Below are 55771 nucleotides of genomic sequence, written 5' to 3' on the forward strand. Positions count from 1 at the left end.
AAGGACGAGCGCGCCTCCCGCGTCCTCGAGGCCGCCAAGCTGCTCGACCTGGAGCCCTACCTCGGCCGCAAGCCGAAGGCGCTCTCCGGTGGTCAGCGTCAGCGCGTCGCCATGGGCCGCGCGATCGTCCGCTCCCCCCAGGTGTTCCTCATGGACGAGCCGCTGTCGAACCTCGACGCCAAGCTCCGCGTGCAGACCCGCACCCAGATCGCGTCCCTGACCCGCCGCCTCGGCGTCACCACGGTCTACGTCACCCACGACCAGACCGAGGCGCTCACCATGGGCGACCGCATCGCGGTCCTCAAGGACGGCGTGCTCCAGCAGGTCGGTACCCCGCGCGACCTGTACGCGCAGCCGAGGAACGTCTTCGTCGCCGGCTTCATCGGCTCCCCCGCCATGAACCTGTTCACCGCGGACGTCACCGACGGCGGCGTCAAGTTCGGCACGACGGTCGTCCCGATCGAGCGCGAGATCCTCGCGAACGCCGGCAACTCCGTGACCATCGGTGTCCGCCCGGAGGACGTCGTCGTCTCCACCGCCGAGAGCGGCGGCCTGAAGGTCGCTGTCGACCTCGTCGAGGAGCTCGGCGCCGACGGCTACCTCTACGGCCACTCGGAGGTCGACGGCAAGCGCACCGACATCGTCGGCCGCGTCGACGGCCGCGTTCACCCGAACGCGGGCGACACCGTCTACATCACCCCGAAGCCGGGCCACGTCCACCTCTTCCACGCGGAGTCGGGCGAGCGTCTCGGCGGCGCCGTCGTCGACTGAGGTCGTCGCAGCTGATCCTCACTCTGCCGCAGTCCGGTCCCGGGCTGCGGCAGAGTGCTTTCCGCCCTCACCCGCTCCTGGAAGGCGCCTCATGGCCGGCTCTGTCAACATCACCGCGGCGACCGTCGATCCCAATCTGCTCGATCTGCCCTGGAACCTGCCGCTGGACCAGTGGTCGAACGACCACATCGCGCTGCTGCCGAAGGGCATCAGCCGGCACCTCGTCCGGTTCGCGAACCTGTCCGGGTACGTCATCGCCATCAAGGAGACGACCGCGGAGATGGCGCAGCGCGAGTACGAGATGCTGCGCACCCTCCAGCGCCTGGATGTGCCGTGCGTCGACCCGGTCGCCGTCATCAAGAACCGGACGGACGACGACGGCGACGCGCTGAACGCCGCGCTCGTCACCCGGCACCTGAAGTTCTCGCTCCCCTACCGCGCGCTGTTCTCGCAGACCCTGCGGCCCGACACGGCGACCCGACTGGTCGACGCCCTGGCCGTGCTGCTGGTGCGGCTGCACATCGTCGGCTTCTTCTGGGGCGACGTCTCGCTCTCCAACACGCTGTTCCGTCGTGACGCGGGCGCGTTCGCGGCCTACCTGGTGGACGCCGAGACCGGCCAGCTCTACGACGGCGGCCTCTCGAACGGGCAGCGCGAGAACGACCTGGAGATCGCCCGCGTGAACATCGCCGGCGAGCTGATGGACCTGGAGGCCGGCGGCCGTGTCGACGAGGAGCTCGACCCGATCAAGGTGTCGAACGGCATCGTCGCGGCCTACCGTTCGCTCTGGAAGGAGCTGACCGGCAGCGAGTCGTTCTCCTCGTCCGAGCGCTGGCGGATCAGCCAGCGCGTGGAGCGCCTCAACGAGCTCGGCTTCGACATCGAGGAGCTGGCGATCAAGACCTCCGACGAGGGCACGACCGTCCGCATCCAGCCGAAGGTCGTCGACGCCGGCCACCACTCGCGCCGTCTGTTGCGCCTGACCGGCCTGGACACCGGCGAGAACCAGGCCCGCCGCCTCCTCAACGACCTGGACTCGTACTCGGCCACCCTCGGCAAGCGCGGCCTGGATGAGGAGGCGATGGCCCACGAGTGGCTGATGCGCGTCTTCGAGCCCGTCATCCGCGCCATCCCCACCGACCTGAAGGGCAAGCTGGAGCCCGCGGAGGTCTTCCACCAGCTCCTCGAGCACCGCTGGTTCATGTCGCAGGCCGAGGGCCGCGACGTCCCCCTCGCGGAGGCGCTGACCTCCTACATCAACGACATCCTCCGCCACCGTCGCGACGAGGCCACCGTCGTCGCGCCGATCACCGAGACGCTCAGCATCCCGGTGATCGGCGGCCCCACCGCCTCGGACACGGACGACGACGAGGACGACTGGCGCTCCAAAGTCTGACCCCCAACGCCGAGGGGCACGTTGTTGTCGCTTTCCGGGCTCGGAAGCGACAACAACGTGCCCCTCGATCGTTACTTCTTGGCTTCCGCGCGAAGCTTCGCGATCTCGTAGAGGGTGACGCTCGCCGCGATGCCCGCGTTGAGCGACTCCGTGGACGCCGAGATCGGGATCGACACGACGGCATCGCAGGTCTCGGTCACCAGTCGGGACAGGCCCTTGCCCTCGCTTCCGACGACGATCACGACCGGGCGGTCGGCGAAGGACAGGCCGGGGAGGCTGGTGTCGCCGTCGCCGTCGAGGCCGAGGACGAAGACGCCCGCCTTCTTGAACTCTTTGAGCGTCTGCGTCAGGTTGGGGGCCATCGCCACGGGCGTGCGCGCAGCGGCGCCGGCGGAGGTCTTCCAGGCGGCCGCGGTCATGCCGACCGAGCGGCGCTGCGGGATGATGACGCCCTGACCACCGAAGGCGGCCGTCGAGCGGATGATCGCACCCAGGTTGCGCGGGTCGGTGATCCCGTCGAGCGCCAGGAACAGCGGCGTCTGGCCCTTGCGCAGCGTGTAGTCGAGCAGCTCGCCCGGGTGGGCGTACTCGTACGGCGGCACCTTGAGCGCGACGCCCTGGTGCACGGCGTCGCGGCCGGCCAGCCGGTCGAGCTCCGGACGCATGATCTCCAGCACCGGGATTGAGCGGCCGGTGGCGATCGAGAGGATCTCCTTCATCCGGTCGTCCATCTCGATCCGCGACGCGATGTAAAGAGTGGAGGCCGGGATCGCCGCGCGCAGCGCCTCCAGCACGGAGTTGCGGCCGGTGACGATCTCGCTCTCGTCGCCGCTCTTCGCGCGGCGGGCGGCGCCGGACGCGCCGCGGGGGGCGCCGTCGCGGCCGCCGCGCAGCTCGGCCTTGGCCGCCGCGCGCTCGCGGAGCTGCTTGTTCTTGTAGGCGACGTGGTATTCACGCTCCTCGGCCTTCGGGGTCGGGCCGCGGCCTTCGAGGGCCTTGCGGCCGTGGCCGCCGGTGCCGACCTGGGCGCCCTTCTTGCTCTTGCGCACGGCCCCCGCGCGGGGCTTGCCACCTGAGTTCTTCATGCTTCGATACTCCAATGCGACCCCGACGGGGTGTCTTCGATACTGATTCCCGCGGCGGTCAATTCGTCGCGGATGCGGTCTGCTGCCGCGAAGTCGCGCGACTGGCGCGCCTCCTGGCGGTCGTCGAGCAGGCGCCCGATCAAGGTTGAGAGGGCGTGCTCGGCCGTGCTCGAACCGGCGGAGCGCCAGTGCGGCGAGAGCGGGTTGATGCCGAGCACCTCGGTCATCGCGAGAACGTGGCCGCGCGCGGCCGCGGCCGCCTCCAAGTCTTCCGCATCCAGCGCCGCGTTTCCTGAACGAACGGTGTCATGCAGTACGGCGAGCGCCTGCGGCACGGCGAGGTCGTCGTCCATCGCCTCCGCGAACGCGCCGGGAACGACCTCCACGCCGCTGCCCGCGAACCGCGTGCCGGCGAGTCGCCGGTCGACGCGCTCGAAGAATCCGGCGATGCGGTCGAGTGCTGCCTCCGCCTCGCTGAGCGAGCCGTCATGGAAGTCGATCGTGGACCGGTAGTGCGCCGATCCGAGGTAGTAGCGCACCACCAGCGGGCGGGCGGCGCCGAGCAGGTCGGCCGCGTAGACCGAGTTGCCGAGCGACTTGCTCATCTTCTGCCCGTTGACGTGCACGAGGCCGTTGTGCACCCAGTAGGAGGCGAACGCGTCCCCCGCGGCCGTCGACTGGGCGAGCTCGTTCTCGTGGTGCGGGAAGCGCAGGTCGAGGCCGCCGCCGTGGATGTCGAACTGCGGCCCGAGGTAGCGGCGCGACATCGCGGAGCACTCGATGTGCCAGCCGGGACGCCCGTCTCCCCACGGCGACGGGAAGGCCGCCGAGTCGGGCTCGTCGCTCTTGCGGCCCTTCCACAGGGCGAAGTCGCGCGCGTCGCGCTTGGCGCGCGGGTCGGCGTCGGCCGCGGCCTCCATGTTGTCGATGCTCTGCCGGGTCAGCTCGCCGTAGGCCGGCCAGCTCTTCACGTCGAAGTAGACGTCGCCCGAGCCGTCCTCGGCGACGTAGGCGTGCCCGCGCTCGATGAGCCGGGCGATCAGCTCCTGCATCTGCGGGATGCTCGCGGTCGCGCGCGGCTCGTAGGTGGGCGGCTGGACGCCGAGCGCCGTGTAGCCGGCCGTGAACTCCAGCTCGAACCGGTAGGCGAGCGCCCACCACTCCTCCGAGCCGCCCTGCGACTGCGCCGCAAGCGCGTTGACGAGGATCTTGTCGTCGATGTCGGTGACGTTGCGCACGAGCGTCACGTCCAGCCCGCGATACGCGAGCCAGCGGCGCAACTGGTCGTAGACCAGCGCCGACCGGAGGTGCCCGATGTGCGGCGACGACTGCACCGTCGGCCCGCACACGTACATGCCCACCGCGCCGGGGCGCAGGGGGACGAAGTCGCGCAGGGCGCCGGCCTTCGTGTCGAAGAGTCGCAGAGTCACGGCACAAGCCTACGGGTCGGGGAGAACGACCGCTTCGCGCGCGGCGAAGATGTGGACGACCGTGTCCGAGCGCCTACCTGTGGAGGAGGTCAGCGCGCCGCCAGGGCCTCGTTGACCGGCGCGAACGCGACCCGGTCGAAGATCAGCTCGATGTCGGTGATCCGCCCGTCGCGCACCGTGACGACTTCCACGCACGGCACGGCGCCGGCCGGGGTGTCCGTCACGAAGTCGTAGACGACGCAGGCGCGGTCGCCGTCGCCGAAGACCTCGCGCACCTCGTTGCGCACCAGCGCAGGCAGCAACCGGTCGAGCGCGGCGATCCACTCCTGCTTTCCGATCGTCCCGCCCGCGAAGACCGCCGCGAGCTCATCGGAGAGGAGCCCGCCGACCGTCGCCAGGTCGTGCGCGCCCACCGCCTCGATGTACGTCCGCGCGATGGCCGCGCTCTCTGCCTGCGTCATGTCGTCCCGTCCCCTGCGCGCTGCGGTCGCGCCCGCTGCCCGATCCGTCAGGCACAGAGTAGGCGCCCCCACCGACATGCGCGCGGGGAGACGACGGGTCAGCGCGGGAACAGCAGAGCGGTCGCGAAGACGGCGATCCCCTCACCGCGGCCGGTGAAGCCGAGCCCGTCCGTGGTCGTCGCGCTGAGCGACACCGGGGCGCCGAGGATGCCGGACAGGAGCTGTTCGGCCTCCACCCGCCGCGGCGCGAACTTCGGCCGCTGCCCGATGACCTGCACCGACACGTTCCCGATCCGGAAGCCGGCCTCCTCCACGAGGCGGCGCGTCTCCGCGAGGAACACCTCCCCGTGCGCTCCCGCGAACCGCGGGTCGCCCGTTCCGAAAACCCCGCCGATGTCGCCGAGGCCGGCCGCCCCGAGCAGGGCGTCGACGATCGCGTGGCTCGCCGCGTCCCCGTCGCTGTGGCCGGACAGCCCCGCCTCGTCGGGCCAGTGCAGGCCGGCGAGCCACAACTCGGCCGCCGGATCGAACGCGTGCGTGTCGGTGCCGAGCCCGATGCGTGGCGTTCCGGAGGGCGCGAGGAGGTCGTGCGCGCGCTGCAGGTCCCACGGCGTGGTGATCTTGAACGCCTCCGTCGCGCCGGGCACCACCGTCACGGGATGTCCGGCCGCGGCGACGAGTCCCGCATCGTCGGTCTCGTCGGTCGTCGCAGCGGCGTACGCGGCGAGGAGCTGCTCCCGCGGGAAGCCCTGCGGGGTCTGCACGGCCGCGAGCGTGGAGCGGTCCACGGTCTCGTGAACGGAGCCGTCGCCCGCGACCCGCTTGATGGTGTCGCTGACCGCGAGCCCCGGGATCACGCCGTGGCCCGTCTCGACGACCGCGTCGACCACGGCGTCGAAGAGTGCGGAGGGAGTGAGCGCACGGGCCGCGTCGTGGACCAGCACCACGTCCACATCGTCGCCGATCGCGGCGAGCCCGGCAGCGACCGACTGCTGGCGGGTGGCACCTCCCGCCACGACCGCGGCGGGATGCCCGAACACGCGGAGTGCGAGCGCCGCGGCCTCGTCCACGCGATCGGCCGGCACGACGAGCACGGGCTCGGCCGCCGCGCGCATGCCGCGCACGGCATGCAGCGAACGCTCCAGCAGGGTGCGGCCGTCGAGCTCCACGAACGCCTTCGGCACCTCGGCGCCCAGGCGCGTGCCCGAGCCCGCTGCGACGACGACGACCGCGACGCGCGGTCCAGGATGGCTGCTCACCCTCCCGAGACTACCCGCCTGCGGCGAGCGGCCCGCGGACGCCGAAGGGCCCGCGACACCATGTCGCGGGCCCTTCGAAGACGGGTGAATCGCAGGCTAGGAGGCGAGCACCTCGTCGAGGAGGCTGGAGGCCTTCTCGTCGTCGGTCTTCTCCGCCAGGGCGAGCTCCGAGATGAGAATCTGCCGGGCCTTGGCCAGCATGCGCTTCTCACCGGCGGACAGGCCGCGGTCCTGGTCGCGGCGCCACAGGTCGCGGACGACCTCGGAGACCTTGATGACGTCGCCCGACGCCAGCTTCTCCAGGTTGGCCTTGTACCGACGGGACCAGTTGGTGGGCTCCTCGGTGAACGGGGCGCGCAGCACCTCGAACACGCGGTCGAGGCCCTCCTTGCCGATGACATCGCGCACGCCCACGAGATCCACGTTCTCGGCGGGGACCTCGATGGTCAGGTCGCCCTGAGTCACGTTGAGCTTGAGGTACAGCTTCTCTTCACCCTTGATGATTCTTTTCTTGACTTCGGTGATCGTTGCAGCACCGTGATGGGGGTAAACGACGGTTTCGCCAACCTCGAAAAGCATAGATATGTTGTCCCTTCAGCAACGAATAGGATACCACACGAGGCACATGCTAAGGTTCGCCCCCGCAGCTCCCGGAGGGCCGGGGCGCCCTGTCGGCATGCGGTAAACTCGGCACAAAACCGCTTCGTGACAAGGCATCAGCGCGCCGTCGAGCGGAACGATACGGAGGATCATCCAGTGAAAGCTCGCGTCGCGGCGTCCATCGTCCTCGCCCTGGCGGTCGCAGTCGGCACAGCCGGATGCGGTTTCGTCGCACCGCAGGCCACCACGAAGCACTACGACGCCAGCGACGGCGTGAGCGGAAACGTCGGCCAGATCGACGTGCGCAACGCCTTCATCGTCACCGACGGCGTCGACGGCAAGGTCGGCAACCTCGTGGTCAGCCTGGTCAACACCGACAGCAAGAGCCACCGCGTGGCCATCACCTCCGGCTCCTCCGGCAGCGCGGCCTACGTCACGGTCCAGCCCGGCCAGGTCAAGAAGATCGGCGCGACGCCCGGCAAGGCGTCCTCCAGCAACGTCTTCCTCACCCCGTTCGACGCGCTGCCCGGCAGCAACTACGACGTGTACTTCCAGTACGCCGACGAGACCGGTGTGAAGCTTCAGGTCCCCGTCCTCGACGGCGGCCTCCCGGACTACAAGAGCCTCGTGCCGCCGGCCATCCTGCCCGCGCAGAACTGAGCCCGGCGACCCCGGACCGACGAAAGCCGCCCTCGCGAGAAGCGAGGGCGGCTTCGTCGTTGGCGCCGTCAGGCGTTGAAGCGGTACCCGAGCCCGCGCACCGTGACCAGCATCTGCGGCTCGGACGGGCTCTCCTCGATGCGTGAGCGGATGCGCTTGATGTGCACGTCCAGCGTCTTGGTGTCGCCGAAGTAGTCGCTCCCCCACACCCGGTCGATGAGCTGACCGCGGGTGAGCACGCGTCCGGCGTTGCGGAGCAGCAGCTCCAGCAGCTCGAATTCCTTCAGCGGCATGGAGATCTCGTCGCCCTTGACCGCGACCGTGTGCCGGTCGACGTCCATGCGAACCGATCCGGCCTCCAGGATGCCGTCGTCCTCCAGCTCCGCCTCGTCCACCCGCCGGCGGAGCACCGCGCGGATGCGGGCCAGCAGCTCGCGGGAGGAGTACGGCTTGGTGACGTAGTCGTCCGCGCCGAGCTCGAGGCCGACCACGATGTCCACCTCGGAGTCCTTGGCGGTCAGCATGATGATCGGGACGTTGGAGCGCGTCCGGATCTCACGGCATACCTCGGTGCCGGGGATGCCGGGGAGCATGAGGTCGAGCAGCACCAGGTCGGCGCTGCCGCGGTCGAACTCCGCGAGGGCCGTCGGGCCGTCTTCGGCGACGGTCACCTCGTAGCCCTCACGCTTGAGCAGGTACGCGAGCGGCTCGCTGAGCGCGGCCTCATCCTCGACGAGCAGGATGGCTGTCACAGGTTCTCTCCAATCGGGGGACGGACGGCGGCGGCCTCTGGCAGCCGGATGGTGAAGGTGGAGCCGCGCCCGGGCTGCGACCAGACCCGGACCTCGCCGCCGTGGTTCTGCACGGCGTGCTTGACGATCGAGAGCCCGAGCCCGGTGCCCCCGGTGTTGCGGGAGCGGGCCTGGTCCACCCGGAAGAAGCGCTCGAACACGCGGTCGAGGTCCTCCTCCGGGATGCCCTCGCCCTGGTCGGTGACGGCGATCTCGACGACGCCGTCGACCGTGCGCACGCCGATCCCGATCCGGGAGTCCTCCGGCGAGTACTGGATCGCGTTCGAGATGAGGTTGTGGACGGCGGTGACCAGCAGCGCCTCGTTGCCGAGCACGGTCGCGTCCTTCTCGCCGCGCATCGCGATCTCGATCTGACGGGACTCGGCCGCGACCTTGTTCTGGTCGATCGCGGCTCGGACGACCTTCTTGGCCGAGAGCTGCTCGGCGTCGCCGAGAGCGTCTGCAGCTTGGAGGCGGCTCAGCTCGATGATGTCCTGGGTAATCCTGGCGAGCCGGGAGGCCTCCTCGCTCAGCCGCAGCGCGAACCGGCGAACCTGGTCCGGGTCGTCCGAGGCGTCGTCCAGGGCCTCGGCCAGGAGACCGACGGCGCCGATCGGGGTCTTCAGCTCGTGGCTGATGTTGGCCACGAAGTCGCGTCGCACGGAATCCAGCCGGAACGATTCGGTCCGGTCCTCCGCCAGCAGCAGGATGTACCGGGAGCCCAGCCGGGCCACGCGCACGCTCAGGTGGATGTTGGCGTCGCCGAACGGTCCGCGCGCGAGCTCGCACTCCTCCGTGATCGGCTCGCCGGTGCGGCGCACCCGGTCGACCAGTGCCACGAGGTGCGGGTGGACGAGCGCGCCGTTCCAGACCAGGCCGATCGCATGCGCGCCGGGGGATGCTTTGATGACGTTGTTCGACGGGTCGATGACGACGCCGGCGGACTCCATCGCGTCGAGCACCTGGTCGACGCCGTCCGGCACCGCCGGGTTGGACACCGCGGCCGCGTGGTCCCCGCGGCGGGCTGCGATGTGGAGGATCCAGACGAACCCCGCGCCGACAGCCAGCCCCAGCCCCAGCGAGAGCAGCACCAACCAGGCGGAGTCCATACTCGAATCGTAGGTGATGCGCGAGGACGCGCCGCGACCGATGAGGCTCTGCGCCGCGTGTTTTCGCGGGTACGTTAGACAGTGTTCAGCCCTACGGCACCGTCCGTTAACCTCCCGAAGCGACCATGCTGAACGGGGTCAGTCGACCCCTGTATCCCGCGTGCGCGCGCACGCCCAGGAAGGACCTCATCCCATGCGCGAAGTTTTCCAGCAGGAGCTGGCCGACGTCCAAGACCGGTTGGTCGAGATCGCCGAGCTTGTCGTCCGCTCGATCCGCAGCGCCACGGAGGCGTTCAACGAGTCGGACGTGTCACTCGCCGAAGAGGTGATCGCCAACGACCACCGCATCGACGAGCTGACGGTGCTGCTCGACGAGCTCTCGATCCAGATCCTCGCCCGCCAGCAGCCGGTCGCCCGCGACCTCCGCATCGTCGTGAGCGCGCTGCGCATCAGCGCCTCCCTCGAGCGGATGGGCGACATGGCCGAGCACATCGCCCAGCTCGCCCGCTACCGCTTCCCGGACAAGGTGGTGCCGAAGAGCCTTCGCGGGACGTTCTCCGAGATGGGCCGGCTCGACGTGCAGATCGCCGAGAAGCTCGCCGAGCTGCTGCGCACCCAGGACATGCGGATCGCGGACGAGATCCGCAACGACGACGACGACATCGACGAGCTGCACGCCAGCGTGTTCGACAAGGTGCTCGGCGAGACCTGGAAGGGCCAGGCCGTCGACACCGTCGACGCCACGCTCGCGAGTCGCTACCACGAGCGCTTCGCCGACCACGCGGTCTCCATCGCCAAGAAGGTCCAGTACCTCGCCACCGGCGACTGGGCTCCCGAACTCGCGGGCTGACCCCCTCTCGACACACACCGCCGGGTACGCGAATCGTCGCGTACCCGGCGGTTTTGTTTGCCCTCCGAAACGCTTGGATATCTGGGCTCAGATTTCAGACGCATTATGATGGGACCAGCAAACAGCGATCTCGTGGGGAGAGGTGCACATGGCGGGCGGGTCGACGGGCAAGCGCGGATCGAAGCTGGCACGGATCCTGTCCGTGCCCCTGTTGCTGGCAGCGCTCGTCGCCGGCTTCCTGGTACTGAACGACGACGCCGCTCATCGCGTCGGCGACTTCCGGCCGACCGTGGGGCTGGTGAACGAGGACCTCGCCGCCGAGTTCAACCACGAGGAATACGCGTTCGGCACCTCCTTCCTGGACCGGATCTCCAAAGACTCCGAATACAACTGGACCGTGGTCTCCCGGCCCGTGGCGGAGAAGGCGTACAAGGACGGCTCCGTCGACGCCGTCCTGTTCATCCCGCGGTCGTTCACGCACGACATCCTGACGCTCCAGGAGACCAGCCCGACGAAGGCGACCGTCGAGTTCCGGCTGCGGCACCAGCCGGACGACAGCGCGGACCGCCTCCTGGAGAGCAGGATCCGCGGCATCGTGCACGACTTCAACCGGAGCGTGGTCACCATGTATTACGCCTCGCTCGCCGACAACATCGCCGAGGCGGACGGGCACATGAGCGCCGCGCTCGGCATCCAGAAGGCCCTCATCGCGACGCTCGCCTCGGATGTGCACGAGCCGTTCGCGACGACGATGCCGAATTTCCAGAGCCTCATCTCGACCGCCACCGGCCTGAAGGACGTCAACGCGTCCGCCCTCCAAGCCCAGAGCTCCTTCACGAAGTCGGTCGCGGACCTGCTCACCAGCAGCAGCGATGCGCTTTCCGGCCAGCTGCCCGGGATCGACGAGTATGCGGAGCGGCAACGCGAGATCGCACAGCTCAACGCCGACAACAGCAACCGGGGCATCGCCGATCAAGCCGAGTCCGACCGCGATTTCTACACCGCTCAGTTCGAGTGGTTCAGAACCGGCACGCTGTGCACGCTGAGTGGGCTGGACGCCTCCGACGCGCCTGCGCCGTGCGCTGACCCGGAGGGCGTCGTTCCGCCGCATCTGCAGAGCAGGGTCGCCGAGCTCCGGCAGGCGATCACGCAGCACTCCGCGGACCACGCTCTCGCTATGAAAACGGTGTTCGACGACCTCGACCAGAGAATCGGCAATCTGCGAGCCATCGAACTGCTGCTGAGCCCTCCAACGGAGCCGACCGTTCCCGGTGAGCCGCCGCTGCCGGCGCCGCCCGCTCCCCCGGCTCCCCCGGCCGCGCCGGTCGCCCCCGAGATCCTCCAGTCCCTGCACGACGAGATCCAGGCGCTCGAGGCGACCAGGGACTCCCTCGACCACAGCGGCGTGCCTTCGCCGCTGTTCGAGCCGGAGCTGACGAACCTGGACGCCTGGTACGCCGCCGCACTCGACTTCGTGAAAGGCGCCGCGCTGACTCCGGGCACGGTCAACAGCCTCGAGGTCCACGACTGGAAGGCGTACACCCCGGACAGCACCGGGGTCTATATCGACACCAGTGATGACCTCCACAACAACATCACCGCGTTCATCACTCAGTCGGCGGAGACCAGCAACCGGCTCGCCACCAGCTCCACGACGGTGCCCGACAACTCCAGCCTGTTCGACGCGCTCCTGCAGAACTCGACCACCACGTCGACCGGCGCCGAGAAGGTGCGCAACGGAGTCGACAGGCTGCTGTCCACCGGGAACACCGGGCTCGCAGAGAACCAGGCGTACTACGCCAACTTCGCGACCGTCCTCGCAAACACGAGAACACCGGGCGTCGACACCGGCAACATCTACTCCTTCTTCTCGGCCCCGATCGACGCCAAGAACGTGACACCCGAACTCCCGTCCGTCGCCTCGGTGGCCGCCGACGCGACGAGCGCGCTCGACCCGAAATGGCTGATCGTATTCGCCGGCGGATTGCTCGTGGGAGGGTCCCTGATGGCGGTCGGCGGCGCGATCCGCAGGGGGAAGAAGGCGTGATTCCGGCCTACCGTGAACTCCGTACGCGCCGGCTCATCGAGTCAGGCGCTGCCACAGGCCCCGCCCGGTGCGAACGAACAGCACCGCAGCGAGGGCCCACCACAACGGGGCGGCGATCCAGAGCGGCAGCCGGGCAACCCCGTACTTTGCCCCAGGGAACGGGACTTCGGTGGTGAAGTCGTATCCGTCGACCAGCGGGAGGATCGGGGCCACGGTGACGAGTAGCCCGCAGAGCGTCATCATCGTCACGAGGTACCAGAACAACGCGGCCGTGTTCTGTTCGTGAGTGAAAGCGGGCAAGTATCCGTCGTCGATCACGAGAAATGCGGAATCCAACTGACGAGAATCCCCGCCGCGGCGAGAAAGAGAACCGCTAGATACGCTTGCTTTCCGTTGTAAGGCTCTCCGTTGGCAAGCACGAAGATCGTCAACGAACATAACGGATAAGCGCCGACGAGGGCGACGCCGCTGAACCACCGGACGGCTTGCCAGTTCTTTCGGCGAGGAATGGGCCTCCGCCTCCCTCGACGCCCCATGTTTTCCCCGAATCACTGCCTCGACGCGGTTAGTGGGTGCCCGTCCGACCGACCTGGCCGATCAGCGGCGTGAGGATGCCTCCACCATGAAATGCGGCTTGCCCTCCGGGTCCAACGCCGATTCACGAATCTCATCCGGACTCAACACGACATAGTGCGAAAACTCGATGAGTTCTACGTAGTCCCCGGCTCGAACGACGCTCTCACCGCGGTGGTGAAGCTCGTCCCGCGCTCCGGCGTCTGTGATCTTGAACCCCGGCGCCACCTTATCTTTGGTGACGGGTATCGACACCACCAGCAGCATCGGAAGTCGCCTCTTCTCACGCAAGCTGCCGGAGAAGTAGTACGTGAGGAACTTCTCCATGTCCGTCAACTGCGGAGTAGAGAACACCAGGTCCTCGTCGGTATTGGACCGCTGCGCCTGCGTCAGCACAAGCTGATCGTCGACAACCCGGAGAAAATTCCGAATCTCGCCACCACTACTGGCGAACACTAAGCAATCAAAGTCCGGCCAGAAGCTACCGCCATAACCAGCCGGTATCGCAACCTCGTTGACACGATCGACCATCGCTTGAACATCAGCATCGACGGTGCCCGCTCGGCTCCCCTCAACGGGCCAGGACTGCTTCCCCAAAGCCCTTTTCGCGCGCGATCTCACCCGCCTGATCTCACGCAGCCAACCCCCGATCACCCGCGAGAGCCCGACTCCACCATGAAATGCGGCTTGCCCTCCGGGTCCAACGCCGACTCACGAATCTCATCCGGACTCAACGCGACATAGTGCGAAAACTCGATAAGTTCCCACTTGTTACCGCGTCGAACGATGTCGTCGCCACGGTGATGCAACTCATACCCAGGTCCCCCTGGATCTGTGATCCTGTACCCCGGCGCCACCTTATCGACCGTGACCGGGATCGACACCACCAGCAGCATCGGAAGGCGCTTACGACCACGGAGCCTGCGGCAGAAGTAATACGTGAGGAACTTCTCCATGTCCGTCAGCGAAGGAGAAGAGAACTCAACGCTCTCGTCGGTATTGGACCGCTGTGCCTGGGACAGCACTAGCTGATCGTCGACAACGCGGAGAAAGTTCCGAATCTCGCCACCACTACTGGCGAACACCCAAGCATTGAATTTCTCCCGGAAACTACCCGCGTAAACCGCGGGTATCGCAATCACGTTGACCCGATCCACCATCGCTTGAATATCGGCATCCGCAATACTCATCCGGTCGCACCTCCATGAACTAGCACTCCTTCTCTCAGAAGCTCTTCTACCTTCACAGTCTTGCCTTGCTCGTCTCGAACGAGTATCTGGTATCCGCCGCCGGGCCTGCCAAAGCCTTCAGCAATTTCCGAGTGCTCGATGGTCCAGCCCTTTGTGCCCGGCGGCCAATCGTCGGCCAAATGATAGGAGCTGTAGGGCAATTCCAGCGAGTTTACCGGGAGGCTTCGTTGCTCAAACGAGTCCGGCTTCCTGCCCCTCATCACGCCAAGATATTCCCCGGTGTCCTCCCCGATGCGGTCTACAGCGTTGCCGTGATGGCGGACGTAGGCAGCGAGATCGTGATAGTCGCGCCTGGTGCCGCTCACCGCGCCATCGTTCGGCGGATACCTGTCCCAGTGGTGGCCCGTGACCGCATCTGTTTCAGCCTCGGTAAACCGCACGTCGTATTCCTGCTTGCTGTACGGAATCCCCTCCGGGCTGCGCCCCCACGGAGCGCCGGGATCGGCGACCAAGTCGAACGTGGCCCGGTTGACATCCGTGACCGGCGGGTAAGCGCGATGAGAACCGTGGTCAGCAACCGGATGCCCGTAGAGCGCGTCGCTGGGCGTGAGCGGTCTGTCCGGGTGCGGTGTCCAACCTGGCGTGAACTGCCGCTTGACGACCGTCACGCCCGCCCCGATCCGGTCTCTCGCCCAGTCGAGTGCGCTGGTCGCCGCGCCCGGGGTGGAGAGTTTCACCGCTGGCGGGACCAGCCCGTCAGCTTTCCCCGCCCCGCGGATCAAGCCGCCCGCTCTGCTGGCCTTCACCGCCGCCACACCGGGGATCAGGACGCTGGCCACCGTCGCCGTCGCATACCCCGCCACATACACATCCCCCGACACGATCTGGTCCCAGGTGTGTCCCAACTGGTCAACCATGCGCGCCCGGGCGTCGGCGTCGAAGACCAACGCAGACACGCCCCCACCGATCTCTTTCACGTTCACCTGCAGGCCGCCGGAAACCATGTCCCCCACCGCAGCACCGGCACCGACCAGGAACTGCAACCCAACGCTGCCCTTCACCAGCGCCGACTGGGCGATGTTCACGTCATACCAGTGCCCGACCGCCTCACTGGCCATCCCGACCAGGTTGAACTCCGAACCCGTGGTCGCGATCGAGGCATGGTTGATCATGTTGTTGACCCCGCCGACCAGCAGCGACCCGCCCAGCACCGTCAACCCCAACGAGAACCCACCCGTGAACGGGGTCAACCCCAACCCGACGACCGTGATCAACGCACCAGCGACGATCTGTAACCCGTCCCACAACAGATCCCAGCCGGCCTTCTCCCGCCGCTCCCCTTCCGCCCGCGCCGCCACATCCGCCGCGTACCCGGAGAACATGGCCTCCCACCCATCGGAGGCAGCCCGCTGATTCGCTTGGCAGTACTCCAGCATCCCCGCAGTCAGCTCGCCCAAACGCTCCAGCGTGAGATCGAAACTACCCGCCGTGTAGGAACGCCCCCGCCCCACCGTCAAGGACCCCAGGTTCTTCAGAACACTCTTCAGCTCGCCGATCAGTTCCTTGACCTGGTTGAAACCGGCATCCGAGGCCTCGTACGCCTCCCACGTCTCGCGCTGGGACCCGGCGATCGCACGCATCCCCTCGAACTCCGCCACCGTCGCACCGACCGCGCCCGAACCAGCACCACCCAACGCCACCAGATGCGACGCATCCGCAGAAATCCTCGCCAACTCCTCCTGGAACCCACGCAATCGCCCCAGACCCGCATCAACCTGCAACACATGCGCGTCGAACTCATCCCGAACCAGCCGGAAATTCCCATCCGTATCAACCTGCGCATAACCTTCCCAATACACACCGATCGCGGTCTGGAACGTCGAGACCCCCACCAACAACGACTGCACAACCGGGAGCTGGACCTCGCGGATATACGCACGCATCGCATCCGCACCAACACCGCCAATACGGTTCGACGCAGCCAGAGCCTCCAACCCCAGCGCCAGCTCGCTCAACACCTCAACCCGACGAGAAAGCCCCTTCCCCAACCCCGGAGACGACGCCTGCCACGAATCCGCGGAAAACTCCACAACCCCCACTACCGCGCATCCTCACGATCCTGCACCTCGATATTCACGCCGAACCGGGCGAACTCACCGGCGTCCTTGTGCGCCACGGCCCCGAACCCCGCGATCAGCGTGGACAGCTCCGCGTAGATCTCCGAGACGGCCTTCGCGCCGGGGACATCGAGGTTGTCCCCACGATGCCAACCGTCTTTCGTCTCCGCCACACGAGAGGTGAGTGTCGAGACCTTCCGAGTCTCCTCATGGAAGCCCTCCCGAATACTTCTTGTCGCCATGACCTACCGCCTCAACAATCTGTTCAGTTCAGGGCTATCGCGACAGCCTGCGCCGAAAGAATCGGGTGCTCTATCGGGTTGATGGAAAACGCAAGACTTCGCTGCTTGCTCTTGCACTCGCCGATCGCCTGCCCGATCTGCTCACTGATCCGATCGAAGTTCGACTTCGCCGTGTCAAAACGCTTCACGAAACCGTTCCGCTTCTGACCAGCCCACAACGCGCTGCCGGCGTCCTCATAGGTACTGATGCTGAAGGTGTGCACGTTGCTTCGCGCTTTCTTGAGGCGGTCGATGACCTCTTCCAACTCCCGCACCCGCGCCAGCGCCTGCTCATCACTCATCGCCATCCCCCAGATCACGAACACTCGCGAACGGGTCGTCGACGTTGATGACCGCGGCAGCCGGTTCGGCTGCCGACTGCGCGCCGGCCTCGTCCTGAAGGTAGTCGGCGTGGGCGTCGTTCAGGATCTCGATCACGAGTTCGTCGTCGGCATCCGCGTACCCCTCGAACACGACCTTCAGAATGTCGTCACGGTTGAAATACGCGATGTTCGTGTCGATCAGGCCTTCCGGGTACAGGAAGGCGCCGTAGTCGAAGAACTCGCCCTCGACGATCGAGCCACGGCTGACAATCAGGAGCTTCTTCACCGACCCCTTCAGAATCACGACGCTTCCCAGCGGGAGAAACGATCGAGTCTCGGTCTGGTCCTGGGTCATGTGCGTCTTCCTTTACTTCGTAACTCGCTGAACGGGTCTTTGGTGTTCGCCACCGGCCCCGTCGACGCCGGGCCCTCAGTACCGGCAGGCAGCGGCGCGGGTGTGGTGACTGCGGCAGGCTTGCTGAGGTCCACTCTCAAATCCGGCTCGACATCGGGAGGCGACTGCTTGGCGGGCGGTGTTTTCGCGTTCGCGAGTTGCCCTTCCGTGAACACTGCATCCTTCGCGTCCTCATGCCCGCGGTGTACGACGTCGGTGATCTGCGTGTGCGTGATCACGATCTCGCGCACCCCGGCGGCTGCCCCTTGCGGATGTGGAACTCCCTTGTAGCCGGCGAGGAACCCGCCGTCGCCGTGTTTTTGGAAGCCTCGTGCGACGATGACGTAGATGCCGTCGTCGTCTTCGATCGTTACGGCGGTCCCCAACGGAAGCAGCTCGGGGGTGTCCGTCATGCCCCGGCCCCTCTCGCCTGCGGCAGCTTGATCGTCTCGAAAGTGCTGCCGCCGCGCAGCACGAAGAAGGGCTCGTCGATACCCGGCTCGGGCTCGTTCGAACTCCCCATGCTCTTCACAAGCGCGCTGTCGTACGCTCTCGCTCCCACCAGCCCAGAGAACTTCAGTTCCCGGATGAGTTTCGGCACCGGATCGAACGACTTGGCGATGTAGTCGTGCCTGCTGAAGATCACGAAATCGAGGCCTGCTTTAGAGGTGTTCTTCACTGCGAGCGCGAAGTCTTCTGGCTTCACCCCGGTCTTGGCGATGAAGTCCGCGAGGTTCGCCACCACCAGCACCGTGTGGGCGCCCTGTTCCTTCTGCTTGTTGAGATTCAGATACGCGACGATGCCCGCGACGACCTGGTTCGCGTCATTCTTGCTGCCGATGTAGCTGAAGTTCGCGGGCAGCGGGGCCGCCTCCAGGGCCTCCTCGAAGCTCTCATCGAAATCAACGATCATGAACTCCGTCTTCACCCGCGCGCCCTGAGCGAGCAAGACCTCCTGGAAGAGGATTTCCTGTTCATCGTCCCGTGCGGCGAACAGGAAATACGGCTGCGAACGCGGGAGGAACCCGAGCGCATTCGTCGTTGCCTTCGACAATCCCAACGGAACGCCACCGACAGCTACGAGGTCTCGCGCCGACGCGAACTCGCCGAGCTGTTCCGGCGCGAGCTGCCGCGGCACCATCGGAATCCTCGCCGGCCGCTCACCCGACCACTCGGCGTCCAGCGCCCTCACCCGCGCTTCGAGCGCCGCGAGGGTCTCGGAGCTGTTCGCGCCTTCGGCTGGCAGGTAGAACTGGATCGCGGTCGGCGCGTCAACAAGCGCCTGGCCTCTTCCGGGGGCGTCCACCTGCAACAGCCGCTCTCGACCCATGAGCTGGGCGAGCTCGCTCTCGTCGTTCAGGTAGAGGCACAGTTTCGTCGAGATGTTGCTCAGCATGTTCACGCGCACGCCGCCCACCCGGCTCGCGCTCATCACCACGTACACACCGAGCGCTGCACCCTCGCGCAGCACCTGCAGAAGCAGGTTGTCGATTCCGTCCTTTCTCGCGTCGGTGCCCGTGAGGTTGTCGTACCCGTCGAGCACATTGACCACAAGCGGAAGGCGCTGCTTCGTCTTCGCCGTGTACTGCTCGAGGTTCGCGACCCCGGCCTCCTTGAACCGCTGCTTGCGAGTCACTAGCCCGCTCGCAATCGCATCGAGCATCTTGCCGAGCTTCTCGACCTCTTCGAGGGTGACGATATCGGCGACGTTCGGGAGGTCTTTGAGGGGCAGAAGCCCGTTGTTCCCGAAGTCGATGAGGTTCACCTGGACCCGTTCTGGCGTATTCGATTTCGCGAGATTGACGACGAGCGTCTGCAACGCCGTCGACTTGCCGTAGCCGGGGCTGCCGAACAACACGGTGTGCCCGGCCTTCAGCAGATCGAAGTCGTAGCTCTCCTGCGCCTGTCGGCTGGGGATGTCGAGCATGCCCAGCGGAACTCTCGCCCCGGCACCTGCCCCCGGCTCCGGAGAGGCGATGCGCTCGGGCAGGCTCGGCAGCCACGGCTTGTCCGGCTGCGCGAGTGCCCCATCGCCGTCGAAGGTGCTCGCGATCGTGTCGATGACCGCTTCGAGCTGTGACGGCAGGTCGCTCGTGTCTTTGCCCTGTTCGACCTCCTCGTCGGGGTCGTAGAAGAGTTCGTACTGGCCGATGTCGTTGATCTTGTAGATGCGCTCGTCCACCTTCTCGGTGACCTGCGCGTCAGGGTCGTAGGGCACACCGGCGTAGCCGCTCTGGAAGAGCTCGTAGACCTCGTTCTGCCCGACCTTCAGGTAGCCGCGGCCGGGGTTGGTGATGTGCGCGGCATCCGTGGTCTTCAGCAGCTCGTTCGAGTCCTGCTCGCCTGCCATCTTCAGCGCGATCTTCGACGTCGAGTTCGCCTCGATCTGGTCGTTCACGACGCCGCTGGGCTTCTGCGTCGCCAGGATCAGGTGCACACCGAGGCTCCGGCCGATACGCGCGACCGAGGTGAGCTCGTCGAGGAACTCGGGCACGTTGGCCTTCAGCTCGGCGAACTCGTCCGACACCAGCACCAGGTGCGGCAGCGGCTTCGTCGGATACGTCACGTCCGGCTTCGGGTCATGCCGCTGCTTGTACAAGCTCATGTAGGCGTTGATGCTGTTCACGCCGTAGACCGCGAACTCGCGCTGTCGCTTGTCGAGCTCCGCCTTGATGCTCGCCAGCGCCCTGGCGGTGCCGGCGCCGTCGAGGTTGGTGATGGCTCCCATGAAGTGGGGCAGGCGGTCGAGCGTGTTGGCGATGCCACCGCCCTTCCAGTCGATGATGAGCATGCCGACGTCTTCCGGCGAGAAGTTGATCGCGAGACCGATGAGGTAGGTCGTCAAGAACTCCGACTTGCCGGACCCGGTCGTGCCGCCGACGAGCGCGTGCGGGCCGTGCGCGCGCTCGTGCAGATCCCAGTACACATGGTCGGATCTGCCGCGCCAGCCGATCAGCGACGAGATCGACTTGTTCGGTTCGGCGTTCGCCCAACGGTCCGCGATCCGCAGGTCGTCGACGGTCTTCACCTCATACTGTTCCAGCAGGCTCAGCGCTTCCGGCACCGCGTTCTTCTCGACCTCCAGATGGTTCAGATTCGAGAGTTTGCGGAGGGAGTGCTCGAGGTCCTGCGGCAACACGTACGGTGTGAACGGTGTCGCGACGTACACGCTGTCGGTGGTGACGAGCTCGCCCTTCGCCTGGTGCGGCGCCTGGATGAGCGTCGTCACCGTCTCCGGCAGGAGTTTCGCGTCCTCGCTGCACCAGATCACGGTCACGCCGAGCGCGCTCATGTCCTCGGCGAGCAGCTCGTTGATGCCGTGACCGGCCAGGTGGCGATCGTCGGAGATCGTGAACACGTAGTGCGGCGAGAACTGCGGCTGCTGCGTTCCCGCGTCTTTCACGGCCTGCTTGCGCTTCTGAAGGAGCTGGTAGAAGCCGTTGAGCACCACGTCGCGCAGCTTGTCGTTGTGGACCAGGCCCCGCATGTTGAGCTCGTGCAGCTTGAAATGCGGCAGCAGGCGCCACGCGCTCCACGTCCGCGCGTATGCCTCGCGCGAGAGCAGGCTGATGAAGTTCACGTCGCGGTACGAGTGGAAGAACGCCGTCTGGAAGAGCACGGACTGCAGGTGGTCGGTGACGCGACCGGGAGGGCCGACGAACCCGAGGGTCTGCCCTGCCAGGCCGATCGGAGTCGGCGCGTCACGCTGGGTCCGGAACCCCGACGCGAGCTCCGACACCTGCTGCGCCCCGAGGCTCGCATCCTTCTCGCTCACATCGGAGGACACCGTCAACGCGGAGGGGCGATCGGACGTCCCCAGCGAGACGCGCAAGAAGTCCTTGTTGAAACGCTGACGCTCGTACATCCTCGGGTCGTACCGTTCGACCATCGCCGCGAGCTCGTGCGGGCTCGGCTGCTGATACCGCAGCACGTCGCGCTCTTCGTCATACGCCTGTGACACACCGGCAACGGTCCTCACGAGATACCGGGTGTAGTCCTCCTCCGCCGTGAGTGCGGCCGCTCTGGTCTCTCGCCGCTCCGTGACGTACTGCGACACGGTGAACGACGCCGTCAGCAGGGTCGCCAGACCCATGCCGAGCATCATCGCCGGATTGCTCCCGATGACCATCGACGTCAGACCGGAGGCGACGATCATGAAGAACGGTGGCAGCACCATCCGCAGGAGCCGGTTCTTGGGCTTCGCGCTCGGCTTGTCCGGCCCGTGCAGCGTGAACTCGGCTTCCTCGACCTCCAGGTTCAGCTTCGGAGACCGCCGGTAGTCGGGAAAGTCCGCAGGGAACTCCGGCTCCGGCGGCTGAGCCAGCAGCTTCGCGTGATCGAACTCCACCTCCGAGGCGAACGTGGTGAGCTTGAACTGCGTCGGCCGCTTCTCGAGGATGAATCCTTCCGTCAGCACCACCGTGCCGACCTCGAGATCACGGATCTCCTGCCCGTCGACCGCGACGTCGTCGACGAACACGAGCCTGCCCCGCGCTTCGACGATCAACGAGTCCGCCTGCAGGATCAGGAGCGGCGAGCCCGCTGCCCGGATGCCGGCGTAGGGCACATCGCCGATCACGAGATCACCGCTCGTATCGGCGACGAAACACTCGGTGCGAGCGTCTGCGGCGGGCACCACCACGCATTCGAGCGCGCCGACCGTTCTGCGCCCGGCGCTGAGCTGCTCCCCGTCGACGTACAGGGCGTCGTTGATCACGCTGAACTTGTGGCCGTCGTGGTCGACGAACGGGTGTTCCTCGGTGAGCGTCAGTCTGACTGCTCGTCGCCCGTCGACCACATAGACGAGATAGAGCAGCTGGCTCGGATCGAGTCGGGAGTCGAGAGCCGCACTCGGGGCGCCGGCGAGCGGCTCCGTCGCGAACACGCTCATTCCTTCGCCGCCGCGTCGCTCGTGCCCTCCAGCTTGGCTGTCAGCTCATCGATGGCCTTCGCGTACTCGTCCAGGAGCTTCTGCTTCTCACCGCCGGGCATCTGGGAGTTCAGCTTCGTGGACTGGTACAGGTCGGTATAGGCGAGCAGCGTCAGCTGATCGTCCCCGAGATTCTGCGCGTAATCGAGGGCCTGCTCGAACTCACCGCGGCCGATGCTGATCCAGTAGTTCAGGGTCACATCGTCGGACTTCTGGGAGATGGTGTTCAGGATCGCCTGCTTCTGCGTGGCCGTGAGGTCATCGAGGTTGATGCTCGACACCGCCAGCACGTACTTCGCGGAGGCCGGGAGTGAGGTGGCGGCGAAGCCTTCCAGCTCCGTCAGAGCACCGCCGTAGTCGTTCGCGAGGAAGCGCGCCTGGGCGGCGACGACCGCGTCTTGCAGTCGGTTGTGGCTCGCGGTCTGCCAGGCGAACACGCCCGCGACGAGCGCGGCCGTGAGACCGAGCGCACCGACGAGCCGGTAGCCCGAATACCGGCGCTTGGGAACGCTGACTCTGCGAGCAGCTACCTCCGCCTGCTCGGCTTTCAGCTGCGCGTCGATGTACGCGAACAACTCGTCGGTCGTCGTCGCCTGCCGCACCGCGACCGAGAACTTGTCCTGCAGAGCCGCTGCCCCGTCGAGGACGTGCTCGAAGGGGAGCTTCGAGCGGAAGACCTGCAGCACCATCGCTCGGAGCGAGGCGAGGAAGCGGGCTTCATCGAACACCGTAGGGGCGAGCATGCCCTGTAGGCCGAAGTGCACGACCCGCAGCAGGCCGCCGTTGAGATAGACGTTGTCCGGATGGATCACCGGCACGCGGAAGCCGTCGCGATAGCGGACGCAGGCCACGAGCTTCTGGGCCAACAACAGCCGATCGAGCCGGGTCTTCGCCTGACCGACCGCGTCCCCGAAGCTGATCTCGCCGTCGGCGAGACCGTATTCGACCACGAGCCCGGTATCGGTCTCGTGTGCGTCGACGTATCGAGCGATCACATCGAGGCACGCACCCTGATAGCCGTTCTTGTCCACGCTCACGCGAAGACTGCCGGGGCTCGCTTCGAACTCGAGAACCGTTCCGTCCATCTCACTACGCATTACTCAGTCACGTCACTATCTGAAGGCGATCGCCGTTGCCGATCCCGAAATGGGAAATGAAGTCGTGCCCGCTCACCGCGAGGGCCTTGTCGTCGAGCGCGAACGAGAAATCGTCCGGCAGCAGAGTGCCTTTCGCGGCGAACGCGTCCCGGATCAACTGCCTCAGCCGGTCGAACCTGACCGCGGCGGGAACAAGGAGATCGATCTGCCGCCGAGCATGCACGAGGGTGATCTCGATCACGACGCCGGCCGCCTTCTTCTCGCCCAGAGCCGACCCAGCACGATCCCCCCCACCAGCACCAGCGGCGCCACGACGACGGCCATCACACCGAGGAGGGCAGAGGACTCCTCGCGGTCGCCTGACGACGACGCGATCACGTCGGAGGAGTAGTCCTCGAACAGGGCTGCTCTCACCGACTGATACTGCACACCGGACGATCGGGCCTCGGCGAAGTTCAGGGAATCGACGACGCTCAGCCGTTCAGTGGACCGCGCCCGTTGCTGGTCGGCCCGCGTGGACAGGCGGTCCGAGAACAGGCTGCTGCGAATCGGGAACTCTCCGGAGGACCCGGCACCTACCGACTCGTTGACGAGCACCGTGGTGTTGAGGCTCAGCTTGCCCGCCTCGTCCGAGTCGTCGGCGACGGCGGGGGCTGCGGGTGAGCCGACGGTCGAACCGACCGCGAGCGCACACGCGATCAGCCCCGCGCCGATGAGCCGATCAGAAGCCGAAGCTCTGCGCATCCTGCGCGTCACGCTCGGCGATGGTGTCGGCGTACTTGTTGAGCTGCTCGTTGATGTTCACCAGCAGCTCCTCGAACTTCTTCACACTCTCGTGCAGCTGGTTGTACTGCTCGAGATACGCCTGAAAGGCTTGGCCCTTCCACTGATCGGCGATGGTCGAGTTCATCTGGTTGACCTTCTGAATCGCCTGCTCGATCTCTTCCTTCGAGCGGGTGTAGACCTGAGCCTGCTGCTTCAGTTCTTCCGGCGTAACGCTAATCTGGCCCATGAGAAGCCTCCTGTTTCGACACAAAACGTACTACCGCAGATACGGAGTATTTCTTCATCGAAGCTATAAGCTACGTCGCCAGGTGTCAAATTTCACACCTGACATGTACGCACGGGGAGGTCAGGTGAGGGGGACGCGCGCGGCGACGCGGCGGCGGGAGCCGGGGGTGCGCGCGACGAGAGCGAGCTCGGTCAGGGAGACGTGATGACCGGGGGCGAGCGCGGCCGAGCGCTGGTCGCTCGCGTGCGGGCGGTAGCCGCTGCGGACGTGGCGCTGGTCGGCGATGACGGCGCCCGCGGCCTCCAGCGCATCGACGCACGCGGTGTGCAGCGCGAGCAGGGCGGGCGACGGCCGGACCAGTGTGACCGGCACGGCGTGGCGGTGCCCGAACGATGCGCGCGACCCGGCGACGACGGGGATGCGAGGCCCGTGCGGCAGCAGTGCGGCGACCGCGTCCGCCTCCAGCTCGGTCTGGAACGGCGGCACGACGGTGATGTGCAGCGGCCAGTCCCCCGCCGCGAACTCCGCAGGAACGACGACGTCGCCGCCGCGTTCCGGCAGGAACGCGACGACGACGTACGACGGGATGGCCGTGAGGCCTACTTCTTGCCCTGTGCGGCGACGGCCGCTGCGCCGGCGGCGGCGGCCTCCGGGTCGAGGTACACGCCGGGCTCGATGGGGGCGAAGGTCTCGTCGAGCTTGTAGACGAGCGGAATGCCGGTCGGGATGTTGAGCTCGGCGATCTCCTCGTCGGAGATGCCGTCGAGGTGCTTGACCAGCGCGCGCAGCGAGTTGCCGTGCGCGGTCACCAGGACGGTCTTGCCCTCGGCGAGGCTGACGGTGATGTCGGACTCCCAGTACGGCAGCATGCGCGCGATGACGTCCTTCAGGCACTCGGTGCGCGGGAGGTCGTCGCCGAGACCGGCGTAGCGCGGGTCGTTCGCCTGCGACCACTCGCTGTCGTCGTCGAGCGGCGGCGGCGGTACGTCGAAGGAGCGGCGCCAGAGCTGGAACTGCTCCGGACCGTACTTCTCCAGGGTCTCCGCCTTGTCGAGACCTTGCAGCGCACCGTAGTGGCGCTCGTTGAGCCGCCAGGAGCGCTCGACCGGGATCCAGAGCCGGTCGGCGACGTCGAGCGCGATGTCCGCGGTCTGGATCGCGCGGGTCAGCACCGAGGTGTAGAGGATGTCGGGGTGGAGGCCGGACTCGGCGAGGAGCTCGCCGGCGCGGGTGGCCTCGGCGACGCCCTGCTCGCTGAGCCGGACGTCGACCCAGCCGGTGAACAGGTTCTGCTGGTTCCACACGCTGTTGCCGTGGCGGAGGAGGATCAAAGTGTAAGGAGCGGGCATGCGATTAATCTTGTCACATGCCCTCCACGTCCTCCCGCGCCGGCTCGGCGGTCGGCACGGTCACCCGGGGGACGACGAACACGAACCGGCTGCGGAGGGTGGACCGCTGGATCGCGGCGCTGCCCGAACTGCGGCGCACGGGTGACCCGCTGGTCGTCGACCTCGGCTACGGCGCGAGCGGGGTGACGGCCTTCGAGCTCCAGCACCGGCTGGCGAAGGTGCGACCCGACGTCGAGGTGCTGGGGCTGGAGATCGACCCCGGCCGGGTTCGCACGGCTCTCGCGCAGCTCGAGGACGTGCGCGCCGGAAGCACCGGCTTCGACCCGCGGGCGAAGGTGGGCTTCGCGGTCGGCGGCTTCGAGGTGCCGGGGCGGCACGCGGCGGTGATCCGCGCGTTCAACGTGCTGCGGCAGTACGACGAGTCGGAGGTCGCCCCTGCCTGGGAGCGCATGCTCGGCCGCCTGCAGCTCGGCGGCGCGCTCGTGGAGGGCACCTGCGACGAGCTCGGCCGGATCGCGAGCTGGGTCACGCTCGACCGGACGGGACCACAGACGTTCACCGTCTCGCTGCGGCTGCGCGAGCTGGATGCGCCCAGCATCGTGGCCGAAAGGCTGCCCAAGGCGCTCATCCACCGCAACGTCCCCGGCGAGCGCGTGCACGCCTACCTCGCGGACCTCGACCGGCTCTGGCGCGTCCACTCGCCGCTCACCGCGTACGGGCCGAAGCAGCGGTGGATGGCGGCGGCGCAGGGGATGCGCGATGCGGGCTGGCCGGTGGTCGGCGGGCGTGCGCGCTGGCGGCTCGGGGAGCTCACGGTGCGGTGGGAGGCCGTCGCGCCCGTGTAGGTACCGGAGGAGATCCGCCCCGCTGCACCCTCCAATGTCGGGTAACGGAGGAGATCCCGGGTGCTGGCCAGCGGATGTCCTCCGTTGGCGACGCCGGGGTGGGGCGTGGGCAACGGAGGAGATCGGGTGCGGTGGGAGGCGGATGTCCTCCGGTGGCTGACATTCGGGGGTGCGGCGGGGCCGATGTCCTCCGTTGGCGACGGCGGGCGCTAGGGGCGGGGGGTGCGGGTGACGGCGCCGAGGCGTGGGAGGTGGGGGACGTGGGCCTCGGCCCCGGCCTCGGGCGGGACCACGATCTCCTGGGCGGCGGCGACCGGGGTGCCGTCGGCGTCCACGGTCAGCGTGGCCGCGGGGTCGGTGCTGCGCTTCACGATGGCGAGCGCGATCGGGCCGAGCTCGTAGTGCAGGGCGGAGGAGGTGACGGTGCCGACCACGCGGCCGTCCAACGTGACCTCGGCGCCGCGGGCGGGGTGGACGCCCTCCGAGCCGTCGAGGTGCAGCATCACCAGGCGACGGGGCGGATGGCCGAGGTTGTGCACCTTGGCGACCGTCTCCTGGCCGCGGTAGCAGCCCTTGGTCAGGTGGACGGCCGTGCGCAGCCAGTCGAGCTCGTGCGGGATGGTGCGCTCGTCCACCTCGGTGGCGAAGCGCGGGCGCCAGGCGGCGATCCGCAAGGCGTCCGCCGCGAGCGTGCCGGCGGCGGTCAGCTCCCCGGACTCCACGCGGGCGACGATCGAGGGGAGGGCGTCGCGCGGCACGACCCGTTCGCTCCAGCTCCAGCTCGCGCCGGGGTGCTCGCCGCGCGCGTACTGGTGGCCGCCGGGGGTGACCGCGTGCCAGGGGTCGTGCCAGATCAGCGGGACGGCGTTCGGCGCGGCGATCGGCAGCGGAGGCTCGCCGAGCGTCCCGATCGTCGCGAGAGTCTCGGTGTGGTCGGTCAGCTCGACGCGCAGCATGAAGCGCATCGAGTCGAGCCAGGCGAGCAGGCCGGTGGCCTCCGGACGGTCGACCAGCAGCCACAGGGTCGAGCCGTCCTCGATCAGGCGCACCGCGTGCTCCACACGGCCGGTGACGTCGAGCAGCAGCGTCTCGGAGGACTCCCCCGGCTGCAGGCCGAGCAGCGACTGGCTGGTCAACGAGTTGAGCCAGCTCAGCCGGTCCGGGCCCGTGATCGACAGCACAGCACGGTCGGACAGGTCGACGATCGCGCCGTCGAGCAGGGCGCGCTGCTCCGCGAGCGGGCTGCCGTAGTGCGAGGGGACTCCGCTGTCGGCGATGTCCACCGCGCCGGGGAGGGAGAGGAAGGGCGAGGTGTCCACGTCAGTCCACCTTGGCGAGCCGCGCGGAGGCGTGCGTGCGCAGCTCCTGGCCGAGCGCCGCGATGTCCCAGGCCCAGAGGAGGTGGCCCTCCACCAGCCCGTAGAGCCGGGTCGCCGCGCTGTACTCCTTGGCGCCGGCGGTGCGCACGACGGCGTCCGTCGCCAGGTCGATGCGCGGGCCGTTCACCTGGCCGATGTAGACCTCGCTGACGCCGTCGGGGTGGATGATCGCCACGTCGATGTCGAAGCCGCCGCTGGAGGCGCGCAGGGTCTCGACCGCCTGCGCGGTGCCGAACGGCCGGGCGCCCTGACCGGGCAGCATGGCCGGACCCGGATCGCCCTCGACCAGGGTGCGGCTGAGCCGCCAGTAGCCGGTCTCCGCGGCGAGCGGGGTGCGGTCATCGTCGAGCACCCACGAGGTCGCGGAGTAGTTGAGGTAGGCCTCGCCGTCGTGGCTGAAGCTCACCCGCTGACCGAACTCGAGCTGGGTGTGCTCCTCGCCGAGGGCGTAGTCGACCACGCCGCTCCCCTCCCAGACCCCGATCAGCCAGGAGAGCGGGACGAGTTCGGCCGGAAGGTCGGTGGGGAGCTCGATCATGCCTAGCGCTGGCCGCGGAAGAGGTTGTAGACCACCACGCCGGAGACACCGAGGATGGCGAGGGTGGCCAGACCCAGCAGGCCGATGAAGAAGAGTTCGAGAGCGACGAGCATACGGCCAGTCTAATCAGTGCCCGAGCGTGACGAGGCCGAGGATGCCCCCGATGACGCCGAGGATGACGAAACTCCCGGTCAGCGTGGTCGCCAGCCGGTTGACGAAGCCGTCCTTGCGCTGGGTGGCGAGCTGCGCTCCGAACGACGCGAGCACGCACACGCCCAGCGCGAGCGACAGCCAGGACGCGTACTGGATGGGATGGGAGAGGAAGGCGATGAGCACGCCGAGCACGAACGCGAGCGCCCACACCCCGCCGACGCTCAGCGCGACCATCGAGCGCGGCATCGGCTCTGGGGGCGGCCCCGCCGCGGCGGCGGGGCCGAGAAGGCCCGGATCGGACGGCGTCTCGCTCATCCCCCTATTGTGCCGTGAGTGGGCGGCCGCCGCGTCCCCCGATTACGACGCGATCTGCCGCCGTAAGCGTTTCCGGTAGCATTGCGGCACGAAGACGGGCGAGGAGGATACGGCGTGGCGCAGCTGTTGATCCTCACGTCCGCGCCCGACGCGGACGTGCTCCCGGCTCTCGGCCTCCTCAGTCACCGCGTCCGGCAGATCCCCGCCGAGCCCGCCTCCCTGGTCAACGCCCCCGCCTGCGACCTCATCTTCGTCGACGCGCGGCGCGACCTGGCGAGCGCGAAGTCGCTGTGCAAGATCCTGACCACGACCGGCATCACCGTGCCGCTGCTGCTGGTGCTCACGGAGGGCGGCCTCACCGCGGTGAGCGCCGACTGGGGCGTCAACGACGTGCTGCTCGACACCGCAGGCCCGGCGGAAGTGGACGCGCGCATCCGGCTGGCGATCGGCCGGCAGACGCAGGAGCACTCGCAGACGAAGATCCAGGCGTCGGGCATCACCATCGACGAGGCGAGCTACTCGGCCAAGGCGCACGGCAAGGTGCTCGACCTCACCTTCAAGGAGTTCGAGCTGCTGCGGTTCTTCGCCACGCACCCCTCGCGGGTGTTCACGCGCGAGCAGCTGCTGAGCGAGGTGTGGGGCTACGACTACTTCGGCGGCACCCGCACGGTCGACGTCCATGTGCGGAGGCTGCGGGCCAAGCTCGGCGACCTGGAGTCGCTGATCGGGACGGTACGCAACGTGGGCTACCGCTTCAACGTGTACGAGGACGAGAACGACCGGCTGCCGTCGTCGGTGCGGCCCTGACGCACTCCCGGCGCGCTGTCCTCCACCGATCCGACCGGACGGCCGTTTCTCCACAGTTAACCGAACCCCGTGCCGCCGCCCGGGCGGGCGGTGCCATGATGGGGGCATGGACGGCGAGCGCACTGCACTGGAGAACGGCCTACTCGACAACGGGCTGAGCGGCAGCATGGGCAGCGACTTCGACGACGACTTCGCGCCCTTCATCTACGAGCCGGACCCGACCCTCCCCGACAACCGCTACCTCGACCGCGAGGTGAGCTGGCTGGCGTTCAACCAGCGGGTGCTCGAGCTCGCGGAGGACCCGCTGCTGCCGGTGCTGGAGCGCGCCAACTTCCTCGCGATCTTCGCCAGCAACCTCGACGAGTTCTTCATGGTCAGGGTCGCCGGGCTCAAACGCCGCATCGCCACCGGTCTGGCGGTGCCGACGAACGTCGGCCGCGCGCCGCAGGACGTCCTCGCCGACATCTCGTTGAAGGCTCACGAGCTGCAGGTGCGGCACGCGAAGGCCTACCGCGAGCTGGTGCCCACCCTGGAGTCCGCCGGCATCACGGTCTCGTCGTGGGACGAGCTCGACGACGCCGACAAGGTGCAGATGCGCGAGGTGTTCTCGCAGCAGATCTTCCCCGTGCTCATGCCGCTCGCGGTCGATCCCGCGCACCCGTTCCCCTATATCTCCGGGCTGTCGCTCAACCTCTCGATCCGCGTGCGCAACTCGCGCACGGGCAAGGAGCAGTTCGCCAGGCTCAAGGTGCCGCAGATGCTGCCGCGCTTCGTGCGCATCGATGCGCGCGAGGGCCTCGGCCAGGTGCGCTTCCTGCGTCTGGAGGACCTGATCGCCAACCACCTCGGCGACCTCTTCCCCGGCATGGAGATCCTCGACCACCACGTCTTCCGCGTGACGCGCAACGAGGACGTCGAGATCGACGAGGACGAGACCGAGAACCTCATCCAGGCTCTGGAGCGCGAGCTGCTGCGCCGCCGGTTCGGCCCGCCCATCCGGCTCGAGGTCACGGACGACATGGACGACGTCACGCTCGGCCTGCTGGTGCGCGAGCTCGACGTCACCGAGCAGGAGGTCTACCGCCTCCCCGCGCCGCTCGACCTGGGCGGCCTCTTCGACATCTCCCGGATCGACCGGCCCGACCTGCACTACCCCAACCACGTTCCGACGACGGCGCCGCAGCTCATGCCGAGCGAGCCGAACGCCAAGCCGGACGTCTTCGCGGCGGTCGCGCGCCAGGACATCCTGCTGCACCACCCGTACGAGTCGTTCGCGACCAGTGTTCAGGCCTTCCTGGAGCAGGCCGCCGCCGACCCGCACGTCCTCGCCATCAAGCAGACGCTGTACCGCACCTCGGGCGACAGCCCGATCGTCGAGGCCCTCATCGACGCGGCGGAGGCCGGCAAGCAGGTGCTGGCGCTGGTCGAGATCAAGGCGCGCTTCGACGAGCAGAACAACATCTCCTGGGCGCGCAAGCTCGAGAAGGCCGGCGTGCACGTCGTCTACGGCCTCGTCGGGCTGAAGACGCACTGCAAGCTGGCGCTGGTCATCCGCGAGGAGAAGGGCGTCCTCAAGCACTACAGCCACATCGGCACGGGCAACTACAACCCCAAGACGTCCCGCATCTACGAGGACCTCGGCCTGCTGACCGCCGACGACCAGGTGGGCAAAGACCTCACCCGGCTTTTCAACGAGCTGTCGGGCTACGCCATCGAGAAGAAGTTCAAGCGCCTCCTGGTCGCGCCGCTGCACCTCCGCAAGGGGCTGCTCAAGCGCATCGACACCGAGGCGGCCAACGCGGCGGCGGGCAAGGCGTCCGGCATCCGCATCAAGCTCAACTCCATCGTGGACGAGGCGATCATCGACGCGCTCTACCGCGCCAGCCAGGCCGGCGTGCCGGTCGAGCTCTGGGTCCGCGGCATCTGCGGCCTGGTGCCGGGGCGCGAGGGGCTCTCCGAGAACATCCGGGTGCGCTCGGTGCTCGGCCGGTACCTGGAGCACTCGCGCGTGTTCTCGTTCGTGAACGACGGCGACCCGCACGTCTACATCGGCAGCGCCGACATGATGCACCGCAACCTCGACCGCCGGGTGGAGGCGCTGGTGCGCCTGGCCGACCCCGAGCACCTGGCCGAGCTCGGCCGCCTGTTCGATCTCGCGTTCGACGAGCGCACCGCGGCGTGGACGCTCGCCGAGGACGGCGTCTGGACCCGGCACCACCTGGACGAGAACGGCGCACCGCTCACCGACCTCCAGACCAAGCTGCAGCAGCAGGCCGCGCACCGCCCGCGTTCGTCCCGCACGGGTTCGAGGCGGTGAGCCTCGCCGTCTACGCCGCGGGCGCCCTCTGCTGGCGCGTCGTGGACGACAAGATCGTGGTGCTCGTCGTGCACCGCACCAAATACGGCGACGTGACCATCCCGAAGGGCAAGGTCGACCCGGGAGAGACGCTCCCGCAGACGGCCGTGCGCGAGATCCTGGAGGAGACCGGGCTCGCCGTGACGCTCGGCGTCCCGCTCGGCATCTCGGCGTACCCGCTGACCTCGGGGCGGGAGAAGATCGTCCACTACTGGGCGGCGGAGGTCGTCGACCACGCGATCGAGCGCTCGACGTTCGTCCCGAACACCGAGATCGCGGCCATCGAGTGGGTCACGCTGAAGAAGGCGCGCAGCTACCTCACCTACGAGCGCGACGTGGAGATCATCGACGCGTTCGAGTCCCTGGTGCGTCAGGGCGTCACCTCGACGTTCGCGCTCATCGCCCTGCGCCATGGCAAGGCGGAGCCGCGCGGCGCGTGGGCCGGCTCCGACGCCTCCCGCCCGCTCACCGAGCGCGGTGTCAAGCAGGCGGCCGGCGCTGTGCCGAGCCTGCTCGCGTGGCAGCCGCGGCGCATCGTCACCAGCGACGCCGTGCGCTGCGTCGCGACGGTCGCGCCGCTCGCCGCCGCGACCGGGGTCAAGCCCCGCCGCGAGCCCGGCATCAGCCAGGACGCCTACGAGGACGGCGACGGCGACGTCCGCACGATCATCGGCAAGCGCGTGCGCTCGCGCAAGACCGCCGTGCTCTGCAGCCACGGACCGGTCCTGCCCGAGATCCTGCGCGAGATCGCGCTGGCCACCGGCACGATGCCGGGCGGCTACCTCACCGACGCCGCCGACCTCGACACCGGTGGGTTCTCGGTCGTGCACCTCTCGGCGACCAACCCATCGTCGGGCATCGTCTCCATCGAGACGTATGCGCCCGCCGTGGAGTGAACTCAGTGAAATACTGATGTTTATTTGAGATCTTTCAGGGTCAGGCGCTAGATTGGCACCGCCGCCCCAGTCGGGATGGCCGTACCAACCAAGGGGAAGCATGCTCTCTACCACTCGCACGCGCCTGACGCTCGGCGCCGCAGCCGCTGCCGCCGTCATCGGCGGACTCTTCGTCGCCGCGCCGGCCAACGCCGCCACCGGCGACATCACGCTCGCGAACTCGACGTTCACCGCCGGCGACTGGGGAACCGGTCTCGACGTGTCGGGTTCCGGCTTCACAGCCGACACCACCGTCACCATCACAGTGAGCTACACCGACGGCGGGACCGTCCTCGGCCAGCAGGACGTCACGGCGGACGCCACCGGCGCGTTCGCGAACGAGGTCTTCACGCCGACCGCCAGCCTCCCGCTGCCCGCGGACGGCGAGGATGTCGTCGTGAACGCCACCTCGACGGACGGCGACACCTCCAACACGATCATGCTCGACGTGCGCGCACCCAAGGGCATCTCTGCGAACACCACGACGATCTCGACGGAGGATCTGACCAACCGGGACGCCGGGATCAGGATCACCGCGGCAGGATACACCCCCGGTGAGACCGTCACGCTGTCGACCGTCTACAACGGCGAGACACTTCCGGCCATGACCTTCGAGGCCGACCGCAGCGGAAGCGTCGACGCTGCGCTCTTCCTCGCGCAGGGCACGGCCGAGGCCGGACAGATCGAGTTCACCCTCACGGGCGAGAGCTCGGGCGTGGCCAACTCCATCACGATCACCGTCACCGGTGACGACATCGTTGCCGGCCCCGGTCCGCTCGCTCCGCTGCCCGTCCCCACGCCGGAGACCACCACCACGGGCAAGCTGCCCCGCGTGAGCGGCTGAGCGCCGCCACAACCTCATCGCGGGGTGGACGCGTTCGGCGTCCACCCCGCTTTGTCGTCGGAGCCCGGCCTTCGTGGGCATCGTCTCGATCGAGACGTATGCGCCGTCGGTGGAGTTCTCTCGGTTGAAATACTGATGTTTGTTGGAAGTTTTTCAGGGTGAGACGCTAGATTGGCACGGTCGTCCCACTCTGGACGGCCGTACAACCAAGGGAAAACATGCTCTCAACCACGCGCACGCGCCTGGCGCTCAGCGCCGCGGCGGCGGCCACCGTCATCGGCGGACTCTTCATCGCCGCGCCGGCGAACGCCGCCACGCCCGAAATCACACTCGTGAACTCGACCTTCACCGCCGGCGACTGGGGAACCGGTCTCGACGTGTCAGGTTCCGGCTACACGGCCGGCGCCACCGTCAACATCACCGTGCACTCCACCGAGGATGGGATCGTCCTCGGCAAGATGGACGTGACGGCGGACGCCACCGGCGCCTTCACGAACGCGGTCCTCATGCCGACCGGCAGCCTCCCGCTACCTCAGGACGGCTTCGACGTCGTCGTGATGGGTACCGAATACAGCCCTTACGACAGATCCAACCTGGTTGCGCTTGATGTGCGCGCGCCGAGCGGCATCTCCGCGAGCAGCACGAGCATCTCGACGGCGGACCTGACCAACCCGGAGGTCGGGATCAGGCTCACCGCCTCGGGCTACACCCCCGGTGAAGAAGTCACGCTGTCGACCACATTCACCGGACCGGTTCCAGCCATCGCGTACGTCGCCGACCGGAGCGGAACGGTCCAGGTCGGGCTCTACCAGTCGCAGGGCGTCGCCAAAGCCGGTGAGATCGGGTTCACCCTGACGGGCGAGACTTCGGGCGTGGCCAACTCCATCACGATCACCGTCACCGGTGAGACCATCGACCTCGGCCCCGGGCCGTCCGCCCCGGCACCTCTCCCCGCACCGGAGACCACCACGACGGGCAAGCTGCCCCGGGTGAGCGGCTGAGAGCCGCCACAACCTCGCAGCGGGGTGGACGCGTCGGCGTCCACCCCGCTGTGTTCGTCGGAGCCCATTCCTCTCGTCGGAGCACAGCATGAAACGCATCCTCGCCGCGGCCGGAGCCGCACTCCTCACCGTCGTCGCCCTGTCCGCGTGCTCCCCCGGCACGCCCGCCGCGACCACCACCCCGACCTCCTCCCGGACCCCCGAGGCCACCGGACCCGCGCTCCCGCCCGGGCTGACGCCGTCGGCCATCGCCGCCCTCCCGGCCGCGGTGTACGACGCGGTCATCCCCGGCCTCCTCGCCGCCCCCGCCGATCCCCGGATCACCCACGCGTCCACGGTCGCGTTCGACACCCCCGTCTACGGCGCCGACTTCAGCACCGCCGTCGCGCGCATCCCCGCCACGGACTTCCTCGGCAAGCCGACGGTCGTCGTCCCCGTCGCGACGAAAGGCGCCTGGTCGATGGTGCTGACGGCCAGCCGACAGCTCCTGCCCTCGCAGGCCGGCGACGGCGCCACCGCGCCCGCCCAGACTGCCGCCTGGCTGCCCACCTCGGCGCTCCGAGCGGCCGTCCCGCTCCCCCACCGCATCGTCGTGTCCGTGTCGGCGCAGACGCTCACGATCACCGACGCGAACGGGAAGACGGAGCAGACCTTCCCCGTCGGCGTGGGGACCGCCGAGACCCCCACACCGACCGGGACGACCGGTTACCTGCAAGCGCGCTACCTCGATCCCGCGCAGGACCAGTCGACGCACCGCATCCAGCTCACCTCGCTGCACGCGACGGCCGCGGACGAGCCGTACGGCGGGTCCGACGGCGGACTGATCGGCATCCACTACCAGGATGTGGCGTCCGGAGCGGTCTCCCACGGCTGCATCCGGATGGGCGGCGACGGGATCGCGGCCGTCGACGCGCTGCCGCTGGGCACGCCGGTCACCGTCGTGGACTGACCTGTACACCCCGCGGGGCCACTGGGCGGACTCACCAGCTAGCCAACCCTTGTTTACCTTCCGTTTACCACTGCGGGGGACTCTGGTCAGACACCGGGAATAGCGTCTCACGCGGGTCGCACCGACCCCGTCCTGTTGTTACTGATCCCCGGAAGGGACAACTGTGAAACTGAAGCGTCTTGGCGTTCCCGTGGCACTCCTCGCCGCCGCCGCCATCTCCCTCACCGCCTGTGCGTCGAACGAGGGCAGCACCCCGGCGACCACCACGGCCAAGCCGTCGAACCTCTCCGGCACGCTGAACGGCATCGGTTCGTCCGCCCAGGGCGCCGCGCAGACCGTCTGGGCCGCCGGCTTCCAGCAGGCCAACCCGAAGGTCACCGTCAACTACGACCCGCAGGGCTCGGGCGCCGGCCGCAAGAGCTTCATCTCGGGCGCGGCGGACTTCGCCGGCTCCGACGCGGCGCTCAAGACCGAGGAGCTCGCAGGCACGTTCGCCGGCTGCGCCGCGGGCGCCAAGGGCATCGACCTCCCCGTCTACATCTCCCCGATCGCCATCGCGTACAACGTCGACGGCGTGAAGGACCTCAAGCTCGACGCCGACACGATCGCCGGCATCTTCTCGGGCAAGATCACCACCTGGGACGACGCGAAGATCAAGTCGCAGAACTCGGGCGCCACGCTCCCGTCCGCGCCGATCACCGTCGTGCACCGCTCGGACGACTCGGGCACCACGCAGAACTTCACCGAGTACCTCTCGGCGAACGCTCCCACCGTGTGGACCGCTCCCGCCGCGCAGACCTTCCCGTTCCAGGTCGGTGACGCCGCCAAGGGCACCTCGGGTGTCGCGGACGCCACCAAGAACGCGAAGAACTCGATCACCTACATCGACGAGTCGGGCTCGGCCGGTCTGTCCATCGCCCAGCTCAAGGTCGGCGACAACTACGAGAAGATCAGCGCGGACGGCGCGGCCAAGGTCGTCGCCGCCTCCCCGATCGCCTCGGGCCGCGCCACCAACGACCTGGCCATCCAGATCAACCGCAAGGACACCAGCAAGGGCGCCTGGCCGCTCGTCCTGGTCTCCTACGTGGTCGCCTGCCAGCAGTACAAGGACGCCGCCAAGGCGGACCTGGTCAAGGGCTACGTCGACTACATCATCAGCAGCGACGCGCAGAAGGCCGCGGCCGACCAGGCCGGCTCGGCTCCGCTCTCGAGCGACCTGTCCTCCAAGGTCAGCAAGGCTGTCGCCAGCATCAAGTAGCACCCCGGCCGCTCGGCCTGGACCGAACCCCGGTCCAGGCCGAGCGGCGCATCACACTCACCCCGCAAGGGACCCGATGAGAGAAAGCGACGAATGACCGCCGGAACCGCAGGAGCCATCAGGCCGAAGGCGAAAGTCCGCCTCGGCGACCGCGTCTTCTCCACAGCGACCATCGTGGCCGGGTCCCTGATCCTCGCCACGCTCGCCGCCGTCGCGCTCTTCCTCGTCATCCAGAGCGTCCCCGCCCTGGGCGCCGGCGCGGGCGAGCTGCCGAACAACGCCACGAACTTCTGGTCCTGGGTCTGGCCGCTCGTCTTCGGCACCATCTGGGCGGCGATCATCGCGCTCATCATCGCGACTCCGCTGTCGATCGGCATCGCCCTCTTCATCTCGCACTACGCGCCCCGCCGCGTCGCGCAGACCCTGGGCTACATCATCGACCTGCTCGCCGCCGTCCCGTCGGTCGTCTTCGGTCTGTGGGGCATCGCGACGCTCTCCTCGTTCGTCCAGCCCTTCTACGCCTGGCTCGGCCAGTACCTCGGCTGGTTCCCGCTCTTCGCGCCGCCGATCTCCGGCACCGGCCGCACCATCCTCACCGCCGCCATCGTGCTGGCCGTGATGGTCATCCCGATCATGACGGCGATCTGCCGCGAGATCTTCCTGCAGACCCCGCGCCTGCACGAGGAGGCCGCGTTGGCACTCGGCGCCACCAAGTGGGAGATGGTCCGCATGGCGGTCCTCCCCTTCGCCCGAAGCGGCATCGTCTCTGCGATGATGCTCGGCCTCGGCCGCGCGCTCGGCGAGACGCTGGCGATCGCGATGGTGCTGTCGCCCGCGCTGCTCGTCAAGATCGCCGTCCTGCAGGCGCAGAGCCCGAACACGATCGCGGCGAACATCGCGCTGCAGTTCCCGGAGGCCACCGGCGTCGGCGTCAACGCGCTCATCGCCTCCGGCCTCGTGCTGTTCGTCGTGACCCTGCTGATCAACATGCTCGCCCGATACATCGTCAGCCGCCGTGCGGCCTTCTCTGGAGCGAACTGATGGCCGCCACCACCACCGCGACCGCGGCACCCCGCCCGCTGACCAACTCCTACACCGCGGGCAAGCTGCCGCGCTGGACCCCCTGGGTGATGCTCGTCGGGTCCTGGGCCGTGCTCATCGCCGTGTTCGCGATGCTGGCGGCCAGCGGTGCGACCAAGGGCTTCAACCCCGTCGGGGCGATCTTCTTCGGCACCGTGCTGTTCGACGTCGCGATCTACACCACGTCGCTGCTGGTCGAGGGCAACCGCAAGGCCAAGGACCGGTTGGTCACCTCACTCGTCGCGACCGCCTTCATCATCGCGCTGCTGCCGCTGATCTCGCTGGGCTGGACGGTCGTCGCCCAGGGCCTCGCGCGCTTCGACCTCACCTTCTTCTCCGAGTCGATGCGCAACGTCATCGGCGAGGGCGGCGGCGCGCTCCACGCGATCGTCGGCACGCTGGAGATCACGCTCATGGCGGCGGTCATCTCCGTGCCGATCGGCCTCCTCACCTCGATCTACCTCGTCGAGTACGGCCGGGGAGTCCTGGCCCGCGGCATCACCTTCTTCGTGGACGTGATGACCGGCATCCCCTCGATCGTCGCCGGCCTGTTCGCCTACGCGCTGTTCGCCCTCTTCTTCGGCCCGGCCATCCGCAACGGCTTCATGGGGGCCGTGGCGCTGTCGGTGCTGATGATCCCCGTCGTCGTGCGCTCGAGCGAGGAGATCCTGCGGATCGTCCCCAACGAGCTGCGCGAGGCCTCCCTCGCCCTGGGCGTGCCGAAGTGGCTGACCGTGCTGAAGGTCGTCCTGCCGACGTCGCTCGCGGGACTCGTCACCGGCGTGATGCTCGCCATCGCCCGCGTGATCGGCGAGACCGCGCCGCTGCTGATCGTGGCCGGCTTCACCACGAGCATGAACTACGACCTCTTCAACGACCGGATGATGACCCTCCCGGTGTTCGTGTACACCCAGTACACGCAGGCCGCCGGCCTGCACGCCCAGGCCTCCATCGACCGGGCCTGGACCGGCGCGCTCGCCCTGATCATCATCGTCATGCTCCTGAACCTGATCGGCCGGATCGTCGCGAAGGCCTTCGCCCCCAAGTACGGCCGCTGACCGCGGACTCCACAGCTTCAACCCGAAGAACGCAGACAAGGAAAAACGTGTCCAAGCGCATCGAAGTCAACGACCTCAACGTGTACTACAGCAAGTTCCTCGCCGTGGAGGGCGTGTCCCTCACCATCGAGCCGCGGACGGTGACCGCGTTCATCGGCCCGTCCGGCTGCGGCAAGTCGACCTTCCTCCGCACGCTGAACCGCATGCACGAAGTCATCCCCGGCGCGTACGTCGACGGCGAGGTCCTGATCGACGGCAACAACCTGTACGGCACGGGCGTCGACCCCGTGCTCGTGCGCCGCCAGGTGGGCATGGTCTTCCAGCGCCCCAATCCGTTCCCGACCATGAGCATCCGCGACAACGTGCTCGCCGGCGTCAAGCTCAACAACCGGCGCATGTCGAAGAGCGAGTCGGACGACCTGGTTGAGAAGTCGCTCCAGGGCGCCAACCTCTGGAACGAGGTCAAGGACCGCCTGGCCCTCCCCGGGTCGGGACTCTCGGGCGGACAGCAGCAGCGCCTGTGCATCGCGCGCGCCATCGCGGTCTCCCCCGACGTGCTCCTGATGGACGAGCCGTGCTCGGCCCTCGACCCGATCTCCACCCTCGCGATCGAGGACCTGATCGAGGAGCTCAAGAACGACTACACGATCGTGATCGTCACCCACAACATGCAGCAGGCCTCGCGCGTCTCCGACCGCACCGCGTTCTTCAACATCGCGGGCACGGGCAAGCCGGGCAAGCTCATCGAGTACAACGACACCAACATGATCTTCTCGAACCCCACCCAGCAGGCCACCGAGGACTACGTCTCCGGCCGCTTCGGTTGATCCGCGCACGGAAATGAGCGAGGCCCACGGGATGTCCCGTGGGCCTCGCTGCGTCTCACCTGGTTGCCGGCGCCCGGCTCAGGAGTTGATGGCGACGATCGGTTTCGTCGTCGGCTGCTTCGAGCCTCCACTGGGCTCGACGGTCATTCCGATGGTGTCGCCCGGCGTCATCGTGCCGGTGAGGACGCGCCAGGTCGCGACGTGCCCGGCGGAGTCCATCGTGCCTGCCGCGGTGGCGGCGCCGTCGCGGATGTACCAGAGCTCGTAGGTCTTGCCGCCGGCGAGCTGCGGGAGGTCGGTGGCGACGATCGCGGACTGGCCGAGCCGGGCCGACCAGACGAGCGTCGCCGTGCCGCCGCCGGTGATGGGGGCGGTGCTGCGCTGGGTGTCCGGGGCGGCGTTCAGGGCGGCCAGGGCGGAGGACTGCTGCTGCTGGTAGGTGTCGTTGCCTCCCAGGCTGACGCCGACGAAGGCGCCGGCGATGAAGAGGACGACGGCGGCTGCGGCCGAGGCGAGGATCGCGCCGGGGCGCTGGAACCAGCGTCGGGCGGCGCGGGCCTCGGCAGGGGTCTGCGCGGTCGGCCGCGGCTCGGGCGCGGTGGATGCGGGCACGATCGGTCGCGCGGTCTCCACGCCGGCGGCCGTCGCCTCGTCCGCTGCGAGCTGCGGCGTCTCCGCGAGCCGCGCGAAGAGCGCCGCCTTCATCGCCGCGGGCGGTTCCACCGGCTCGGCGGCGAGGCCGAGCTGGGCGGCGATGTCCTCGAAGTCGCGCGCCTCCTGGGCGTCGTCCGCACCGAGGCGGGCGCCGAGGCGCGCGGGGTCCATCGCGTCGCGGTTGTCGTCGGTCATTGTGTCACCCCCAGTTCGTCGCGCAGGCGTATCATCGCATCCCGCAATCGGGTTTTTGCTGTGCCGAGGGGGATGCCGAGCTCGGCCGCGAGCTCGCTCTGAGTGAGCCCGCCGAAGTAGGCGAGCGTGACGGCTTGGCGTTGCACCTCGCTCAACTTCTCCATCGCCACCTCCACTCGCTCATGCTCGACCCGGACCTCCACCGTTTCCGCCACCACATCGAACGCCGTCGGCAGGTCTCTGATACCCACCGCGGTGTCACGGTCGTGCGACGCCTGCGACGCACGGATACGGTCGATCGCCCTCCTGTGCGCCATCGTGAGGAGCCAGGTGAGCGCTCTGCCCTTATTCGGATCGAAGCGCCGAGCGGATTGCCACGCCTCCAGGAAGACCTCCTGAGCGACCTCCTCGGACTGCGCCGCGTCAATCAGGAGCCGCCGGATGAGGCCGAGCACGCGGGAGGCCGTGTGGTCGTAGAAGTCGGAGAACGCGCGCTGGTCGCCCTCAGCGACACGCAACAGCAGGTCGTCGAGCTGCTCCACCACGGGGGCGTCGTCCACTCTTCGATCTCCGCTCGTCTGGGCCGCTGACGCCTTCGACTGTAACCCTTCCCCGGCGGTGAGCGTGGTCACCACGGCATGAAAGAGCCGGACCGCAGAACGCCTCTCGGCGCGAGGCCGCTCGAAGCGGCAAGTATTGGAGCCCGGGGTTACTGCGGTCCGGCTTCGTCAAGCATACAGGAGGCCGTAGCCGGCTTCACGGCGTGGCGTTCGCAGGGAGAGAACGGTGGACGGGAATACGGAGGCGGTCTGTGTTCGTCTCCGGTCGCCTCCGCTCAGTCGAGCGAGTCGGTGCGCCACAGCCGGGCGCAGGTCGTCAGCTCCTCGGCCGTGCGGGTGAAACGCAGGGCGCGCGTGGTCAGCTCGCTCGCCCGCTCGGGGTCGAGCGCGTCCCGGTCGTCGGCCACCGAGACGCATCCCGCCGCCGTCACCCGGCAGAACGCGGCCGCCCGGTCGAGCGCGACCGCGAAGTCACCCTCGAACACCCCGCGCAGGATGCGATCGGCGAGCTCCGTCACCTCCCCCGGCCCCGCCGGCGTCGGCGCGCCGGCGACCACAGGGTCGATGGTGGCGATGACCTCCGTGCCCCGCTGGTACAGCAGCGCGGTCCCCTCGGCGTCCTGCCGGATCAGCAGCCGCAGCAGGTAGATCCGCCACAGGGCCCCCGGCAGGCTCTTCGGGTTGGACCGCGCCCACAACTCGGCGATCGCGTCGATGCCGTGCTCGTCGGTGTACGCGACGAGCCGGTCCACGATCTCCGGATCGGGCTCCTCGCGAACGCGCGCGAGCAGCGCCTGGGCGGTCTCGTGGGCGACTTTACTGATCTGCGCGGGATCGTCCCCACCGAGAAAGGCCTCGAACATCCCCCCGGGAAACAGCGTTGGCTTGTGATAGCGGTCCGGCATGCCCCCATTCTGCCCCGGCACGGGGAGGTGTGGAATCCACGCTAGATTAGAGGGCGAGGGCCTCTAGCTCAGTCGGTAGAGCATCGGACTTTTAATCCGCGGGTCGTGGGTTCGAGCCCCACGGGGCCCACCTTAGGTTTGACTCCGCTGCATGCAGATCTAGCCGCTAAGTTTTCTGCTGGAGCCTGAAAGGCGAGCTGCTACACCGCCCGTGCTCAGTTGAGGAGAATTGGTCGCCCTGGGCGACCACGAGTGGGCAAGGACGGCTGAGTGGATCTGTCTGTGGTTCTCGATGGACTTGTCATCATCGCCGTGTGCGTCGCATGGGCCTTGGTGATGCCCTGGGCCCGCAAATTCGACCGCAAGGTCGCCGATCGCCGAGAGGCACAAGGCAAGCCGAGGTCGATAGTGCCTCCGTGGATCATGGTTGTGGTCTGCATTGGGATGATCATCGGCGGCTCGCTATTGATGCACAGCTGACTCTGCTCGATCAGTGGGCCGAGAACGAGACGGGTCGGGTCATCGTGATCGACAACCTCGATCACACTAAGCGACGAGGAGTTGACATGACCGACGCGCCGACAGCTGCCCGAACTGGTCGGGCGAATTGGCTTCCCCTTGCCGGGGCGATCGTGTTCGTCGCGGCGATGACAGTCTCGACCGCTTTGAAGTTCGGATCGCTACAGAGGTCCGGATGGACATGTGGTTCGTGGTGTCCACCCTCCTCTGGGCCTTGGGCGTTGTCGCGCTCATCATCTTGCCGTTCTGATGGCCTCAAAGGTTCGCATTCGACGTCGAACTCGCTCATTGCGGCAGGCCTTTCCCGCGGCATACATCGCGGAGGTCGCGAACGACCCCGAGCTATCGAAGGGACTTCACCACCTCGTTCGTCGGCTCGACGGGATTCGGGTGCGGTTTCCCTCGCGCGGCACCCAGACACTCGTGGTCGACCCAACTGGTATCCAGCTGTGTGACGGAAGTACGAACTATCGAAGGAGAGTCGCAGTTCCGATCGACATGATCGAGCGCGTCGAAGAATCATCGACGCGGGTTGGGCAATATCAACTGCGGGCCGTCCCGTCCGTGAAGGTCATCTGCCGGACAACCGTGGACCCCGTAATTCTCTCGTTCCACCTTCTCCGCTTTGCGGGCGGGTGGCCTCTGTTTCTGTCGAAGTCACGCAACGCCTCAGAGTGCGTTCGGATGCTCACTGCACTGGGACATGTCTCACCCGCCGACCAGCGTTCCACCGGATAGCTGCGAGACCTGAAGCCTCGGCGACTCTCGTCAGCAAGTGGTACGATATCTTGTACCACTTGGAGGAATCATGGCCATCACAGCAAGCGAAGCTCGCAGCGACCTGTTCGGCCTCATCGAACGCGTCAACCTCGACCAGACCGAGGTCGAGATCACGTCCAAACGCGGCTCGGCTGTGCTGATGTCGAAGGACGAGTACGACTCACTGCTCGAGACCACCTACCTGCTGCGCTCCCCCAAGAACGCACGACGCCTCATCGACGCCATCGAGAGCGCACGCGCGGGAAACGTCACCGAGCACGACCTGACCGGTGAGTGACCGCAAGCTCGCCTGGACCGCCGGCGGCTGGGAGGACTACCTCTATTGGCAAGGCCAGGACCGGCGCACGCTCAAGCGGATCAACCTCCTGATCGAAGACATCCTGCGAGACGATCCATTCGAGGGCGTCGGCAAACCGGAGCCGCTGAAGCACGCACTCGCTGGTGCGTGGTCACGACGCATCGATGAAGCGAATCGACTTGTGTATCTCGTCGATGACGCGTACGTGATCATCCTGCAGGCTCGCTACCACTACTGATGCGCCACCGCGCAATCCAGAAGGTCACGATGACAGGCCGCTCCGTGCACAGCAAAGGATGGTCCGACCTCAGTGCGCTCTAGGATGAACGCGTGGTGCGAATCAGCAAAGGCCAACTGCGACTTGCGCTGATAATTTCAGCGATCGCTTTTGTTGCCTGTTTGGTCGCTGGAGATTATTTCGCAGCCGTCGCCCTCGTCATCGTCGCCGCGCTCGGAACCTGGTGGCAGGTTCGGCATGCCGAACGTCCTGATCAAGCTGAGCACGGACACGACGGACACGAGCTGTGATGATCGCCGCGAACGTGCGGCCCGGTCTGACCGTCCTCTTAGAGGGGCGACTCGCGCTCCGTGCCCACACTTGAGTGAGTTCTCCTGTGACGACAGTGCTCTTCTGTGTTCAGAACCCGAGGAATTCCGCGGATTTTCACGAGCGATCGTGTCCCAGCGGGCAAGCCGAGCGGGGTTCGGGCCCACGGGGCCCACTTCAGAAGACGCCGGCTGGCACGGAAGCCCGCACCCCCAGACTGGGGGGAAGAAGGGTGGACAGGATGCCCTACCCTCGCATACATGAGTCATTCTCAGGAAACCCGCCAGGGGCTCCGAGGTGAACACGGGGAATCATTTCTTTCAACCGCATTCGACCCGAAGCTGAACGCGCTCAACGCCATCCGCCTGCTCCTCGCCGTCTCCGTGATCGTCTGGCACTCCGTCCCGCTCACGGGCGCCTCCCGGCCCGTGCCGGCTGTCGCGCAATTGCTCGGGGAGGGTGGTGTCGACGGGTTCTTCGCGATCAGTGGGTTCCTCATCGTGTCTTCCTGGATGCGTCGCCCACGCTGGTGGCCCTATGTGAAGGCCCGGTGCTTGCGCATCCTCCCCGCGTTCTGGATGTGTCTCATCGTCACCGCCGCGATCATCGCGCCGCTGGGGATCTCCCTCGCCGGGCAGGACCTTCCCGACGGGTACCCGGTCGATGCGGCGCTGTACGTGGGGAAGAATGCGCTGCTGAAGATCAACGAATACGGCATCAGCGGCACACCCACCGGCGTGCCCTACCCCGGCGTCTGGAACGGCAGCCTGTGGACGCTCTCCTGGGAGTTCCTCTGCTACCTCGGCGTCCTCGCTCTCGGGCTCACGCGGGTCCTGAGGTACCGGGCCACCATCCCGATCATCTTCGGCGCCTGCCTGACCGTATCGGTCCTCGCGGACACGCGTCTGGTGCACAACTACTACCTCGTGGACGGGTCCAGGTTCGGGCTCATGTTCGCGGCCGGCGCCCTCATCCACCAACTTCGTCACCGGCTCCCCACCCGCGCCGTCGACCTGGTCATCGTGGCCGCGATCATCGCCGCGGCATCCCTGCTGCCGGACTACCGGGTCGCCGCCGCACTGCCGCTCGCGTACCTGCTCATCAGCGCGGGGGCGCTCCTGCGCGTCCGCGCACTCCGACTCCAGAACGACATCTCCTACGGCACGTACATCTACGCCTTCCCCATCCAGCAGGTCCTCGCATCCGCAGGACTGTACCGGCTCGGCGTGCCCCTCTTCGCGTCGATCGCGATACCGCTCACGTTCCTCGTCGCCGCTGCATCCTGGTTCGGTGTGGAGAAGCCCGCGATGAGGCTCCGTGGAAGGACGGTGCCCGCCTTCCCACCCCTCCAACAGGGCACACCATTCCAATCCGATTCCCGGATGCCTCCGGAACACTCCTGACGGCCGGAACCATTCCGGTCGCACAACGCAAGGGAGTTCGGAATGAACAACGTCACCAAGCGCGTCGGGATCCTCGGTGGAGCGGCTGTCGTCGCCTCCGGTCTGATTGTGGGAGGTCTCGCCCTTCCGGCGAACGCGGAGACGAGCAACAACACCGACACCGCGCCCACCACGACCACGGCCGTGGCGCCGCACACGCTCGACTACCTGAGCGTGTCGGACATCCTGCACAGCGTCTCCGCTCCGGTCATGGTCGGCCCCGTCGTCCAGGGTCCCGTCGCGAGCGGCATCGCCAGCGGCAACACTGTCGGCCCGGTTGCCAGCGGCGACCCGGTCGCCAGCGGCAACCAGGCGAACGGCAACTCCGTCGGCAGCAACGACTCGACCCCGGTCGCCAGCGGGAACACCACCCCGGTCGGCTCGGGCGACAACACCTCCGCCGGCAACGGCACCGGCGTCTCGGCTCCGGTCGGCTCCGGCAACACGACCGGAACCTCGCTGAGCAACCTCGGCGCATCCGTGACCGACTCGGTCAACAGCGCCGTCAGCGACGCCCTCAAGGGCCTCAACGGCACCAGCGGCACCCTGGGGCGCTGACCCCAGCTCGTCGCACCTCGGCGCCCGGACTGTACGGTCCGGGCGCCGAGGCTCGCTCTCAGGCTTTTCGGACCCGGGACACCGCGCCGGCCCGGGACACGATGATCACGGCCAGCACGACAGCAGCGACCTCGGCCAGCAGGTCCAGGCCGCCCTTGACGTCCACCGGTTCCCCTCGCCCGATCGTCAGACCGACGGCATCCTCCGCGTGCCCGGCCTCCAGCGGGAGACCCACCAGCACCGCATACGCGTAGATGCCGATCAGTGCGACATTCACGACGACGGTCCCGTAAAGGACCAGCCACTGCGATCGCTCCGGCAGGAACAGGATGCCGCCGGCCAGGGCGAGCTGCGCCACTCCGGCGAGCAGGAACCCCGTCCCGAGCAGCACCGAGGCACCGAGGTGCTCCGGCGTGAGGAGCAGGTGGATGGTCCCCGCCACGATGAGCGAGACGGTGAGCGTCGCCCGCAGACCGACGAGGAGGCCGACCCGTCCTGCGGCGGCAGGCGTGCTGATCGCGGCGACCAGCAGCGCACCACCCGCAAGCACGAACACGGACGGTCCCACCCCGGGGACCGGCGCGGTAAGAGCACCGGCCGGTCCGGGGGCAGCCGCGTACGACGCGATCCGCAGCCCGCTGTAGAGGCTGTCGACGATCACCAGGGAGGCCCCGAGGACCGCGACCGGTCGCAGCACGCGTGCGCTCCCGTTCCGCGCCATGACCACGAGCAGGGCGACCACGACCAGCGTGACGCCGCCCAGGAGCCCGCCGTCGAGCGCGAACCCGCGGACGACGGTGAGCCCGTGGAACAGGACCAGCCACGGCAGGGCCCCGCCCGCCACCATGAGCGCGAGCGCGAGACCGCCGGACGCGAGGGCGATCGCCTCGCGCGGGACGGTGACGCTCCAGGGTCGCGGCTGGGCGACGTGGATGGACATGATGCCCCTCCCTACCGCTGTCCGATGACGTTGAAGAACAGGTAGAGGTTGGTCGGGATCGGGCCGAGCACACCACTCGACGGATCGGCGATCAGGCTGTTCATCACCGCTTCGGACTTGCCGGCCGCGAGCTTCGCCCACGCCGCCTGGTTGGTCACCGCGACGACCTTGACGTCCCACCAGCCGCCGGCCGGTCCGTCGAGGATGTGGCTGTGCGCGGGCAGCGCCACGTCGGCGACGGCGTTCGGCGATGCGCCGAGCGCGCCGGCGATCCGGGACAGGTCGATGTTCAGCGGGTGGTTCGGGCACGATGCGACAGCGCACATCGGAGCGGGAACAGGGTTGCTGAACAGCGGGACGAGGACGTACAGCGTCGACCTGTCGGCGTTCGCGACGGGTCCGTGGTTCGCGTCCGTCCCGACCTCGCACGCGCTCGGCGCGCTGGATGCCACGCTCGAGTCGCAGAAGAAGTTCTGCGCATACTGCACGGTCACCGTCTCGCCGTTCGTCCACGCCGGGGTCCTCGCAGAGGACACCGGCTGCACGGCCGAACCTCCTGCTGCGAAGGCGGCGGTAGCGATCGACAACGACGCCACGACGGCGCCGATCACCAGTGAACCGATCAAACCGGCGCGTCGTCCGCCGCCGGTGTTCTTGATGTCCACGATCTCTCCTTTCAGACCACGGCCTTCAAAAGGATGCACAACGGTCGTCGGCGCAGCGACGGGCGACCGTGGACTCGACACTGAACTCGGCGTTGGCTATTCGAAACCGGGGCGGTGGTCGGATTGGGGTCAATGTCGAGTGCATCCGCTGGATGTGCGCCCCGGCGGGATACCATGTGCCGACTATTCGATCGTCGGACTGGAGCGTCATTTGTCTCCGAAGCACCTGCCAGAGGGCTCGCGCCCTCCTCGACCGCGGGATCCCGCTGACGACGCGCAGGCGCGGATCACCGTCGGCGGTCGGATCAGCGGCTCAGGATACCTCGCCGTGCGGCTGGTGCTTCCCCTGTGGCTGATCGCACTCGCCCTCGTCCTGGCCGTGCCGCCCACGTCGTTCACGCCGTTCGATGCGGTCGCCCGAGTCCTGTGGATCGTGGCGAGTGTGTGGTTCGTCGTTCGCAGCCTGATCGTGGGCGTCTACGTCAGGAACGAGCGACTCGTGATTGTGGGCTGGTTCTGGATCCACCGGATTGCGCGGTCCGAGATCGACGACTTCGTCACCAAGCCGTATGACGGGCTCATGACGCGAGGCGACGACCGGAACGTCTTCTCGTCCCGGGTTCGCAGCCTCGGGGTCGATGTCGCTTTCGAACGGGTCCGCTACTTCGACAGCATCGCACTGCCGAATCGAGTCTCGAGTCGCGTGGTCGCGGGTCTCCAGCGAATCGCGCTCGTGGCTTCGGAGGAGCCGACAGCGACCAAGTGATGACTGCCGCGTGCGCCCGGCTGTGCCCCCAGGGGAGCCCTATCGGCCCACCGAGTTCGCGGCCCCCGACTGCCCGGCGCGCGCCGAAGCGCACCCGGGCCTCCGCGGGGACGATGATGACGTCGACGCGGATGGTGACGGTCTAGGGCCGCCCGTGCCCTCCGCCGGCGTGTGAGGAGCCGTGGGCGTTCTGCGAGTTGCCGTGCTCCGCGTGCGCGGAGGACCCGTCCGTTCCGCTCGGAGCGGGTGCCGGAGTGGGCTGGTGACCGGAATTCCCCGGAGCGACGATCGTGGCGCAGTACGCGTAGATCGATCCGGCGCCGCCTGCCGCCCTCTCCAGCGACGCGTACGCGACCGACGTCGCGGCGAGGCCGCCGTGCTCGTAAGCGGTGCAGAGCCCGTGTGCCGCAGGCCCCGACGCGTCGGGCCCGACCGGGACGGCGGCCGACGTCGGGTCCGCAGTCGGTGTCGGGTCCGCGGTCGGTGTCGGGTCCGGCGTCGCCGAGTCGGTCGGTTCGGCGGTGGGCGGCGCCGTCGGGTCCGTCGTCGGGTCGGCGGTGGGTGCTCCGATGAGTGTGTGGGCCTCGTCCTGGAGACCGGAGGGGAGCGCGTCCGCATACGCGGCCGCGGTCCCGCCGAGGGCGATGGTCCCCAGCGCGACAAGGCCGATGGTGAGCTTGTGGGCGGCGATGACGGAGATGAATGACATCCGGTTCTTCCTGACTTCCTGTCGTGGACGGACGCCGTGCGGGCCCTCACCTCTCTTAATCGGCCGGAAGGTCCCAAAGGTTACGCACAGGTCCGCCGTCACCCCATCCGTAGCTACCGGAGGACATCCGCCCCACCCGGGCCCGCATCTCCTCCGCTTGCTGACATTTCCGCACCCGCCAGCGCGGATTTCCTCCGTTACCGACACCTGTCGCGAGCGGAGGAGATCCGGGCCGCGGGACCCCCGAAACGCAGTGAACGGAGGAGATCCCGGGCCGTGGGGGCGGGATGTCCTCCGTTCGTGGCGAAGCTCGCTTACGCGACCGGTCCCTCTGCCAGGGTCACCTGCGCCGTGTGCGATGCGCCGGAGGCGTCGGTCCAGGCGATGGTCGCGCTGTCGCCCGGGTGGAGGGCGGCGAGCGCGGTGGTGAGGGCCTGGGCCGAGTCGATGGTGGTGCCGTTCACCGCGGTGATCGTGTCGCCGGCGGCCATCCCGGCGGATTCGGCCGGCCCGCCCGAGACGACACCGGAGATGGTCGCGCCGGCGGCCGAGCCGGCCGACCCGAAGGAGCCGTCGCCGCTGCCCGTCGCCGCGCTGTCGCTCGACGCGACCTCCACCCCCAGGAAGGCCGGGTAGCCGATCGTCACGGTGGACGACGCCTGGCCGGACGTGATCTCGCCCGCGATGGTGAGCGCGTTCTGGATCGGGATGGCGTAGCCGGCGGTCGTCGTGCCGCCCTGCTCGGCGGCGGTGTCGATGCCGATCACCTGGTCCGCGGAGTTGAACAGCGGGCCGCCGGAGTCGCCGGCCTGGATGTCGGCGTCGGTCTGGATGAGGCCGTTCAGGGTCTCGGAGACGGCGGTCTGCTCGGCCTGCGTGGTGATGGTCTGGTCGAGCGCCGTCACGGAGCCGGGCGACGCGGAGGGCGTTCCTCCCGTGCCCCCTGCGTTGCCGACTCCGGTGACGGCGTCGCCCACGGCCACGTCCGCGGACGTGTCGAGGTTGGCGGTGCTGAGTCCCGAGGCGTTGCTCAGCTGGAGGACGGCGATGTCGTCCGTGGTGTCGGTGCCGACCACTTTCGCGGTGTATTGGGCGCCGGTGGCGACGACCGTGACGTTGATGCTGGTCGCGTCCTCCACCACATGGTTGTTGGTGAGGATCTCGCCGTCGGAGGTCAGCACCAGTCCGGTACCCGCGCTCTCGGCCTGCGCGTAGGTGAGCTGCGACGTGATGTCGACGACCCCGACCTCCTCGGCGGCGGTGGCGCTCGCGAGGGAGGAGGAGCCGGCGGAGGACGACGAGCCGGAGCCGCCCGAGCCCGAGCCGCCGTAGCCTCCGCTGCTCCCGGAGCCGTACCCGTATCCGTACCCGCCCGAGCCGAACCCGTTGCGGCTCAGCGTGTTGTGGACGCTGCTGGACGCGGTGGAGGCGGTCGTGGTGGCGGCGCCGGCGGTGTACGCCAGCGCCCCGAGCCCGAACGCCGAGCCGACGGCGAGGGTCGCGGCGACCGCGGCGGACGCCACGATCACGGGGCGGCGTCGGCTCCTCGGCGTGTGTGCCGGTGCGGCTGCGGTGGGCTGCCCCGCACCGTTCTCTGCTGTTACGGGGGGAACTCCCTCGACCTCGTCCATGACTGTGGTCCTCTCGACGTCAGGCTTGATGTCGACAGCACACCGCACGCGAGTGGGAGGCCATGATGCGCAGGTTTTGACTACGCCGGGAGAAAACTAGAGATTCCTATGAATCGGGTCACGGGAGGGTCACGCCGCCGATCGGCTCACGCCACCCCGGTGACCCGCCCCCGCTCGAGCAGGTAGCCCACCGCAACAGCCCCGGCGATGCACAGCATGATCGGCGCCAGCATGTCCGGGCCCTGGTTGGTGAACTCCATCACCAGGAGCAGCGCGGTCAGCGGCGCGCGCATGGTCACCGCCAGGAAGGCGGCCGCGCCGAGCAGCGCGAAGGCCGCGAGCGGCTCACCGGGCCAGAGCAGCTGCCACACGCCGCCGAGGGTCAGGCCGAGGCCGGCGCCGATCGCGAACGACGGGGTCAGGGTGCCGCCGGCCGCGCCCGCGCCGATGGTGCCGACGGTTGCGGCGGTCTTGACCACGGTGGTCAGGAGGATCACCGCGACCGGCAGCGTCGCCGTCAGCGCGAGCTGGCCGAGCGAGCGGCCGTTGCCGAGGATCGCGGGCAGCCAGAGCGACACCACGCCGACCGCGGCGAAGACCAGCGGCATGACGATGAGGATGCCCCACGATTTCGGGCGGTGGTTCTGCGCGAGGCGGGTGAGTCGCACGAAGCCGACGGCCGCGAAGCCGATGATCGGACCCGCGAGGATCGCCCACACCACGATCTGCGGCCGCAGCGGGATCTGGTGCACGAGGTACAGCGGGTTGGCCGGCACCACCAGCCGGGCGACGAGCGCCGCGATCGCCGAGGTGGCGAGGGCGGGCAGCACGGTCGCGAAGCTGATCTCGGCCAGGAGGATCTCGACGGCGAACACCGCGCCGCCGAACGGGACGTTGTAGACGGCAGCGAGACCGGCGCCCGCTCCGCACGCCACCAGGATGCGGCGCTCGCGGGCGCTCACGCCGGCGCGCTCGGACAGCCACGACGCCCACCAGGCCGCGATCTCGCGCGGGGCGACCTCCCGGCCGATGGAGGCGCCGAGGCCCACGATGATCACCTGGAGAGCGGCGTTGAAGAACGTGACGACGCCGGGCATCCTGCGCCCATTGACCGCGGCCTCCACCGAGACGATGGCACGTCGGGGGCTTCGGCGTCCCCAGCGGCGCAGGAAGAACCAGCCGACGCCGCCGAGGACGCCGGCGAGGACCAGCGCGACGACCCGGTTCACCGGCGGGGCGTCCAGCAGCCCCTCGAGGAAGGTCCCCTCCGAGTACCCGAACGCCAGGTGCTGGATGGTGTGCAGGCCGAGGTAGACCAGCCCGCCGCCCACCCCGGCACCGACGCCGACGAGCGCCGTGACGACGACGAGCCTGGTCAGCCAGGCGGGCGTGGCGCGCACGGGAACGCGTCGGGAGGTGGGCACGCTCCCAGGCTACTGCCAGGTGGGTCGCGCTCCCGTCAGGCGGCTCAGGGGGTCCGGCGGCTCAGGGAGCCGCGAGCCCGCCGACCGTGAGGAGGTTCACGGTCGTCGACGTGCACGCCGTGTAGTTGTCCGCCTTCACGAACAGCGACTCGGTCGACCCCGGCGGGTACACACGGAAGCCGTCGGCCGGCTTCGGCTTGCAGTCCGCGTCGGGGTAGTTGAGAGCCTGGGTGATCTTCAGGGGCGCCTGCGCGGTGCCACCCGGCTGCAGGACCACCGTGTCGTGCGGGGTGCTGCGGTCGAACTGGGCGGGGTTGCCGAGCTGGGTGCCGTTGCCCTCCCCCACGAACGAGACTCCCGGCCAGCCCTGCAACGAGCACTGCGTCGAGCCGGTGTTGGTGAGGACGATGGTGACCTCCACGCTGCCCGCGGCGCCGCCTCCGCCCTTGCCCATGCTGCCCGTGAGGCTCGACGTGGCGCACTGGCCCTGGATGGGCTCGGAGTCGCTGCTCGCGGTCGGGCGCGGGGAGGCCGAGCCCGAGCCGGACGGGGAGCCGGACGAGGCGGGGGATGCCGTCGGGCTCGCGCCGGCGGTGCAGCCGGCGAGACCCAACGCGAACGCCGCAGCGAGCGCGAGGGCGAGAGCGGGCCTGGCGATGACGGAGCGGCGCGTCGAGTCGGACATGCCCTATTGTCAGCACGCCGAGGCGGTCCGCCCGGCTAGGACTCGCCGCCCCTGGCCGAGTTGCACTGGCAGTATGAAGGCATGAGAGCGCTCGGGACCTGGCTGGCACGCTACTGGGCGGTCGTCGTCCCCGTCATCGGTGTGGTCGTCCTGATCGCGTTCTGGACGGTGGAACTGCAACCGGTCGCCGTCGCGCTGATCGCTGTCGTGCTGGCCGGGACCGTGCTGGCCGCCGTGCAGCACGCGGAGGTCGTCGCGCATCGAGTCGGCGAGCCGTTCGGATCACTCGTGCTCGCGGTGGCGGTGACGATCATCGAGGTGGCGCTGATCGTCACGCTGATGACCACAGGCAAGGACTCCGCGACGCTCGCGCGCGACACCGTCTTCTCCGCCGTGATGATCACCATGAACGGCATCGTCGGCCTCAGCCTCCTGCTCAGCGCCACCCGGCGGGAGACCACCACGTTCAACGCGCAGGGCAGCGGCGCGGCGCTCGGCACGGTGACGGCGATGGCGACGCTCACGATGGTGCTGCCGACCTTCACCGAGGCGACCCCCGGACCGGAGTTCTCGCCCGGCCAGCTCGCGTTCGCCGCGATCGCGTCGGTCGCGCTCTACGGGATGTTCGTCTTCACGCAGACGTTCGCACACCGCGACTTCTTCCTCCCGGTCTCGCCCAAGGGGAAGCCCCTCACCGAGGACAGCCACGCCGACGCGCCGACGACCCGCACCGCGCTGATCAGCGTCGGCCTCCTGCTCGTCGCGCTGGTCGCCGTTGTCGGGCTGGCCAAGCTGGAGTCCACGCCGATCGAGCGCGCGGTGACCGGGATCGGCCTCCCGCAGTCGTTCGTCGGCGTCATCATCGCGCTGCTCGTGCTGCTCCCGGAGGGCATCGCCGCGTCGAAGGCCGCGCGCCGCAACCGGATGCAGACCAGCCTCAACCTGGCGCTCGGCTCGGCCATCGCCAGCATCGGGCTCACCATCCCGGCGATCGCTGTCGCGTCGATCTGGCTGCCGGGGCCGCTGCACCTCGGGCTCGGCGCGAGTCAGATCGTGCTGCTGATGCTCACCGTGGTGGTCAGCATCCTGACGATCATGCCGGGGCAGGCCGCGCGCATCAAGGGCGGCATCCACCTGATCATCTTCGCGGCGTTCATCTTCCTGTCGATCGTGCCGTGACGGTGGCCGGGCGTACGCTCCCACTGTGAACGGACGTGACCCGCGGGTGGACGCCTACCTGGCGCCGCTGCCCGCGTGGCAGCAGGAGGTCTTGGGCGAGCTGCGCGACATCCTGCACGAGGCGGACCCGGCGATCGAGGAGACGATCAAGCGCTCGGTCCAGCCGTACTTCGTGCTCGACGGCACCGTCGCGGCGTTCCTCGCGGCGAAGGACCACGTCAACCTGTTCGTCTACGACGGCGGGATCGTGCCGGACCCGGCCGGGCTCATCACGGCGGGCCACGACAACGCGACCGCGCGCACCATCGGCTTCCGGGAGGGAGATCCGATCGACCGGGAGTCGCTGCTGACCTTCCTGCGCCGGCTCATCGCGGACAATCGCGCGGGCGGGTGGCGCACGCTCACCGGGCGGCGCTGACCGCCGCATCCCAGAGCGTCTCCGCCGCGAGCCGCGCGGCCAGGGGCGTCCCGCCGCACAGCGCGGCGCTCGCGGACGCGCCGTCGAACAGGAGCGTGAGCTGCACGGCGAGGACGTGCGGCGACGAGGCGCCCGCGGCCTCGGCCTGGCGCTGGAAGTACGCGGTCAGCTCGCCCTTGAAGTGCTGCGCCACCTGCGCGGCGGGGTGCTCCCGGTCGCGCAGCTCGGTGGCGACGTTGACGAACGGGCAGCCGAAGTAGTCGCCGGCCTCCGCGGCCCGGTGGAGGGCGTCGTAGACGTGCAGGACCCGCTCGCGCGGGGTGCGCTCGTCGTCGCCCTGGCTGAAGTAGCCCGCGACCACGCGCGGGCCGTACTCCGTGAGCATGTCGGCGACGATGGCGTCCTTGCTCTCGAAGTGCTGGTAGATGGAGCGCTTGGAGACCTGGGCCTCCTGCGCCAGCCGGTCGACGCCGACCGCGTGCACGCCCTCGCGGATGAAGAGCCGGGCGGCGGCGTCCAGCACCCGCTCCCGGGGCTTGGGGCGGGGCGCGGTCGTCGTGGTCATGGGTCGATTCTAGAGGGCGGGTTGCGCAAAGTAAACCGATCTGTGTACATTGTCGGAAACAGATCAGTTTACTTTTGGAGGACCACCATGACCGATCTCACTGGACGCGTCGCCCTCGTCACCGGCGCCAACCGCGGCCTCGGGGCCGCCTTCGTCGCCGAGCTCCTCGAGCGCGGTGCGTCGAAGGTCTACGCCGCCGCCCGCCGCCCCGAGTCGGTCGACGTCACCGACCCGCGCGTCGTCCCGCTGGAGCTGGACGTG

The 55771-nt window shown here is 68.3% G+C and carries 61 protein-coding genes and 1 tRNA gene (2 of these 62 only partly in view); 27 read left to right on the forward strand and 35 right to left on the reverse strand.

The genetic code is table 11. The features are described 5' to 3' along the window. Both ACFRFH_RS00860 and ACFRFH_RS00865 read left to right on the forward strand, forming a co-directional pair. On the forward strand, positions 1-771 hold the 3' portion of the coding sequence (locus tag ACFRFH_RS00860) for an ABC transporter ATP-binding protein (protein WP_382461142.1). 324 nt of this gene lie to the left of the window's left edge; the window shows 771 of its 1095 coding nt (coding positions 325-1095); the start codon falls outside the window, past its left edge; the stop codon is at positions 769-771. A 91-nt stretch (positions 772-862) separates the two neighbouring features. Then, complete coding sequence (locus ACFRFH_RS00865; RefSeq protein ID WP_382461143.1) at positions 863-2167, forward strand: DUF4032 domain-containing protein; 1305 nt, start codon at positions 863-865, stop codon at positions 2165-2167. Between the two features lie 71 nt (positions 2168-2238). Here the strand turns inward: ACFRFH_RS00865 and rlmB are convergent, their stop codons facing one another. From rlmB to ACFRFH_RS00890, 5 genes are all read right to left on the reverse strand, one after another. Beyond that, complete coding sequence (rlmB, locus tag ACFRFH_RS00870; RefSeq protein WP_382461144.1) at positions 2239-3252, reverse strand: 23S rRNA (guanosine(2251)-2'-O)-methyltransferase RlmB; 1014 nt, start codon at positions 3250-3252, stop codon at positions 2239-2241. Beyond that, positions 3249-4682, reverse strand: coding sequence for a cysteine--tRNA ligase (cysS, locus tag ACFRFH_RS00875; RefSeq protein ID WP_382461145.1), 1434 nt, complete (start codon positions 4680-4682; stop codon positions 3249-3251). The genes rlmB and cysS overlap by 4 nt, the downstream gene beginning before the upstream one ends. A gap of 89 nt (positions 4683-4771) precedes the next feature. Then, entirely contained in the window at positions 4772-5143 is a 372-nt protein-coding gene (locus ACFRFH_RS00880) for a nuclear transport factor 2 family protein (RefSeq protein ID WP_382461146.1), read from the reverse strand. A gap of 98 nt (positions 5144-5241) precedes the next feature. Further along, positions 5242-6402, reverse strand: a complete 1161-nt coding sequence (gene ispD / locus ACFRFH_RS00885) for a 2-C-methyl-D-erythritol 4-phosphate cytidylyltransferase (RefSeq protein ID WP_382461147.1) — start codon at positions 6400-6402, stop codon at positions 5242-5244. Between the two features lie 96 nt (positions 6403-6498). Next, positions 6499-6981, reverse strand: a complete 483-nt coding sequence (locus ACFRFH_RS00890; protein WP_021763858.1) for a CarD family transcriptional regulator — start codon at positions 6979-6981, stop codon at positions 6499-6501. A 177-nt stretch (positions 6982-7158) separates the two neighbouring features. On the opposite strand from ACFRFH_RS00890, the gene ACFRFH_RS00895 reads away from it, so the two are divergent. Beyond that, positions 7159-7662, forward strand: coding sequence for a hypothetical protein (locus ACFRFH_RS00895; RefSeq protein ID WP_382461148.1), 504 nt, complete (start codon positions 7159-7161; stop codon positions 7660-7662). 68 nt (positions 7663-7730) lie between these two features. Here the strand turns inward: ACFRFH_RS00895 and ACFRFH_RS00900 are convergent, their stop codons facing one another. Next, positions 7731-8414, reverse strand: coding sequence for a response regulator (locus ACFRFH_RS00900; protein WP_382461149.1), 684 nt, complete (start codon positions 8412-8414; stop codon positions 7731-7733). Then, positions 8411-9562, reverse strand: a complete 1152-nt coding sequence (locus ACFRFH_RS00905; RefSeq protein WP_382461150.1) for a sensor histidine kinase — start codon at positions 9560-9562, stop codon at positions 8411-8413. The genes ACFRFH_RS00900 and ACFRFH_RS00905 overlap by 4 nt, the downstream gene beginning before the upstream one ends. Before the next feature lie 193 nt (positions 9563-9755). On the opposite strand from ACFRFH_RS00905, the gene phoU reads away from it, so the two are divergent. Continuing rightward, positions 9756-10412 (forward strand): phosphate signaling complex protein PhoU, encoded by a 657-nt coding sequence (gene phoU, locus ACFRFH_RS00910; protein WP_382461151.1) that lies wholly within the window; start codon positions 9756-9758, stop codon positions 10410-10412. A 202-nt stretch (positions 10413-10614) separates the two neighbouring features. After that, positions 10615-12459: a hypothetical protein gene (locus tag ACFRFH_RS00915; RefSeq protein WP_382461152.1), complete on the forward strand. Its 1845-nt coding sequence runs from the start codon at positions 10615-10617 to the stop codon at positions 12457-12459. 33 nt (positions 12460-12492) lie between these two features. Here ACFRFH_RS00915 and ACFRFH_RS00920 read toward each other — a convergent pair whose 3' ends face one another. The 15 genes from ACFRFH_RS00920 to ACFRFH_RS00990 all read right to left on the reverse strand — a co-directional run bounded on the left by ACFRFH_RS00920 (position 12493) and on the right by ACFRFH_RS00990 (position 25725). Continuing rightward, complete coding sequence (locus tag ACFRFH_RS00920) at positions 12493-12777, reverse strand: hypothetical protein (RefSeq protein ID WP_382461153.1); 285 nt, start codon at positions 12775-12777, stop codon at positions 12493-12495. A gap of 279 nt (positions 12778-13056) precedes the next feature. After that, positions 13057-13563, reverse strand: coding sequence for an Imm61 family immunity protein (locus tag ACFRFH_RS00925; protein ID WP_382461154.1), 507 nt, complete (start codon positions 13561-13563; stop codon positions 13057-13059). A gap of 119 nt (positions 13564-13682) precedes the next feature. Further along, positions 13683-14222 (reverse strand): Imm61 family immunity protein, encoded by a 540-nt coding sequence (locus ACFRFH_RS00930; protein ID WP_382461155.1) that lies wholly within the window; start codon positions 14220-14222, stop codon positions 13683-13685. Beyond that, positions 14219-16237 carry a glycohydrolase toxin TNT-related protein gene (locus tag ACFRFH_RS00935; protein ID WP_382461156.1) on the reverse strand — a complete coding sequence of 673 codons (2019 nt, stop codon included), beginning with the start codon at positions 16235-16237 and terminating at the stop codon, positions 14219-14221. Before ACFRFH_RS00935 ends, ACFRFH_RS00930 begins: the two co-directional genes overlap by 4 nt. Positions 16238-16320: 83 nt before the next feature. Then, a complete protein-coding gene (locus ACFRFH_RS00940) occupies positions 16321-16512 on the reverse strand; it encodes a hypothetical protein (protein WP_382461157.1) in 192 nt (63 codons plus the stop codon). 92 nt (positions 16513-16604) lie between these two features. Then, on the reverse strand, positions 16605-16922 hold the full coding sequence (locus ACFRFH_RS00945; RefSeq protein ID WP_382461158.1) for a hypothetical protein: 318 nt from the start codon (positions 16920-16922) through the stop codon (positions 16605-16607). Further along, entirely contained in the window at positions 16915-17298 is a 384-nt protein-coding gene (locus ACFRFH_RS00950) for a DUF4176 domain-containing protein (protein WP_382461159.1), read from the reverse strand. Before ACFRFH_RS00950 ends, ACFRFH_RS00945 begins: the two co-directional genes overlap by 8 nt. After that, a complete protein-coding gene (locus tag ACFRFH_RS00955) occupies positions 17295-17750 on the reverse strand; it encodes a DUF4176 domain-containing protein (protein ID WP_382461160.1) in 456 nt (151 codons plus the stop codon). Before ACFRFH_RS00955 ends, ACFRFH_RS00950 begins: the two co-directional genes overlap by 4 nt. Further along, entirely contained in the window at positions 17747-22222 is a 4476-nt protein-coding gene (essC, locus tag ACFRFH_RS00960; RefSeq protein ID WP_382461161.1) for a type VII secretion protein EssC, read from the reverse strand. The genes ACFRFH_RS00955 and essC overlap by 4 nt, the downstream gene beginning before the upstream one ends. A gap of 2 nt (positions 22223-22224) precedes the next feature. After that, a complete protein-coding gene (essB, locus tag ACFRFH_RS00965; protein WP_382461162.1) occupies positions 22225-23352 on the reverse strand; it encodes a type VII secretion protein EssB in 1128 nt (375 codons plus the stop codon). Between the two features lie 19 nt (positions 23353-23371). After that, a complete protein-coding gene (locus tag ACFRFH_RS00970) occupies positions 23372-23605 on the reverse strand; it encodes a hypothetical protein (protein WP_382461163.1) in 234 nt (77 codons plus the stop codon). Further along, complete coding sequence (locus ACFRFH_RS00975) at positions 23602-24108, reverse strand: hypothetical protein (protein WP_382461164.1); 507 nt, start codon at positions 24106-24108, stop codon at positions 23602-23604. Before ACFRFH_RS00975 ends, ACFRFH_RS00970 begins: the two co-directional genes overlap by 4 nt. Then, positions 24086-24376: a WXG100 family type VII secretion target gene (locus tag ACFRFH_RS00980; RefSeq protein WP_369962389.1), complete on the reverse strand. Its 291-nt coding sequence runs from the start codon at positions 24374-24376 to the stop codon at positions 24086-24088. Before ACFRFH_RS00980 ends, ACFRFH_RS00975 begins: the two co-directional genes overlap by 23 nt. A 120-nt stretch (positions 24377-24496) precedes the next feature. Next, a complete protein-coding gene (locus ACFRFH_RS00985; RefSeq protein WP_382462712.1) occupies positions 24497-24964 on the reverse strand; it encodes a 2'-5' RNA ligase family protein in 468 nt (155 codons plus the stop codon). Between the two features lie 11 nt (positions 24965-24975). After that, positions 24976-25725 carry a phosphoglyceromutase gene (locus ACFRFH_RS00990; RefSeq protein ID WP_382461165.1) on the reverse strand — a complete coding sequence of 250 codons (750 nt, stop codon included), beginning with the start codon at positions 25723-25725 and terminating at the stop codon, positions 24976-24978. A 17-nt stretch (positions 25726-25742) separates the two neighbouring features. Here ACFRFH_RS00990 and ACFRFH_RS00995 point away from each other — a divergent pair, with 17 nt between their 5' ends. Beyond that, a complete protein-coding gene (locus ACFRFH_RS00995; RefSeq protein WP_382461166.1) occupies positions 25743-26570 on the forward strand; it encodes a class I SAM-dependent methyltransferase in 828 nt (275 codons plus the stop codon). Positions 26571-26779: 209 nt separating this feature from the next. On the opposite strand, the gene ACFRFH_RS01000 is transcribed toward ACFRFH_RS00995, so the two are convergent. The 3 genes from ACFRFH_RS01000 to ACFRFH_RS01010 form a co-directional block, all read right to left on the reverse strand. Then, complete coding sequence (locus tag ACFRFH_RS01000) at positions 26780-27889, reverse strand: YgfZ/GcvT domain-containing protein (protein ID WP_382461167.1); 1110 nt, start codon at positions 27887-27889, stop codon at positions 26780-26782. A 1-nt stretch (position 27890) separates the two neighbouring features. Beyond that, on the reverse strand, positions 27891-28487 hold the full coding sequence (locus ACFRFH_RS01005) for an FABP family protein (protein WP_382461168.1): 597 nt from the start codon (positions 28485-28487) through the stop codon (positions 27891-27893). A gap of 126 nt (positions 28488-28613) precedes the next feature. Continuing rightward, the gene (locus tag ACFRFH_RS01010; RefSeq protein ID WP_382461169.1) at positions 28614-28955 is read right to left on the reverse strand and encodes a hypothetical protein; all 342 of its coding nucleotides are present in this window, start codon (positions 28953-28955) and stop codon (positions 28614-28616) included. A gap of 114 nt (positions 28956-29069) precedes the next feature. Between ACFRFH_RS01010 and ACFRFH_RS01015 the strand changes: the two genes are divergently transcribed. The 10 genes from ACFRFH_RS01015 to pstB all read left to right on the forward strand — a co-directional run bounded on the left by ACFRFH_RS01015 (position 29070) and on the right by pstB (position 40070). Then, on the forward strand, positions 29070-29762 hold the full coding sequence (locus ACFRFH_RS01015) for a DNA-binding response regulator (RefSeq protein ID WP_382461170.1): 693 nt from the start codon (positions 29070-29072) through the stop codon (positions 29760-29762). Between the two features lie 166 nt (positions 29763-29928). Next, a complete protein-coding gene (locus ACFRFH_RS01020) occupies positions 29929-32079 on the forward strand; it encodes an RNA degradosome polyphosphate kinase (RefSeq protein ID WP_382462713.1) in 2151 nt (716 codons plus the stop codon). Beyond that, a complete protein-coding gene (locus tag ACFRFH_RS01025) occupies positions 32076-33014 on the forward strand; it encodes an NUDIX domain-containing protein (RefSeq protein WP_382461171.1) in 939 nt (312 codons plus the stop codon). The genes ACFRFH_RS01020 and ACFRFH_RS01025 overlap by 4 nt, the downstream gene beginning before the upstream one ends. Positions 33015-33114: 100 nt before the next feature. Continuing rightward, complete coding sequence (locus tag ACFRFH_RS01030; RefSeq protein ID WP_382461172.1) at positions 33115-33897, forward strand: hypothetical protein; 783 nt, start codon at positions 33115-33117, stop codon at positions 33895-33897. Between the two features lie 218 nt (positions 33898-34115). Then, positions 34116-34898 carry a hypothetical protein gene (locus ACFRFH_RS01035; protein WP_382461173.1) on the forward strand — a complete coding sequence of 261 codons (783 nt, stop codon included), beginning with the start codon at positions 34116-34118 and terminating at the stop codon, positions 34896-34898. Between the two features lie 88 nt (positions 34899-34986). After that, entirely contained in the window at positions 34987-35847 is an 861-nt protein-coding gene (locus ACFRFH_RS01040) for a L,D-transpeptidase (protein ID WP_382461174.1), read from the forward strand. Positions 35848-36010: 163 nt separating this feature from the next. After that, a complete protein-coding gene (pstS, locus tag ACFRFH_RS01045) occupies positions 36011-37105 on the forward strand; it encodes a phosphate ABC transporter substrate-binding protein PstS (protein WP_382461175.1) in 1095 nt (364 codons plus the stop codon). A 93-nt stretch (positions 37106-37198) separates the two neighbouring features. Beyond that, positions 37199-38146 carry a phosphate ABC transporter permease subunit PstC gene (pstC, locus tag ACFRFH_RS01050; protein ID WP_382461176.1) on the forward strand — a complete coding sequence of 316 codons (948 nt, stop codon included), beginning with the start codon at positions 37199-37201 and terminating at the stop codon, positions 38144-38146. Continuing rightward, entirely contained in the window at positions 38146-39243 is a 1098-nt protein-coding gene (gene pstA, locus ACFRFH_RS01055) for a phosphate ABC transporter permease PstA (protein ID WP_382461177.1), read from the forward strand. The genes pstC and pstA overlap by 1 nt, the downstream gene beginning before the upstream one ends. A 47-nt stretch (positions 39244-39290) precedes the next feature. Continuing rightward, positions 39291-40070, forward strand: coding sequence for a phosphate ABC transporter ATP-binding protein PstB (gene pstB / locus ACFRFH_RS01060; protein WP_382461178.1), 780 nt, complete (start codon positions 39291-39293; stop codon positions 40068-40070). A gap of 78 nt (positions 40071-40148) precedes the next feature. On the opposite strand, the gene ACFRFH_RS01065 is transcribed toward pstB, so the two are convergent. The 3 genes from ACFRFH_RS01065 to ACFRFH_RS01075 form a co-directional block, all read right to left on the reverse strand. After that, complete coding sequence (locus ACFRFH_RS01065; RefSeq protein ID WP_382461179.1) at positions 40149-40919, reverse strand: anti-sigma factor domain-containing protein; 771 nt, start codon at positions 40917-40919, stop codon at positions 40149-40151. Continuing rightward, the gene (gene sigK / locus ACFRFH_RS01070) at positions 40916-41479 is read right to left on the reverse strand and encodes an ECF RNA polymerase sigma factor SigK (protein WP_382462714.1); all 564 of its coding nucleotides are present in this window, start codon (positions 41477-41479) and stop codon (positions 40916-40918) included. Before sigK ends, ACFRFH_RS01065 begins: the two co-directional genes overlap by 4 nt. A 275-nt stretch (positions 41480-41754) precedes the next feature. Then, positions 41755-42384, reverse strand: coding sequence for a DNA-directed RNA polymerase subunit beta (locus ACFRFH_RS01075; RefSeq protein ID WP_382461180.1), 630 nt, complete (start codon positions 42382-42384; stop codon positions 41755-41757). Between the two features lie 57 nt (positions 42385-42441). Here ACFRFH_RS01075 and ACFRFH_RS01080 point away from each other — a divergent pair. The 7 genes from ACFRFH_RS01080 to ACFRFH_RS01110 all read left to right on the forward strand — a co-directional run bounded on the left by ACFRFH_RS01080 (position 42442) and on the right by ACFRFH_RS01110 (position 46528). Next, positions 42442-42514, forward strand: a tRNA-Lys gene (locus ACFRFH_RS01080). Between the two features lie 140 nt (positions 42515-42654). After that, positions 42655-42864 carry a hypothetical protein gene (locus tag ACFRFH_RS01085; RefSeq protein WP_382461181.1) on the forward strand — a complete coding sequence of 70 codons (210 nt, stop codon included), beginning with the start codon at positions 42655-42657 and terminating at the stop codon, positions 42862-42864. A gap of 847 nt (positions 42865-43711) precedes the next feature. Next, a complete protein-coding gene (locus ACFRFH_RS01090; protein ID WP_382461182.1) occupies positions 43712-43960 on the forward strand; it encodes a type II toxin-antitoxin system Phd/YefM family antitoxin in 249 nt (82 codons plus the stop codon). Continuing rightward, positions 43953-44219 (forward strand): Txe/YoeB family addiction module toxin, encoded by a 267-nt coding sequence (locus ACFRFH_RS01095; protein WP_382461183.1) that lies wholly within the window; start codon positions 43953-43955, stop codon positions 44217-44219. Before ACFRFH_RS01090 ends, ACFRFH_RS01095 begins: the two co-directional genes overlap by 8 nt. Before the next feature lie 92 nt (positions 44220-44311). Further along, positions 44312-44509: a hypothetical protein gene (locus ACFRFH_RS01100; RefSeq protein ID WP_382461184.1), complete on the forward strand. Its 198-nt coding sequence runs from the start codon at positions 44312-44314 to the stop codon at positions 44507-44509. Between the two features lie 279 nt (positions 44510-44788). Continuing rightward, positions 44789-45931 (forward strand): acyltransferase family protein, encoded by a 1143-nt coding sequence (locus ACFRFH_RS01105; protein ID WP_382461185.1) that lies wholly within the window; start codon positions 44789-44791, stop codon positions 45929-45931. 42 nt (positions 45932-45973) lie between these two features. Further along, positions 45974-46528, forward strand: a complete 555-nt coding sequence (locus ACFRFH_RS01110; protein WP_382461186.1) for a hypothetical protein — start codon at positions 45974-45976, stop codon at positions 46526-46528. A 58-nt stretch (positions 46529-46586) separates the two neighbouring features. Here ACFRFH_RS01110 and ACFRFH_RS01115 read toward each other — a convergent pair whose 3' ends face one another. After that, on the reverse strand, positions 46587-47468 hold the full coding sequence (locus ACFRFH_RS01115) for a hypothetical protein (protein WP_382461187.1): 882 nt from the start codon (positions 47466-47468) through the stop codon (positions 46587-46589). An 11-nt stretch (positions 47469-47479) separates the two neighbouring features. Continuing rightward, complete coding sequence (locus ACFRFH_RS01120) at positions 47480-48133, reverse strand: hypothetical protein (RefSeq protein WP_382461188.1); 654 nt, start codon at positions 48131-48133, stop codon at positions 47480-47482. A 139-nt stretch (positions 48134-48272) separates the two neighbouring features. Between ACFRFH_RS01120 and ACFRFH_RS01125 the strand changes: the two genes are divergently transcribed. Next, entirely contained in the window at positions 48273-48899 is a 627-nt protein-coding gene (locus ACFRFH_RS01125; protein WP_382461189.1) for a hypothetical protein, read from the forward strand. Positions 48900-49041: 142 nt separating this feature from the next. Here ACFRFH_RS01125 and ACFRFH_RS01130 read toward each other — a convergent pair whose 3' ends face one another. From ACFRFH_RS01130 to ACFRFH_RS01145, 4 genes are all read right to left on the reverse strand, one after another. After that, positions 49042-49608, reverse strand: coding sequence for a hypothetical protein (locus ACFRFH_RS01130; protein WP_382461190.1), 567 nt, complete (start codon positions 49606-49608; stop codon positions 49042-49044). A 314-nt stretch (positions 49609-49922) separates the two neighbouring features. Next, a complete protein-coding gene (locus ACFRFH_RS01135) occupies positions 49923-51137 on the reverse strand; it encodes a S1C family serine protease (protein WP_382461191.1) in 1215 nt (404 codons plus the stop codon). Between the two features lie 248 nt (positions 51138-51385). After that, positions 51386-52663, reverse strand: coding sequence for a chloride channel protein (locus tag ACFRFH_RS01140; RefSeq protein ID WP_382461192.1), 1278 nt, complete (start codon positions 52661-52663; stop codon positions 51386-51388). Between the two features lie 61 nt (positions 52664-52724). Beyond that, the gene (locus tag ACFRFH_RS01145; protein ID WP_382461193.1) at positions 52725-53348 is read right to left on the reverse strand and encodes a DUF4232 domain-containing protein; all 624 of its coding nucleotides are present in this window, start codon (positions 53346-53348) and stop codon (positions 52725-52727) included. Between the two features lie 81 nt (positions 53349-53429). Here ACFRFH_RS01145 and ACFRFH_RS01150 point away from each other — a divergent pair, with 81 nt between their 5' ends. Both ACFRFH_RS01150 and ACFRFH_RS01155 read left to right on the forward strand, forming a co-directional pair. Further along, the gene (locus ACFRFH_RS01150) at positions 53430-54527 is read left to right on the forward strand and encodes a calcium:proton antiporter (RefSeq protein ID WP_382461194.1); all 1098 of its coding nucleotides are present in this window, start codon (positions 53430-53432) and stop codon (positions 54525-54527) included. A gap of 25 nt (positions 54528-54552) precedes the next feature. Next, positions 54553-54945 (forward strand): DUF1801 domain-containing protein, encoded by a 393-nt coding sequence (locus ACFRFH_RS01155; RefSeq protein ID WP_382461195.1) that lies wholly within the window; start codon positions 54553-54555, stop codon positions 54943-54945. Here the strand turns inward: ACFRFH_RS01155 and ACFRFH_RS01160 are convergent. Beyond that, positions 54929-55510 (reverse strand): TetR/AcrR family transcriptional regulator, encoded by a 582-nt coding sequence (locus tag ACFRFH_RS01160; RefSeq protein WP_382461196.1) that lies wholly within the window; start codon positions 55508-55510, stop codon positions 54929-54931. The two genes, ACFRFH_RS01155 and ACFRFH_RS01160, sit on opposite strands and share 17 nt — an antisense overlap. An 87-nt stretch (positions 55511-55597) precedes the next feature. Between ACFRFH_RS01160 and ACFRFH_RS01165 the strand changes: the two genes are divergently transcribed. Beyond that, a protein-coding gene (locus tag ACFRFH_RS01165; protein WP_382461197.1) for an SDR family oxidoreductase crosses the window boundary here: on the forward strand, positions 55598-55771 show its 5' end (the start). The gene runs 531 nt beyond the window's last position; the window shows 174 of its 705 coding nt (coding positions 1-174); it begins with the start codon at positions 55598-55600; its stop codon lies beyond the right edge, outside the window.

Source organism: Leifsonia sp. NPDC056824 (assembly GCF_042789575.1).
Classification (GTDB): domain Bacteria; phylum Actinomycetota; class Actinomycetes; order Actinomycetales; family Microbacteriaceae; genus Leifsonia.

Bases quoted from the DNA above. Each gene is read 5' to 3' on its own strand.
- ACFRFH_RS00890 (WP_021763858.1), bottom strand. From the start codon at position 6,981: ATGCTTTTCGAGGTTGGCGAAACCGTCGTTTACCCCCATCACGGTGCT.
- ACFRFH_RS00945 (WP_382461158.1), bottom strand. From the start codon at position 16,922: ATGAGTGATGAGCAGGCGCTGGCGCGGGTGCGGGAGTTGGAAGAGGTC.
- pstC (WP_382461176.1), top strand. From the start codon at position 37,199: ATGACCGCCGGAACCGCAGGAGCCATCAGGCCGAAGGCGAAAGTCCGC.
- ACFRFH_RS00955 (WP_382461160.1), bottom strand. From the start codon at position 17,750: ATGACGGACACCCCCGAGCTGCTTCCGTTGGGGACCGCCGTAACGATC.
- ACFRFH_RS00980 (WP_369962389.1), bottom strand. From the start codon at position 24,376: ATGGGCCAGATTAGCGTTACGCCGGAAGAACTGAAGCAGCAGGCTCAG.
- pstA (WP_382461177.1), top strand. From the start codon at position 38,146: ATGGCCGCCACCACCACCGCGACCGCGGCACCCCGCCCGCTGACCAAC.
- ACFRFH_RS00880 (WP_382461146.1), bottom strand. From the start codon at position 5,143: ATGACGCAGGCAGAGAGCGCGGCCATCGCGCGGACGTACATCGAGGCG.
- ACFRFH_RS00905 (WP_382461150.1), bottom strand. From the start codon at position 9,562: ATGGACTCCGCCTGGTTGGTGCTGCTCTCGCTGGGGCTGGGGCTGGCT.
- ACFRFH_RS01145 (WP_382461193.1), bottom strand. From the start codon at position 53,348: ATGTCCGACTCGACGCGCCGCTCCGTCATCGCCAGGCCCGCTCTCGCC.
- ACFRFH_RS00925 (WP_382461154.1), bottom strand. From the start codon at position 13,563: ATGGTCGATCGTGTCAACGAGGTTGCGATACCGGCTGGTTATGGCGGT.
- ACFRFH_RS01130 (WP_382461190.1), bottom strand. From the start codon at position 49,608: ATGTCATTCATCTCCGTCATCGCCGCCCACAAGCTCACCATCGGCCTT.
- ACFRFH_RS00995 (WP_382461166.1), top strand. From the start codon at position 25,743: ATGCCCTCCACGTCCTCCCGCGCCGGCTCGGCGGTCGGCACGGTCACC.
- ACFRFH_RS01020 (WP_382462713.1), top strand. From the start codon at position 29,929: ATGGGCAGCGACTTCGACGACGACTTCGCGCCCTTCATCTACGAGCCG.
- ACFRFH_RS00865 (WP_382461143.1), top strand. From the start codon at position 863: ATGGCCGGCTCTGTCAACATCACCGCGGCGACCGTCGATCCCAATCTG.
- essB (WP_382461162.1), bottom strand. From the start codon at position 23,352: ATGGACGGAACGGTTCTCGAGTTCGAAGCGAGCCCCGGCAGTCTTCGC.
- ACFRFH_RS01035 (WP_382461173.1), top strand. From the start codon at position 34,116: ATGCTCTCAACCACGCGCACGCGCCTGGCGCTCAGCGCCGCGGCGGCG.
- ACFRFH_RS01005 (WP_382461168.1), bottom strand. From the start codon at position 28,487: ATGATCGAGCTCCCCACCGACCTTCCGGCCGAACTCGTCCCGCTCTCC.
- ACFRFH_RS00930 (WP_382461155.1), bottom strand. From the start codon at position 14,222: ATGAGTATTGCGGATGCCGATATTCAAGCGATGGTGGATCGGGTCAAC.
- ACFRFH_RS01065 (WP_382461179.1), bottom strand. From the start codon at position 40,919: ATGACCGACGACAACCGCGACGCGATGGACCCCGCGCGCCTCGGCGCC.
- rlmB (WP_382461144.1), bottom strand. From the start codon at position 3,252: ATGAAGAACTCAGGTGGCAAGCCCCGCGCGGGGGCCGTGCGCAAGAGC.
- ACFRFH_RS01040 (WP_382461174.1), top strand. From the start codon at position 34,987: ATGAAACGCATCCTCGCCGCGGCCGGAGCCGCACTCCTCACCGTCGTC.
- ACFRFH_RS01105 (WP_382461185.1), top strand. From the start codon at position 44,789: ATGAGTCATTCTCAGGAAACCCGCCAGGGGCTCCGAGGTGAACACGGG.
- phoU (WP_382461151.1), top strand. From the start codon at position 9,756: ATGCGCGAAGTTTTCCAGCAGGAGCTGGCCGACGTCCAAGACCGGTTG.
- ACFRFH_RS01115 (WP_382461187.1), bottom strand. From the start codon at position 47,468: ATGTCCATCCACGTCGCCCAGCCGCGACCCTGGAGCGTCACCGTCCCG.
- ACFRFH_RS01150 (WP_382461194.1), top strand. From the start codon at position 53,430: ATGAGAGCGCTCGGGACCTGGCTGGCACGCTACTGGGCGGTCGTCGTC.
- ACFRFH_RS01030 (WP_382461172.1), top strand. From the start codon at position 33,115: ATGCTCTCTACCACTCGCACGCGCCTGACGCTCGGCGCCGCAGCCGCT.
- ACFRFH_RS01110 (WP_382461186.1), top strand. From the start codon at position 45,974: ATGAACAACGTCACCAAGCGCGTCGGGATCCTCGGTGGAGCGGCTGTC.
- ACFRFH_RS01075 (WP_382461180.1), bottom strand. From the start codon at position 42,384: ATGCCGGACCGCTATCACAAGCCAACGCTGTTTCCCGGGGGGATGTTC.
- ACFRFH_RS00990 (WP_382461165.1), bottom strand. From the start codon at position 25,725: ATGCCCGCTCCTTACACTTTGATCCTCCTCCGCCACGGCAACAGCGTG.
- ACFRFH_RS01010 (WP_382461169.1), bottom strand. From the start codon at position 28,955: ATGAGCGAGACGCCGTCCGATCCGGGCCTTCTCGGCCCCGCCGCCGCG.
- ACFRFH_RS01090 (WP_382461182.1), top strand. From the start codon at position 43,712: ATGGCCATCACAGCAAGCGAAGCTCGCAGCGACCTGTTCGGCCTCATC.
- ACFRFH_RS00950 (WP_382461159.1), bottom strand. From the start codon at position 17,298: ATGACCCAGGACCAGACCGAGACTCGATCGTTTCTCCCGCTGGGAAGC.
- ACFRFH_RS01160 (WP_382461196.1), bottom strand. From the start codon at position 55,510: ATGACCACGACGACCGCGCCCCGCCCCAAGCCCCGGGAGCGGGTGCTG.
- ACFRFH_RS00975 (WP_382461164.1), bottom strand. From the start codon at position 24,108: ATGCGCAGAGCTTCGGCTTCTGATCGGCTCATCGGCGCGGGGCTGATC.